Annotated in this window: 61 protein-coding genes and 1 pseudogene (1 of these 62 cut by a window edge); 30 read left to right on the top strand and 32 right to left on the bottom strand. The window is 69.6% G+C overall.

All coding sequences use genetic code 11. The features are described 5' to 3' along the window. Together KUTG_RS12920 and KUTG_RS12915 are read left to right on the top strand one after the other, a co-directional pair. Window positions 1-208, top strand: the end of a protein-coding gene (locus KUTG_RS12920) for an SDR family oxidoreductase (protein WP_043717043.1). It extends 455 nt beyond the left edge of the window; only the last 208 of its 663 coding nucleotides appear in the window; its start codon lies off the left edge, out of view; it ends in the stop codon at window positions 206-208. 63 nt (window positions 209-271) lie between these two features. Beyond that, window positions 272-688, top strand: coding sequence for a VOC family protein (locus tag KUTG_RS12915; RefSeq protein ID WP_043717042.1), 417 nt, complete (start codon window positions 272-274; stop codon window positions 686-688). Here KUTG_RS12915 and KUTG_RS12910 read toward each other — a convergent pair. The 3 genes from KUTG_RS12910 to KUTG_RS58405 form a co-directional block, all read right to left on the bottom strand. After that, entirely contained in the window at window positions 685-1,956 is a 1,272-nt protein-coding gene (locus tag KUTG_RS12910) for an epoxide hydrolase family protein (RefSeq protein WP_043717041.1), read from the bottom strand. The two genes, KUTG_RS12915 and KUTG_RS12910, sit on opposite strands and share 4 nt — an antisense overlap. Window positions 1,957-2,298: 342 nt before the next feature. Continuing rightward, on the bottom strand, window positions 2,299-3,159 hold the full coding sequence (locus KUTG_RS12905; protein ID WP_043717039.1) for a sigma-70 family RNA polymerase sigma factor: 861 nt from the start codon (window positions 3,157-3,159) through the stop codon (window positions 2,299-2,301). Window positions 3,160-3,237: 78 nt separating this feature from the next. Beyond that, window positions 3,238-3,441, bottom strand: coding sequence for a hypothetical protein (locus KUTG_RS58405; protein WP_157494516.1), 204 nt, complete (start codon window positions 3,439-3,441; stop codon window positions 3,238-3,240). A gap of 144 nt (window positions 3,442-3,585) precedes the next feature. Here KUTG_RS58405 and KUTG_RS12900 point away from each other — a divergent pair, with 144 nt between their 5' ends. From KUTG_RS12900 to KUTG_RS65190, 4 genes are all read left to right on the top strand, one after another. Continuing rightward, window positions 3,586-3,852, top strand: a complete 267-nt coding sequence (locus KUTG_RS12900) for a hypothetical protein (RefSeq protein WP_043717037.1) — start codon at window positions 3,586-3,588, stop codon at window positions 3,850-3,852. Between the two features lie 577 nt (window positions 3,853-4,429). Continuing rightward, on the top strand, window positions 4,430-5,800 hold the full coding sequence (locus KUTG_RS12895; protein ID WP_043714398.1) for an IS30 family transposase: 1,371 nt from the start codon (window positions 4,430-4,432) through the stop codon (window positions 5,798-5,800). A gap of 286 nt (window positions 5,801-6,086) precedes the next feature. Beyond that, window positions 6,087-6,407, top strand: a complete 321-nt coding sequence (locus tag KUTG_RS61160) for a hypothetical protein (protein ID WP_198047137.1) — start codon at window positions 6,087-6,089, stop codon at window positions 6,405-6,407. Window positions 6,408-6,461: 54 nt separating this feature from the next. Next, entirely contained in the window at window positions 6,462-6,959 is a 498-nt protein-coding gene (locus KUTG_RS65190) for a hypothetical protein (RefSeq protein WP_198047136.1), read from the top strand. Here the strand turns inward: KUTG_RS65190 and KUTG_RS63480 are convergent. From KUTG_RS63480 to KUTG_RS12875, 4 genes are read right to left on the bottom strand one after another with little or no spacing between them, the layout of a single operon-like run. Continuing rightward, entirely contained in the window at window positions 6,949-7,392 is a 444-nt protein-coding gene (locus KUTG_RS63480) for a methyltransferase (protein ID WP_232240777.1), read from the bottom strand. The genes KUTG_RS65190 and KUTG_RS63480 overlap by 11 nt on opposite strands. After that, entirely contained in the window at window positions 7,290-7,910 is a 621-nt protein-coding gene (locus tag KUTG_RS63475) for a methyltransferase family protein (RefSeq protein WP_232240776.1), read from the bottom strand. The genes KUTG_RS63480 and KUTG_RS63475 overlap by 103 nt, the downstream gene beginning before the upstream one ends. A gap of 16 nt (window positions 7,911-7,926) precedes the next feature. Beyond that, entirely contained in the window at window positions 7,927-9,387 is a 1,461-nt protein-coding gene (locus KUTG_RS12880; protein ID WP_043717035.1) for an aldehyde dehydrogenase family protein, read from the bottom strand. A gap of 4 nt (window positions 9,388-9,391) precedes the next feature. Beyond that, entirely contained in the window at window positions 9,392-10,828 is a 1,437-nt protein-coding gene (locus KUTG_RS12875) for an aldehyde dehydrogenase family protein (RefSeq protein ID WP_043717034.1), read from the bottom strand. A gap of 23 nt (window positions 10,829-10,851) precedes the next feature. On the opposite strand from KUTG_RS12875, the pseudogene KUTG_RS66135 reads away from it, so the two are divergent. Next, window positions 10,852-11,043 (top strand): annotated as a pseudogene (locus tag KUTG_RS66135) (LysR family transcriptional regulator); the annotation flags it as partial. Window positions 11,044-11,233: 190 nt separating this feature from the next. Then, on the top strand, window positions 11,234-11,770 hold the full coding sequence (locus tag KUTG_RS12870) for a LysR substrate-binding domain-containing protein (protein WP_084579265.1): 537 nt from the start codon (window positions 11,234-11,236) through the stop codon (window positions 11,768-11,770). Here the strand turns inward: KUTG_RS12870 and KUTG_RS12865 are convergent. The 3 genes from KUTG_RS12865 to KUTG_RS12855 form a co-directional block, all read right to left on the bottom strand. Then, a complete protein-coding gene (locus KUTG_RS12865; protein ID WP_043717032.1) occupies window positions 11,757-12,146 on the bottom strand; it encodes a PPOX class F420-dependent oxidoreductase in 390 nt (129 codons plus the stop codon). The genes KUTG_RS12870 and KUTG_RS12865 overlap by 14 nt on opposite strands. A 104-nt stretch (window positions 12,147-12,250) precedes the next feature. Then, complete coding sequence (locus KUTG_RS12860; RefSeq protein WP_043717030.1) at window positions 12,251-13,402, bottom strand: hypothetical protein; 1,152 nt, start codon at window positions 13,400-13,402, stop codon at window positions 12,251-12,253. Window positions 13,403-13,409: 7 nt separating this feature from the next. Then, on the bottom strand, window positions 13,410-14,426 hold the full coding sequence (locus tag KUTG_RS12855; RefSeq protein WP_157494515.1) for a hypothetical protein: 1,017 nt from the start codon (window positions 14,424-14,426) through the stop codon (window positions 13,410-13,412). A gap of 210 nt (window positions 14,427-14,636) precedes the next feature. Between KUTG_RS12855 and KUTG_RS12850 the strand changes: the two genes are divergently transcribed. Continuing rightward, the gene (locus tag KUTG_RS12850) at window positions 14,637-14,846 is read left to right on the top strand and encodes an antitoxin (protein ID WP_043717026.1); all 210 of its coding nucleotides are present in this window, start codon (window positions 14,637-14,639) and stop codon (window positions 14,844-14,846) included. A 51-nt stretch (window positions 14,847-14,897) separates the two neighbouring features. Here KUTG_RS12850 and KUTG_RS53355 read toward each other — a convergent pair whose 3' ends face one another. Genes KUTG_RS53355 through KUTG_RS12835 form a run of 3 tightly spaced genes read right to left on the bottom strand, consistent with a single transcriptional unit; the run spans window position 14,898 to window position 17,144 of the window. After that, window positions 14,898-15,332, bottom strand: coding sequence for a hypothetical protein (locus KUTG_RS53355; protein ID WP_052394404.1), 435 nt, complete (start codon window positions 15,330-15,332; stop codon window positions 14,898-14,900). A 45-nt stretch (window positions 15,333-15,377) separates the two neighbouring features. Then, window positions 15,378-16,574, bottom strand: coding sequence for an FAD-dependent monooxygenase (locus tag KUTG_RS12840; RefSeq protein ID WP_043717023.1), 1,197 nt, complete (start codon window positions 16,572-16,574; stop codon window positions 15,378-15,380). 15 nt (window positions 16,575-16,589) lie between these two features. Then, complete coding sequence (locus tag KUTG_RS12835; RefSeq protein WP_043717020.1) at window positions 16,590-17,144, bottom strand: TetR/AcrR family transcriptional regulator; 555 nt, start codon at window positions 17,142-17,144, stop codon at window positions 16,590-16,592. Between the two features lie 132 nt (window positions 17,145-17,276). Between KUTG_RS12835 and KUTG_RS12830 the strand changes: the two genes are divergently transcribed. Continuing rightward, a complete protein-coding gene (locus KUTG_RS12830) occupies window positions 17,277-17,891 on the top strand; it encodes a ClpP family protease (protein ID WP_043717017.1) in 615 nt (204 codons plus the stop codon). Further along, a complete protein-coding gene (locus tag KUTG_RS12825) occupies window positions 17,888-18,478 on the top strand; it encodes a ClpP family protease (RefSeq protein ID WP_043717015.1) in 591 nt (196 codons plus the stop codon). The genes KUTG_RS12830 and KUTG_RS12825 overlap by 4 nt, the downstream gene beginning before the upstream one ends. Before the next feature lie 89 nt (window positions 18,479-18,567). Here the strand turns inward: KUTG_RS12825 and KUTG_RS53350 are convergent, their stop codons facing one another. The 3 genes from KUTG_RS53350 to KUTG_RS12810 all read right to left on the bottom strand — a co-directional run bounded on the left by KUTG_RS53350 (window position 18,568) and on the right by KUTG_RS12810 (window position 21,043). Continuing rightward, window positions 18,568-19,713, bottom strand: coding sequence for an HNH endonuclease signature motif containing protein (locus tag KUTG_RS53350; protein ID WP_052394403.1), 1,146 nt, complete (start codon window positions 19,711-19,713; stop codon window positions 18,568-18,570). A 357-nt stretch (window positions 19,714-20,070) separates the two neighbouring features. Beyond that, window positions 20,071-20,394, bottom strand: coding sequence for a helix-turn-helix domain-containing protein (locus tag KUTG_RS12815; RefSeq protein WP_043717013.1), 324 nt, complete (start codon window positions 20,392-20,394; stop codon window positions 20,071-20,073). A gap of 97 nt (window positions 20,395-20,491) precedes the next feature. Then, window positions 20,492-21,043: a DinB family protein gene (locus KUTG_RS12810; RefSeq protein WP_043717011.1), complete on the bottom strand. Its 552-nt coding sequence runs from the start codon at window positions 21,041-21,043 to the stop codon at window positions 20,492-20,494. Window positions 21,044-21,283: 240 nt separating this feature from the next. On the opposite strand from KUTG_RS12810, the gene KUTG_RS12805 reads away from it, so the two are divergent. Beyond that, window positions 21,284-21,640 (top strand): nuclear transport factor 2 family protein, encoded by a 357-nt coding sequence (locus KUTG_RS12805; RefSeq protein WP_043717009.1) that lies wholly within the window; start codon window positions 21,284-21,286, stop codon window positions 21,638-21,640. Between the two features lie 4 nt (window positions 21,641-21,644). Here the strand turns inward: KUTG_RS12805 and KUTG_RS12800 are convergent, their stop codons facing one another. Both KUTG_RS12800 and KUTG_RS12795 read right to left on the bottom strand, forming a co-directional pair. Then, the gene (locus tag KUTG_RS12800; protein WP_043717008.1) at window positions 21,645-22,157 is read right to left on the bottom strand and encodes a pyridoxamine 5'-phosphate oxidase family protein; all 513 of its coding nucleotides are present in this window, start codon (window positions 22,155-22,157) and stop codon (window positions 21,645-21,647) included. Window positions 22,158-22,161: 4 nt separating this feature from the next. Continuing rightward, complete coding sequence (locus KUTG_RS12795; protein WP_043717006.1) at window positions 22,162-23,130, bottom strand: BTAD domain-containing putative transcriptional regulator; 969 nt, start codon at window positions 23,128-23,130, stop codon at window positions 22,162-22,164. Between the two features lie 181 nt (window positions 23,131-23,311). Here KUTG_RS12795 and KUTG_RS53345 point away from each other — a divergent pair, with 181 nt between their 5' ends. After that, window positions 23,312-25,021 (top strand): PLL family lectin, encoded by a 1,710-nt coding sequence (locus tag KUTG_RS53345; protein ID WP_198047134.1) that lies wholly within the window; start codon window positions 23,312-23,314, stop codon window positions 25,019-25,021. Between the two features lie 43 nt (window positions 25,022-25,064). Next, a complete protein-coding gene (locus KUTG_RS12785) occupies window positions 25,065-26,318 on the top strand; it encodes an MFS transporter (protein WP_063753512.1) in 1,254 nt (417 codons plus the stop codon). A gap of 22 nt (window positions 26,319-26,340) precedes the next feature. On the opposite strand, the gene KUTG_RS12780 is transcribed toward KUTG_RS12785, so the two are convergent. Next, window positions 26,341-26,865, bottom strand: a complete 525-nt coding sequence (locus tag KUTG_RS12780) for a DinB family protein (protein ID WP_043717005.1) — start codon at window positions 26,863-26,865, stop codon at window positions 26,341-26,343. Between the two features lie 10 nt (window positions 26,866-26,875). Then, a complete protein-coding gene (locus KUTG_RS12775) occupies window positions 26,876-27,556 on the bottom strand; it encodes a TetR/AcrR family transcriptional regulator (protein ID WP_043717004.1) in 681 nt (226 codons plus the stop codon). Between the two features lie 51 nt (window positions 27,557-27,607). Here KUTG_RS12775 and KUTG_RS12770 point away from each other — a divergent pair, with 51 nt between their 5' ends. Beyond that, window positions 27,608-29,035: a DHA2 family efflux MFS transporter permease subunit gene (locus KUTG_RS12770; protein WP_052394400.1), complete on the top strand. Its 1,428-nt coding sequence runs from the start codon at window positions 27,608-27,610 to the stop codon at window positions 29,033-29,035. Between the two features lie 17 nt (window positions 29,036-29,052). After that, on the top strand, window positions 29,053-29,790 hold the full coding sequence (locus KUTG_RS12765) for an SDR family NAD(P)-dependent oxidoreductase (protein ID WP_157494513.1): 738 nt from the start codon (window positions 29,053-29,055) through the stop codon (window positions 29,788-29,790). Here KUTG_RS12765 and KUTG_RS63470 read toward each other — a convergent pair. Continuing rightward, window positions 29,759-30,646 (bottom strand): helix-turn-helix transcriptional regulator, encoded by an 888-nt coding sequence (locus KUTG_RS63470; protein ID WP_043716998.1) that lies wholly within the window; start codon window positions 30,644-30,646, stop codon window positions 29,759-29,761. The two genes, KUTG_RS12765 and KUTG_RS63470, sit on opposite strands and share 32 nt — an antisense overlap. 73 nt (window positions 30,647-30,719) lie before the next feature. On the opposite strand from KUTG_RS63470, the gene KUTG_RS12755 reads away from it, so the two are divergent. The 3 genes from KUTG_RS12755 (at window position 30,720) to KUTG_RS12745 (ending at window position 32,296) form a co-directional block, all read left to right on the top strand. Beyond that, complete coding sequence (locus tag KUTG_RS12755) at window positions 30,720-31,367, top strand: class I SAM-dependent methyltransferase (protein WP_043716997.1); 648 nt, start codon at window positions 30,720-30,722, stop codon at window positions 31,365-31,367. Window positions 31,368-31,381: 14 nt separating this feature from the next. Next, complete coding sequence (locus KUTG_RS12750) at window positions 31,382-31,978, top strand: phosphatase PAP2 family protein (protein ID WP_157494512.1); 597 nt, start codon at window positions 31,382-31,384, stop codon at window positions 31,976-31,978. A gap of 96 nt (window positions 31,979-32,074) precedes the next feature. Beyond that, a complete protein-coding gene (locus KUTG_RS12745) occupies window positions 32,075-32,296 on the top strand; it encodes a DUF7489 domain-containing protein (RefSeq protein ID WP_043716993.1) in 222 nt (73 codons plus the stop codon). Between the two features lies 1 nt (window position 32,297). On the opposite strand, the gene KUTG_RS12740 is transcribed toward KUTG_RS12745, so the two are convergent. Further along, the gene (locus tag KUTG_RS12740) at window positions 32,298-32,927 is read right to left on the bottom strand and encodes a TetR/AcrR family transcriptional regulator (RefSeq protein ID WP_043716991.1); all 630 of its coding nucleotides are present in this window, start codon (window positions 32,925-32,927) and stop codon (window positions 32,298-32,300) included. Window positions 32,928-33,064: 137 nt separating this feature from the next. On the opposite strand from KUTG_RS12740, the gene KUTG_RS12735 reads away from it, so the two are divergent. Further along, window positions 33,065-33,745: a DUF2306 domain-containing protein gene (locus tag KUTG_RS12735; RefSeq protein WP_043716989.1), complete on the top strand. Its 681-nt coding sequence runs from the start codon at window positions 33,065-33,067 to the stop codon at window positions 33,743-33,745. 35 nt (window positions 33,746-33,780) lie between these two features. On the opposite strand, the gene KUTG_RS12730 is transcribed toward KUTG_RS12735, so the two are convergent. Then, window positions 33,781-35,271: an LCP family protein gene (locus tag KUTG_RS12730; RefSeq protein WP_043716987.1), complete on the bottom strand. Its 1,491-nt coding sequence runs from the start codon at window positions 35,269-35,271 to the stop codon at window positions 33,781-33,783. Window positions 35,272-35,314: 43 nt separating this feature from the next. Then, entirely contained in the window at window positions 35,315-35,755 is a 441-nt protein-coding gene (locus KUTG_RS12725; RefSeq protein ID WP_157494511.1) for a hypothetical protein, read from the bottom strand. 32 nt (window positions 35,756-35,787) lie between these two features. On the opposite strand from KUTG_RS12725, the gene KUTG_RS58395 reads away from it, so the two are divergent. Continuing rightward, window positions 35,788-36,051 carry a hypothetical protein gene (locus KUTG_RS58395; protein ID WP_157494510.1) on the top strand — a complete coding sequence of 88 codons (264 nt, stop codon included), beginning with the start codon at window positions 35,788-35,790 and terminating at the stop codon, window positions 36,049-36,051. A gap of 464 nt (window positions 36,052-36,515) precedes the next feature. Here KUTG_RS58395 and KUTG_RS65185 read toward each other — a convergent pair whose 3' ends face one another. Then, window positions 36,516-36,638: a hypothetical protein gene (locus KUTG_RS65185; RefSeq protein ID WP_255360870.1), complete on the bottom strand. Its 123-nt coding sequence runs from the start codon at window positions 36,636-36,638 to the stop codon at window positions 36,516-36,518. Window positions 36,639-36,828: 190 nt separating this feature from the next. On the opposite strand from KUTG_RS65185, the gene KUTG_RS12715 reads away from it, so the two are divergent. The 4 genes from KUTG_RS12715 to KUTG_RS12700 all read left to right on the top strand — a co-directional run bounded on the left by KUTG_RS12715 (window position 36,829) and on the right by KUTG_RS12700 (window position 41,295). Then, window positions 36,829-38,508 (top strand): hypothetical protein, encoded by a 1,680-nt coding sequence (locus KUTG_RS12715; protein ID WP_043716983.1) that lies wholly within the window; start codon window positions 36,829-36,831, stop codon window positions 38,506-38,508. Next, window positions 38,501-40,009: a CHAT domain-containing protein gene (locus tag KUTG_RS12710; protein ID WP_084579261.1), complete on the top strand. Its 1,509-nt coding sequence runs from the start codon at window positions 38,501-38,503 to the stop codon at window positions 40,007-40,009. The genes KUTG_RS12715 and KUTG_RS12710 overlap by 8 nt, the downstream gene beginning before the upstream one ends. Before the next feature lie 111 nt (window positions 40,010-40,120). Beyond that, window positions 40,121-40,684 (top strand): RNA polymerase sigma factor, encoded by a 564-nt coding sequence (locus KUTG_RS12705; protein WP_043716980.1) that lies wholly within the window; start codon window positions 40,121-40,123, stop codon window positions 40,682-40,684. Further along, window positions 40,681-41,295, top strand: coding sequence for a hypothetical protein (locus KUTG_RS12700; protein ID WP_043716979.1), 615 nt, complete (start codon window positions 40,681-40,683; stop codon window positions 41,293-41,295). The genes KUTG_RS12705 and KUTG_RS12700 overlap by 4 nt, the downstream gene beginning before the upstream one ends. A 45-nt stretch (window positions 41,296-41,340) precedes the next feature. Here the strand turns inward: KUTG_RS12700 and KUTG_RS12695 are convergent, their stop codons facing one another. From KUTG_RS12695 to KUTG_RS12665, 7 genes are read right to left on the bottom strand one after another with little or no spacing between them, the layout of a single operon-like run. After that, a complete protein-coding gene (locus KUTG_RS12695) occupies window positions 41,341-42,084 on the bottom strand; it encodes an NADPH-dependent F420 reductase (RefSeq protein ID WP_043716977.1) in 744 nt (247 codons plus the stop codon). A 22-nt stretch (window positions 42,085-42,106) separates the two neighbouring features. Beyond that, window positions 42,107-43,252, bottom strand: coding sequence for an acyl-CoA dehydrogenase family protein (locus KUTG_RS63465; protein WP_052394397.1), 1,146 nt, complete (start codon window positions 43,250-43,252; stop codon window positions 42,107-42,109). A gap of 34 nt (window positions 43,253-43,286) precedes the next feature. After that, window positions 43,287-44,141: a sulfurtransferase gene (locus KUTG_RS12685; RefSeq protein ID WP_043716973.1), complete on the bottom strand. Its 855-nt coding sequence runs from the start codon at window positions 44,139-44,141 to the stop codon at window positions 43,287-43,289. Between the two features lie 37 nt (window positions 44,142-44,178). Then, a complete protein-coding gene (locus KUTG_RS12680; RefSeq protein WP_043716971.1) occupies window positions 44,179-45,351 on the bottom strand; it encodes an MFS transporter in 1,173 nt (390 codons plus the stop codon). Window positions 45,352-45,382: 31 nt separating this feature from the next. After that, window positions 45,383-46,606: a styrene monooxygenase/indole monooxygenase family protein gene (locus tag KUTG_RS12675; RefSeq protein ID WP_043716969.1), complete on the bottom strand. Its 1,224-nt coding sequence runs from the start codon at window positions 46,604-46,606 to the stop codon at window positions 45,383-45,385. After that, window positions 46,603-47,739: an LLM class flavin-dependent oxidoreductase gene (locus KUTG_RS12670; RefSeq protein ID WP_043716967.1), complete on the bottom strand. Its 1,137-nt coding sequence runs from the start codon at window positions 47,737-47,739 to the stop codon at window positions 46,603-46,605. Before KUTG_RS12670 ends, KUTG_RS12675 begins: the two co-directional genes overlap by 4 nt. Window positions 47,740-47,779: 40 nt before the next feature. Continuing rightward, a complete protein-coding gene (locus KUTG_RS12665; RefSeq protein ID WP_052394396.1) occupies window positions 47,780-48,622 on the bottom strand; it encodes a TauD/TfdA dioxygenase family protein in 843 nt (280 codons plus the stop codon). A gap of 615 nt (window positions 48,623-49,237) precedes the next feature. Here KUTG_RS12665 and KUTG_RS12660 point away from each other — a divergent pair. The 5 genes from KUTG_RS12660 to KUTG_RS12640 form a co-directional block, all read left to right on the top strand. Further along, on the top strand, window positions 49,238-50,215 hold the full coding sequence (locus KUTG_RS12660) for a LysR family transcriptional regulator (RefSeq protein WP_043716965.1): 978 nt from the start codon (window positions 49,238-49,240) through the stop codon (window positions 50,213-50,215). A 405-nt stretch (window positions 50,216-50,620) separates the two neighbouring features. Further along, window positions 50,621-51,448, top strand: a complete 828-nt coding sequence (locus tag KUTG_RS12655) for an isocyanide synthase family protein (protein ID WP_198047132.1) — start codon at window positions 50,621-50,623, stop codon at window positions 51,446-51,448. After that, on the top strand, window positions 51,445-52,779 hold the full coding sequence (locus KUTG_RS12650; RefSeq protein ID WP_043716961.1) for an aminotransferase class V-fold PLP-dependent enzyme: 1,335 nt from the start codon (window positions 51,445-51,447) through the stop codon (window positions 52,777-52,779). Before KUTG_RS12655 ends, KUTG_RS12650 begins: the two co-directional genes overlap by 4 nt. 1 nt (window position 52,780) lies before the next feature. Beyond that, window positions 52,781-53,287, top strand: coding sequence for a flavin reductase family protein (locus KUTG_RS12645; protein WP_043716960.1), 507 nt, complete (start codon window positions 52,781-52,783; stop codon window positions 53,285-53,287). Next, the coding region (locus KUTG_RS12640; protein ID WP_052394394.1) for an HAD family hydrolase at window positions 53,284-53,974 on the top strand (691 nt) is incomplete at its 3' end. The genes KUTG_RS12645 and KUTG_RS12640, both read left to right, overlap by 4 nt.

Raw genomic sequence — 53,974 nt, 5'->3', positions numbered from 1 at the left:
CGTGTCGCCCGGCACCATCGACACCGGCGCCTATGACGCCCTCGGCCCGGAGGCCAAGGCCACCCTGTTCGCCACGCGTTCCGCCACCAACCCCGCGCGCCGCATCGGTGCTCCCGAAGACATCGCCCGTGCCGTCCTGTTCGCCCTCGATGCCACCTTCATGACCGGCGCCTCGCTGGGCATCGACGGTGGGGAACCGCTGGTGTGAGATGACTACCACCGTGCCCGTGCTCGGCCCGATCCCGCCCATCGTCATCAAGCGAGGCAAGTGATGGACTTCCGCATCGAGGTGCTCACCCTTCCCGTCGGCGACGTCGACCGGGCCCTGCGGTTCTACGTGGACCGGGTCGGCTTCGCGCTGGACGTCGACTACCAGCCCACCCCGTCCTTCCGGGTCGTGCAGGTCACCCCGCCCGGCTCCGCCGCCTCCGTCCAATTCGGACTCGGGCTGACCGACGCGGCGCCGGGTTCCGCCCGGGCCAACTACCTGGCCGTGCCGGACATCGAGGCCGCCCATGCCGCGCTCAGCACCCGTGGCGTGAGCGTGTCGGCGGTGCGCCACAAGGCTTCCGCCGACTGGCAGGGCGACTTCGTGCCCGGCGTCGACCCCGAACGCCGTCCCTACGCCAGCGTCCTCGACTTCGCCGACCCGGACGGCAACACCTGGATCGTTCAGGAAAAGCCCTAGCGGCGCAGGAACCGGAACGCCGCCCGCACCTCGGTGGTGAACAGCTCCGGTTCCTCCCACGCGGCGAAGTGCCCGCCCTTGTCCACCTTGTTGAAGTAGACCAGCTTGTGATAGGCCCGCTCCGCCCAGCTGCGAGGCGCCTGGTAGATCTCGCCCGGGAACACCGTGATCGCCGCCGGCACCGAGACGTCCACCGCGTTGAAGTTGTTGGCGTTGTTCTCGTAGTACAGCTGGGAAGCCGAGTTGGCCGTGTCGGTCAGCCAGTACAGGCTGATGTCGTCGAGCATCTCGTCCCGGGTCAGCGACCGCTCCGGCACGCCGTCGCTGTAGGTCCAGTCCGCGAACTTGTCGTACATCCACGCCGCGAGGCCCACCGGCGAGTCGGCCAGGCTGTAGCCGACGGTCTGCGGGCGTGTCACCATCATGCCCGCGTAGCCGGAACCCCTGGTGTACAAGGCGTTCATCTTCTTGAAGGCGGTCAGCTCGTCCGGGGCCAGGTCGGCCGGCGGCGGGTCGCCGGCCTGGAGGGCGCGGGCGATCTCCGGCGGGACCGTCGCCGGCATGTTCACGTGGATGCCGAGCAGGCCCGGCGGCTTCTGTTGCGCCAGCACGTCCGAGACCACCGAGCCCCAGTCGCCGCCCTGCGAGACGTAGTGCTCGTAGCCCAGCCGGGCCATCAGCGTCTGCCAGGCCCGGGCGATGCGATCCGGATTCCAGCCCGGCGTCGTCGGCTTGCCCGAGAAGCCGTAGCCCGGCATCGACGGGACCACCAGATGGAAGGCGTCCTTGGCGCTGCCCCCGTGCTTCGTCGGGTCCGTCAGCGGCTCGATCACCTTCAGCAGCTCGAGAACCGACCCCGGCCAGCCGTGCGTGACCACCATCGGCAGCGCGTCCGCGTGCTTCGACCGCACGTGCAGGAAGTGGATGTCCAGGCCGTCGATCGTGGTCATGAACTGCGGCAGGGCATTCAGCCTCGCCTCCACCTTGCGCCAGTCGTACCGGGTCCGCCAGTACTGCACCAGCGACCTCATCGTCTCCAGTCGCACCCCTTGATCCCGGCTGCCCACCGTCTCCGGCGACGGCCATTTCGTCTCCGCCAGCCTCCGGTACAGATCGTCCAGATCCCGCTGCGGCACATTCACCCGGAACCGTCTGATCGACCCGTTCGCCTCGGCCACCGCCGGCGCCGCCGCCAGCCCCGTGGCCGCCACAGCCCCCGCCGCTCCCGCTGACGCGGCAAGGAAAGTGCGCCGTGAGTGCTCGGACATGCCCGCCTCCCACTGTGATGTCGGTGCCCCGACGCTAGGGGAGGATCGGTCACATCGACCCGGTCCTGTGCTTGTGTGCCGGACGGAACAGCACTTTCACCCGATTCCGCCCACACGTCGCGCCGACAGTGGCTGTGCTTGTGGCGCGGCTGTGTTTGTTTGGCCCCGCCTCCGGCGGGGCAGCTCGGCCCCCTTTAAGCCCCTGCCTCGCCCTTGCTGGATTTTTCGAGGCCCGCGTCGGCTCGGGTGGTGGGGCGAGTTGGGTGGCGGACCTCAAAAAGTCCAGCAACCGTGCGAGGCAGGGGCGGGGCCGAGCGCTCTGTGGTGTTGGGGGCTCGTAGATCAGGCGAGAGGGGGGAGATTGAGGTTGGCGAGGCGGTCGGGGTCGGCGAGGATGTTGATCTCTATGATGCGGCCGGCGCGGACTGTGGGGGAGAAGACGGCGCGGGCCTTGCCGCCGACCATGGGCACGATGCCGGCCGCGCCGTTGATCACCACGTGCCGGGCTCCGGCCGCCCCACGGGCGTAGAGCAGGGCCTGTCCCGCCACGTCTTCGGCGCCTCGCACCAACTTCGACGGTCCGGAGGGGCCGAAGTCCACCCGTAGCACCACGGCCGGGTCCAGCACCGCCAGCAGCGCCTCGAAGTCCCCCGCCCTCGACGCCGCCATGAAGGCGTCCACCACCTCCCGCTGCGCCGGCAGGTCCCCATCCGGCCTCGCCGCCCCACGCACCCTCCGTCGCGCCCGGCTGGCCAGCTGCGTGGCATTGGCCGGCGTCCGCCGCACGATCGGCGCGATCTCCTCGAACGGCACCCCGAACATGTCGTGCAGCACGAACGCCAGCCGCTCCGCCGGCGTCAGCGTCTCCAGCACCACCAGCAGCGCCAGTCCCACCGAGTCCGCCAGCACCGCCTCCTCCGCCGGATCCTCCGCCACGATCGGATCCGGCACGTGCGTCTCCAGCGGCTCCTCCCGCACCGCCCTCCGATGCTTCAGCACGTCCAGGCACACCCGGCCGACCACCGTCGTCAGCCACCCACCCAGGTTCGCCACCTCCGCCGCGTCCACCCGCGCCAGCCGCAGCCACGCCTCCTGCACCGCATCCTCGGCATCCGCCACCGACCCCAGCATCCGATACGCCACCGCCCGCAGCCGCCCCCGATGCGCCTCGAACCGCTCCGCCAGGAACTCCCGCTCGTCCATACCCCTCTGACGAACCAGCCCGCCGATTCATGACAGTCGCCCGCGACCCGCTGCGCCGCGAAGGAAACAGCATAAGGGCTACGCGGTTCTGGCCGAGCAGACGACCGATAAGCTCAAAGCGGCCGATTTCAAGCTCGAGGTGCTGAAAACAAGTGGCGTCAGAACAAGGACAACTTCGAGTACCGCGGGATCAACCTGACGCTGCTCAACCCGGCGGCGAACCAGGTATTCGAGCTCCAGCTGCATACCGAAGCCGGCCTGGCGGCCAAGACGATCGAGCACGGTTGGTACGATTTGACCCGGCTGTCGGGGGTATCGGAGATGGCGATCCTCTATGCTCAGGCACAGTCCAGGCCGATCTTCGGCGACGTGCCGTTTCCGGACGGGCGATCAAAGTCGGGTTAGCCGCCTAGGGTGGGAGACGCCATGGAACGGGAATATCGCTACTACCTGATCGTGTCGGATCTCGATCCCGGGGACAATCCCTACGGACTTGTTCGATCCTGGGGTCCGGATTCGGGCCTACCGCTGGAGGAGTTCTTCTCGCCAAGGCTGGTGTGGGAGAAGAGCACCATTCTCAGCCGCATCAGCCACGGATCGATGAACCGGGACGCGGAGCGGATCGAGGAGAGGGAAGTCGAGCTCTATGCGGAGGTCCTGACCCGCCGCTTCAAAGCGCAGATGAAGGGCTGACTGACCGGCGTGGTCTGTCCGGGTGCCATCTCGGTGCCCGGACATGCCGCTGTCTGTCCGGAGTGGACGCTAAGCGTCGAACTCCGGGTTAGCTCTGCTTGCTGATGCAGGCAACCTGGGCAGGAACATGGAGATCCTGGGTACCAGGGGGCAATCCAACCGTGAGCGATCTGCGAAGACGCCGATGTTCTCGAACCCCAGTTGCGCACTGAGCGTGGGCTGGAGGCAAGGAAGCCGTCCACTGCTGGCGTTGGATCCTGGACGTGTCGCGGATCGATTCGGTCTGGGCTCAGGCGCAGTCCGACGCGATCTTTGGCCGCAGGAAGTCCCCAGGTCGGAGCAGCTCACCTGATGCTTCCAGGAGAACTGGCACGACCGGCACGGCTGGGTGTAATAGCGGTTCCCGTTGAGATGCCCGGCGCCGTTCGTGGTGTCGGACAACTTTCGCTGGAGAAGCTATTTCTGGTCGCCGAAGGGAGCGGCCCTACGGGGCGGGGCCTGGTGGAGGCCTACCCCGACGAGGAGTTCTTGGTGGATTCAACTGGTCGTCGCAACACCTCGACGTCAGGGGTTTGTGATGGCCGGATTGAAGCAGAAACTGGCGCGTGAGTACCGCGGTCAGATGCCGTCGCCTGGGCGTCCAACGGTGGCATGGCGCGAGGATCGAGTCAGGTTTTGGGCTGCGATCGCGCGAGGCGAGAAGACCGAGGACGCGGCTACGAAGGCCGGCGTGTCGGGACCGGTCGCGTTCAGATGGTTCCGTCACGCTGGCGGCGTGAATCCAGCTCTTCCTCCGACGGTGTCGGGCCGGTACTTGTCCTTCGCTGAACGAGAGGACATCGCGATCTTGCGTGCGCAAGGCGTTGGCGTTCGTGAGATTGCTCGACAACTCGGGCGTGATGCTTCGACGATCTCGCGCGAGTTGCGGCGCAACGCATCGACCCGAACCTACAACCTCGACTACAAGGCCTCGACCGCGCAATGGCATGCCGAGCGTCGTGCTCGCCGGCCAAAAGCCTCGAAGCTAGCCGACAATGAACCGTTGCGCGGGTACGTGCAGGAGCGGCTCTGCGGCCAGGTTCGCCGGCTGGACGGGACATCTGTGGTGGGGCCGGGGACAGCGCCTTGGAAGGGGCGGAACAAGCCACGGCGTCAGGACCGGCGATGGGTCAACGCGTGGAGCCCAGAGCAGATCTCCCAGCGGCTGAAGGAAGATTTCCCGTACGACGAGTCCATGCGTATCTCGCACGAGGCGGTCTACCGGGCGCTCTACGTTCCCGGCCGCGGCGCGCTCGAACGTGAGCTGGTTGCCTGTCTGCGCACCGGCCGGGCACTGCGCGTTCCTCGTTCCCGTGCCCGTCGACGGGCAAGCGGTCACGTGACAACCGATCTCATGATCAGCGAGAGGCCGGTCGAGGTGGAGGACCGCACGGTTGCCGGGAACTGGGAGGGAGATCTGATCATCGGCTTGAACAGCTCCGCGATCGGCACTCTGGTCGAGCGGACCACCAGGTTTACGCTGCTGCTACATCTTCCTCGTATGCAGGGGTATGGCCACGGTCCGCGCGCGCACAACGGCCCGGCGTTGGCCGGCCGCGGCGCCGAAGCTGTCCGGAACGCGATCGCCGCAACGATCACAGCGCTGCCCGAGCAACTGCGCCGGACACTGACATGGGACCGAGGCAAGGAATTGGCCCAGCATGCCCAGTTGACGATCGACACCGGCCTGCGGATCTTCTTCGCTGATCCGCACAGTCCGTGGCAACGGGGCACCAACGAGAACACGAATGGCTTGCTGCGACAGTATTTTCCGAAGGGCACTGACCTGGCCCGCTGGGGTCGCGACGAGCTCGATGCCGTTGCCGCCGTGCTCAACAACCGTCCACGTAAGACACTGGGCTGGAAGACACCGGCCGAAGCGCTGAACGAACTGCTACTCTCCCAATGAGCCGGTGTTGCGACGACCGGTTGAGTCTGAGCTTCTCGCCGCGGTCGGTGTGGGAGGAGAGCCATCCGCAACCGCATCGACCACGATTCGATGAACCGGGAGCCGGAGGAGATCGGCCCGGAGGAGGTTGATCCCTTCATCGAGGTGCTGACCCGACATTTATGGCGCAGTAGCAGGACTGACCGAAACCGGCGTGGCGGGCACCGGATCCTGTTGCCCGGCCACGCTTTTTCGTGCGGTGGTATTTCGGTTGGGGGTGCGATGGCCAGAGGGGAGAATCCGGGGCATGGCGGTGTTCGAGTGCGCGGGGTGCGAGGCGGAGCTGACGGCGCGGCTGACGGAAGTGCCGCTGCCGGGCCATGCGCATCAGCACTACCGGCACGACCTGCTGCCGGCGCTGATGGAGCAGGGGACGTACGCGGTGGACCCGAAGCCGTGGGGGCCGCCGTGGCGGAAGTGGGACGAGGTGGGGGAAGAGGAAGCGGCGGCGAGGGGTGTGTACGCGCCGGTGTACAGCCTGTCGTACGGGGCGGGGGGGGCGGTGATCGCGCCGGGAGACGGCCGGGGGATGAGGCTGATCCCGGAGCGGCTCGACGGCTACTGCTAAGGCGTGGACGGGCGGGAAGGCCCGAACCTGGCGTGTGAGCGGTGTGGAGCGCCGGTGGCGACGAGGATCGACGACTGCGCGATGTGGCAAGCGGTGTGGCTGCACCCGGAAGCGGTGCGGGCGGTGCCGAGCGCGGAGCGGCCGGTGGAGGAGACGGACATCCCGCCGGTGACGGCGGAGGGAAAGTGGGATCCGCGCTGGGAGGCGGAGGTGGGGATCGCACTGGCCCACCTGGTGGCGGCCTCGGGCGGAGCGCCACTGACCGTCCCGAGTGGACTGTGGGAGAAGGTCTTCGCGCCGGCGCTGGCGGTGCTGCTTCCAACCGGGGAGCCGAGGATGGTGAGCGTCGAGGAAGTGTCGATGCCGCCTGCGATGGTGCGCTGGCTGGGGCTCCCGCTCGTCCAGGACAGGGACGAGGACACGCCGCCGGGGCCCTGGTTTCCGTTCGAGCCGGACATCGACCTCTTCCTTGACACGCTGACAAGGATGCCGGCGGTGCGAGAGCCCTGGCTGCGCGAGATCTACGACCGGGTCCGAGCCACTAGACACTGAGTTGCAGGGCGGTTCGGCCTGCCGAGACGGGAGTGGAACCCCGAAGGGTGAGACCGCAGGAGGCGGCCAGGGCGGCCAACTCCTCGATGGTGCGCTCGCGGCCGCCGAAGCACATGAGCATGAACAGGTCCATGGCGGTGCCGGCGGTGGATAGCAAGGGCTCGATGACGATGATGGCGCCGTGGGGGCCGGCGGCGTCACGGCAGCGGCTGAGGATGGTGCGGCAGTGGTCGTCGTCCCAGTCGTGCAGGATGTCGGACAGGATGTAGGCGTCGGCCCCGGCGGGGAGGGGCTCGAAGAAGCTGCCGGGCACGGAATGCCCGCGGTCGCTCACGCCGGCGGCGGCGAAGCGGGCCAGGGCGGGGGCGGTGGTGGGAGCAAGGTCGACCACGGTGCCGCGGACGCCGGGATACGCGGAGAGGATGGCGCACAACAGGTTGCCGTCGCCACCGCCGGCGTCGATTTTTTTAGGGTAACGGCCCCCAAGGGAAAGTTGGCGGCGATGAGGGAGACGTGGTTCTCGAACCGCCACGCCATCTGGGCGTCGAAAGAGCGGCGCAGCGGGGGATGGGCGTCGAGGTCGGCCCAGAACTCGCGGCCGTAGCGGTGGGTGTAGGCGGACGCGCCGGTGGTGATCGTGTGCAGCAGATCCACGAACGCCAGATCGGCGCGCCCGCCGGCCCGGTTGATGTCGAGCAGGGGCTTGAACTCGGCCAGTTGTGCGCCGAGATCGGTCGGGCGGTAGCGGTCGGACTCGCAGGTGAAGAGGCCGACGGTGACGAGATGGTCGAGCAGGCGGCGCAAGATCGGGGCGGAGGTGCCGGTGTCGGCGGCGAGCCGCTCGGCGGTGGCGCCGTCGCCGGCGCGGTCCACCAGGTTCAAGGTCGCGGCCACCCGAATGGCCATGGGAGTGGCCAGATCGGCCAAGGACATGATCGACGGTTGGCCCATGGCCATCGAGGCTACCTCAGTAGGGCAGCCCGGTCTGCTGCTCCTGCACGGTGAACCAGCGCCACTCGGTGAACTCCTCGACGTTGGCCACGCCGCCGAAGCGGCCGCCGGTGCCGGAGGAGCCGGTGCCGCCGAGGGGAATGTGCGGCTCGTCGTTGATGGTCTGGTCCCCGATGTGCACCATGCCGGTCCGCAGTCGCCCGGCGATGGACAGCCCACGCGAGGTGGAACCGGTGTAGATCCCCGCGGTGAGGCCGTACTCGGTGCGATTGGCCAGCTCGACGGCCTCCTCCTCGCTGTCGAACACGACGACCGGCGCGACCGGGCCGAAGATCTCCTCCTCGAACGCGGGCATGCCCGGGGTGACCTCGCTGAGCACGGTCGGCCGGTAGAACGGGGCGTTGGCCGTGCCGCCGGTCACGGTGCGAGCCCCGGCCGCCACGGTGCTGTCGACGATGTCGGACACCTTGGCCAGCTGCCGCTCGTTGATGATCGGTCCGATGTGGACCGTCGGATCGGTCGGATCGCCCACCTTCAGCCGGGACGCCTCGGCGGCCAGCGCCTCGATGTAGTCTTCGGCCACGGACCGGTGCACGAGATGCCGGCTGGCGGCCATGCACACCTGGCCCTGGTGGAAGAAAGCACCCCACGCCCCGGCCTTGGCCGCCGCCGGCACATCGGCGTCGTCGAGCACGATGAACGCGTTGTTGCCGCCCAACTCCAGCTGCACCTTCTTGAGCAGCCGGCCGGCGGTCTGGCCGACGAGCCGACCGGTGGCGGTGGAGCCGGTGAACGAGATCATCCGGACCTGAGGCGCCTCCACCACGGCCGCGCCGGTGACGCCGTCGCCGGGCAGCACGTGCAGGACGTCGGCCGGCAGGCCGGCGTCCTCGAAGATCCGGGCCAGCAGCACGCCGCCAGTGACCGGGGTGTTCACGTCCGGCTTGAACAGCACGGCGTTGCCCAGGGCCAGGGCCGGTGCGAGGGCCCGCATCGCCAGCAGCATGGGGAAGTTCCACGGCGTGATGATGCCGACGACGCCGAGCGGCACCCGCCGGGCGAAGTTCGTTCGGCCCGGAACGGTGCTGGGCAGCGTGTGCCCGTCGGCGGCCAGGCACAGCGCGGCCGCCTGCCGCAGCTCGGTGCCGGCATTGAAGATCTCGAAGCCGGCCTTCATCGCGGTGCCGCCGGTTTCCCGCTGCACCCACCAGGTGATCTCCTCGGCGTGCCGCTGGATGAGATCGGCCGCCCGGTACAGGATCGCGGCCCGGTCCTGGGGCAGGGTGGCCGCCCACGCCGGTTGCGCGGCGAGGGCCGACTCCGCGGCGGCGGCCACGTCGTCACGGGTGGCGACACCGGCGTCGAAGAGCGCCTTGCCGGTGGCTTTCTCGGTCACCTCGACGGAGGACGTGGCCGGCCGCCAGCCGCCCGAGTAGATGGCACGGGCGGTCCGGTCGCCGTCGACGAGCTGGTACATCTGGCTATCCCTTCCTCACTGGCTGCATCAGGTGCTTGATCTCCTGGAACTCGGCCAGCGCGCGCAGCCCGTTGAGCCGGCCCGTGCCGCTGTGCTTGAAGCCGCCCTCCTCGAACTGGTCGTTGACCATGCCCCAGGCGTTGGTCCACACGGTGCCGGCGTCGATGCGCCGCGCGACCCGCAGCGGTCGGTCGACGTCCCGGCTCCACACGCTGGCCGCCAGCCCGAACTCGGTGGCATTGGCCAGCTTCACGGCCTCGTCCTCGGTGTCGAACACCTCGAACGTGCCGACCGGGCCGAAGACCTCCTGCTGCACCAGCGGATTGTCGGTTCCGGACACGGCGAGCAGTGCCGGCCGGAAGTAGGCGCCGTCGGCCAGATCGGCATCCGTCGGCACACCACCGCGCACGATCGGCGTCGCATAGTCCAGAGTGGACTCAACGAACCGGGAGACCCGCTCCACGTTGGCCTTGTCGATCATCGGCCCCATGCCGCTCGAAGGGTCGTCGCCGGGGCCGACCCGCACCGCACGCAACGAAGCGGCCAGCCGTTCCCGCAGCTCGTCGGCTATGCCGCGCTGGGCCAGGATCCGGCTGCCAGCCATGCAGAACTGGCCGGCGAAGGTGGTGATTCCCGCGGTCAGCACGGGCGCCGCGGCGTCGAGATCGGCGTCGTCGAACACCACCATGGGCGTCTTTCCGCCCAGTTCAAGGGAAACCGGCGTGAGGTTGTCGGCGGTGTCCCGCATGATCTGCCGGCCGACCGTGGTGCTGCCGGTGTAGCTGATCACGTCCACGTGGGGATCGCGGACCAGCACCGGGGCGCCCTCGTTGCCCGACTCCGTGAAGGAATTCAGCACCCCCGCCGGCAAGCTGGGCGCCGACGTCAAAATCTCCAGCAGCAGCCCGTTGGTCAGCCCGGTCTGTCCCGGCATCTTCATGGCCACCGTGCATCCCGCGGCCAACGCCGGCGCGACGGACCGGATCGACAGCACGACGGGGGAGTTCCACGGCACAATCACCGCCGCCACGCCCATGGGCTGCCGCAGCGACAACGAGTACACGTCCGGCGAAACCTCAGCCGCCGCACCGAGATCCGACAGAGCCAGTCCCGAGTAGTAGCGCAGCTTCGGGATCGCGAGGTCCACCTCGAACGTCGCCTCGCCGAGGATCTTCCCGTTCTCCACGGCCAGCGATGTGATCACCTCGTCCCGGCGCGCCTCCAGCGCATCGGCCATCTCGCGCAGCACCCGGGCTCGCAGCTGCCGGTCGTGCGGCCATTCCGTGCTGTCAAAGGCCTTCCGGGCCGCCGCGACGGCCGCGGAGGCCTCCCGCGCGCCGCCGTCCGCGTACGTGCCGAGTGGCTTGCCGGTCGCCGGGCTGAGCGACTCGGCGCGTCGGTCGCCGTCCAGCCACCGGCCGTCGACATGGTTGCGGGCCACGCGTTTCTCCTCGGGTTGTTAGGGTGTGGCTCGTGTTCAGCTCGCAGGAGCTCGTCGCTCTGCGCTCGTTCCTCGCCGTCTATCGCAGCGGGGGAGTGACTCGCGCGGCCGAGCAGCTCCAGACCTCCCAGCCGACGATCTCCCACCACCTGCGGCTGGCCGAGGCCGTTGCCGGCCGGCCGCTGTTCACGCGGTCGGGCCGGGGCATCGCGCCGACCGGGCCGGGCACGCCCTGGCCGCGGACATCGCGGGCGTCTTCGACAGCTCGACACCGTGATCGACGGACGGCGCGACAGCGTTTCCTACCGCGGTGCCGCTGGCGCTGGGGTCCACCGCCCGGGGGCCAGCCTGGACCCAGCTGGGTCGGGGCCCGCTGTTTGGCGCCGGCTTGGTGGCCCGAAGGGCATGACCCCTCCAGCTTGGGGGATCGGGCGTCCTCACCCCGAGCTGGTGGCCCGCCCTTGCTTGACCGAAAAAGTTCGACTCTCGCCCGTCGTCCACAAAGAATCGAAGGGCGCGCCCGCGGAATCCCAGCTTCCCCCTTCCGCGCACTGGTTCGACGAGGATTTCGTGTTGGTGGGGCCGGCCGACGAGCCCGACTACGACCCGGAGTCGCAGCGGCGGTTCGTCGGCTTCTCCCAGGAGATGCCCATGGCGCGGCGGTACTTCCGGTCCTGCTGGGGGATCACCCCGCCGGCCCCGGCCGTGACCATCGCGGACATGCGGTCGGTCGTCACCCTGGTGGAGACCGGCCTGCTGTCGGTGGTGCCCGGCTTCATGGCCCGACCGGCCATCGCCGCCGGGCGGATACGGGTGCTGCACACACCGGCGTCGCCGGTGCTCAATCCGAACTATCTGGCCTGCGTGCGCGGCCGGCAGAACCGGCCGCACATCGCCGCCGCCCTCGAACGACTGCTCGACGGCGCCCCTACTGGAAGCTGACCGCGCTCGGCGCCACCACCAGCACCACCCGGTCCGCCGCGTCCGGCGGCGGGCCCTGGCGGTCCAGGCTGTAGCGCCGGGCCAGCGTCTGGAAGAGCTCCCCGTCCGGGTCCTTCTCGATCTCGACGACGGTGCCGCGCACCTCCAGGTAGCGGTACGGCGCGTCCGGGTCGTTGATCGACATCGACACGTGCGGGTCGAACTCGATGTTGCGGTACTTCTGCCGCGTCGTGGTGTGCGTGAGCCGGATGTGCTGGCCGTCCCACAGGAACCACATCGGGTTGACCTGGATGGTCCCGTCGGGGCGACGGGTGCCGACGTGGCCGTAGAGCGGCCGCTCCAGCAGGTCCAGGTGCGACTCCGGCACGACTGTCATCAACGTCCTCCCTGTTGTCCCTGCACCCGACCCTAAGGCAGGGCCCGTCGCGCTGCCATCAAGTCTCGACGTCGACCCATTCACGTTTTTTGGCGACGCGGGCGTCACGCCTTCGGCGGCGTCGAGAGCGACACCGCGCCGTCGGCGATCTTGGTCCTGGTCGGGCCGTCCAGCTCGTAGACGTCCTTGAGCTGGCAGTACATACCGGTGGCGCAGGTCAGGGCGACGCGCTTGGCGCCGTCCAGCGGGCGCAGCTTGAGCGCGGGCGTGGAATCCTCCTTCACCCACTTCTTGCCGTCCAGCCGCCACAGGACGGACGGGCTGACGTACTGCCGCTTCGAGAACTCCTCGCTCTTGCTCTCATCGCATTTCCACGAGGAGATCGACGCGTGCAGGCCGCCTTTCGCGTCCCACCACAGGTCGGTGACCTGAATGCCTTCCTCTACCGGGTTGTCGTCGGAGCCGGACGGATAGGCGGCGGACAGGTCGGTGCCGGTCTGCACGCCGTCGTTGCCGGTGACGAGGATCGGGAACCGGGCGACGCAGGTTCCCGAGCCCTGGTCGGCGGCGACGGCCAACGTGCCGGGATCGCCGTTGGTCGCGGCCACCGGCGCGTATTCGTTGGAGGATATCGGCAGCATGGGCGTGGTGGTCGTCCACGTCTTCGGGTCGATGAACCGGATCTGGATCGCGTTCGCGGCGCCCATGGCCTGATACTGCTGGGTGTAGATCCGGTTCTTGCTGCCGGCGAGGAACAGCACGGTGTTCTGGAGCTTGTGCCCGATCATTGTCGGTTCTTTCCCCGTGTCCACGTCGAAGGACAGCAGGAAAAGCCCTCGGTCGGCGATGACCGTGTTCGTGCCGGTCGCCACGAGATCCGAGCAGTACGGGCAGGGTGAGCGCCGGACCTCGCCGGTGCGGGCGTCGACCGAGATCAGCTGCGTCTTGGCGACGTCGTCCTGGCGCAGGTTCTCGTCGGACAGGAAGGCGACGTAGTCGCCGCTCGGGGTCCAGACGACGGTGTTCTTCAGCGCGTCGGCGGCGTCGAAGATGCGGGGGACCTGGGCGATGGTCTGCCCGCCGCGCCGGAGCACGAACTGTCGCTCGGTGATGTACGCGTAGGGCACGGCGTTCGGTGCGATGGTCGGCCGGCTCGCCTCCGTTGGCCCGTTCAGCGAGCGAGCGATGAGGAAAGTCGCCGCCAGCACGACAACAAGCACGCCGGCGAGCACGAAAATCAGCTTTCTGACAGACATGACCGCCCTAACCGGCCGGCGCCGGCACAGTTTTCGGATCCGCCGCTTCCCAGGCGATGCCCTCGTTGTAAACGTAGGCATTCCGGTAGCCGGCCAGCGTTTTGTCGCCCGACGGGGCCACGGTGGTCACCGCGAACGGTTTTCCGCCGTCGTCGATGTCCTCCGAGAAGGAGCCTTCGGGCGTGGCGACGATCAGTTGCAGCGTGAACGTGCAGGAATACTGCTTGGTGTACGCCCCGACCACCAGCGACTGCGTCTCGCCGGGAGCGAGCGTGAAGTCCCGCACCGAGAAGAAGTCGTTGCCCGTAGGGATCAGGCCGGTTGACGTCAGCGCCATCTCCTGGGCGACGGGGCTTGGCGAGTCCAGGTCGAACGCGACCTTGACGGTGTCTCCGCCGCCCGCCGAGTACCCGCGGAAATAGGTTCCGCCATAGGGCCGGGCGCAGTTCTTGATCACTTTGACGTCGGTGATCTGCACCTTGTCGGCCGCGTTTCCGCGCAGCGCCACGGTGATCAGGCCCATGCCCAGCGCGGCCCCGTCGTGCTCGGCGAACCACGACTCGTAGCGGCCGGAATCCTGGTAGATGTCCCGGAAGGCGGCCAGGTCGGACGGGCCGAGCGACAGGGGATCGGGCAGCACGAAATCGTGCGAGGCGATCTGGGACTTGATGTGCGAAACGCCCTCGACCAGCACCGGCGGCGACGTCTTCGACGCCGGCACGACAGCGGCGTTGGGGGCCGCCCGACCGGAACCGTGGCCGTTCAACAGGATCGCGCCGGTGACGCCGGCGCCGACGGCGACCACCACCACGGCGGCCACGGAGATGGCCACGACCTTGCGGTTCACCGTCCGCGGCGGATTGACCACGTCGCCGATGTGGATGCTGCCCCCGACATTGCCGGTCTGCACGGCGTGGCCGGTCACCTTGCCCGACATGTCGTTGGCGACACCGGTCTCGGGCGGCGTCGGTTCGTGACCCTCGGTCATGACACCTGATCTTAGGGGCCGTTCGGCCACGTCCACCGGCGATTGCCCGAGACACCGAGCTGAAATCGGGCGCGCGGTGGTTCACGGCGCACGAGCCGTTCACGTCGATCGCCGACACCTTGCGGGGACGTGAGCGCTCGTCGACAACAAGTGTTGTCGGGCCGTCACCCGAATCGGGGAGACCGGGTTTGGCCTCGTCGGAGCCGGGCAGCCTCCTCGGGTACGACCGTCCAATCTGGAGGCGAGATGGCTCTCTCGGACAAGTTCAACGAGATGAAGGACAAGGCCAAGGACATGGTCGGCCAGCACGGCGACAAGGTCGACGACGGCGTCGACCGGGCCGGTCAGTTCATCGACGAGAAGACCGGCAACAAGCACTCCGACCAGATCAACCAGGGCGCGGACAAGGCCAAGGAAGGCCTGCGCAACTGGGGTGGCGGCGAGCAGCAGCAGTAGTCAGGCCACGCCGAGCCGGCCCGTGCTTCCTGTACGGGCCGGCTCGGCCTGCTAGCCCTTGCAGGACTGGGCGTTCTTGACGGCCTTGGCCGCTTCGTCGGCCTTGCCCTTGAGCGTGGCCTGGTCCTCCTCGGCCGCCTTGACGGCCACGGTGGCGTCGGTGGACTTGGAGATGGCCTCGGCCGCGGTGGCGGCGGCCTCGGCGGCCTTGGCCGAGGACTCCGCGTCGGTGGCGCCGGAGGCCTGCAAAGCGTCGGCGTCGGCGTTGGCCTTGTTCATCACGGCGTCGGCGGCGGTGGAGTCGGCTTTGGCCTTGGCCACCTTGTCGTCGGCCGCCTTGAGGTCGGCGTCGGCCTTGGTCTTCGCGGCCTGGGCGGTGGCGACCTTGGCCTGGTCCGGCGTGCAGGTGTCGGCCGCGGGCGACGAGCCGCAGGCGGACGTCAGCACAGCGGCCCCGAGCACGACGGCGAGCAGCGCAGAGCGCATCAGGAACTTCCCCCCTGAGAGAACAAACCGTGTCAGTGGGTCACTCTACGGATATCGGACAACGGGATTTCGCCCGGGTGCGCGCATGGCCGTGATGAGCGCACTGGATTTGCCGGCCAGCGCTCCGGCGACGAAGCGGTTGACCAACGGCAGGCGGGCCGCCTTCAGCGCGGCGCGACGGATCCTCAGCTGGATAACGGATTCCGGGAGGAACCAGCGCGCGCCCGCCCGGGCCGTCCGCTGCTTCTCCTCGGTGATCGGCCGCCACAGCCGTTCGTACTCGGACACCGCCCGCTCGATGGACGGCTCGTGGGCCAGTTGGTGGGCCAGCACGTACGCGCCGGCGATGCCGAGCGACGCCCCCTGGCCGGCGAGCAGCGAGACCGCGTAGCAGGAGTCGCCGACCAGCACCACTCTTCCCTTGCCCCAGCGCGGCATTTCGATCTGCGCCACCTGGTCGTAGTAGATCTCCGACGACGGTGGGCATCGGTCGAGCGCCGTCGGCACGACCCAGCCCAGCCCTCGGTACGAGTCCCTGATCGCCGTTCGCAGATCTTTTGGCACTTGGGGATCCGTCGTGCGGTGCACGGCGAACGCCGCGACCCGGCCGTCGCGCAGGGCGTAGAACCCCATCTGCCGGCCGACGGTGTCGGTCAGGCAGAACCGGTCGCCGATCGCCGCGTGGATCTCCGGTGCGTCGAACTGGAACGCCGCCGTGTGAAAACCCAGATAGCGCAAGGGCTTCTCGCCGAAAACCAGTCGCCGCACGGTCGAATGGATCCCGTCCGCACCGACGAGCAGATCCGCCTCGATCTCCTCGTCGCCCAGTCCCACCGTGACGCCGTCGCCATGGTCGTTCGCGGCTGTAACCGTTGCGCCAAAACGTAAGTCGACCGCCTCGGGCAGGTTCTCGCGCAGCACTCGTTCCAGGTCGGGCCGCATCACGCTCAGCAGCCGACCGCGAATCGCCTTCGCGAACTGGGTGTACTGCACCCGGCCGCGGCGTCGCCCGTCTTCGTCGAGCAGGCTGGCTTCGTCCACTGTGTACGCCACGTTCTCGACCGCCGGCAGCAGCCCCATGGCCTCGACCGCGTCGTATCCCGTACCGAAGAAATCGATCATATATCCCTGCGTGCGCGGGCCGGGCGCCCGCTCCAGCAGCACAACTTCGTTACCCAGCACGGACAACCGGTTCGCGAGCGTCAGCCCGGCGATCCCGGCGCCGCAGATCACCACCTTCATTGCCTTCTCCTCTGCTCAGGGAAGGAGCCTGCGTAGAACGGCGTTCACCGCCTCGGGGTTCGGTCGCGTGCCCAGCCCTCGGTGCAGTAGCAGGCCGTCGATCGAGGCCACCAGCACCGCCGCCGTCTCGGCCGGCTCCGGCACCCCGTGCTCGTCCAGCCAGCGGCCGAACCGCTCCCGGAAGCCGTCCACCACGGTCGCGATTTCCTCGCGAAGTTGGGGATCCCGCGTGGCGGCCAGGTACGCCTCGATGAACAGCAGCGACAGCGGATCCGTCCCCGAGTACTGGTTGACCGAGGCCAGCATCAGGTCCACGGCCTCCGCCGGCGTGCTCGCGGCGTCGAGAAACCCGTCCAGCTCCGCCAGCATCTGGCGCATCACGCCGACCACGGCCTCGTTCAGCAGCGCCGGCAGCGAGGAGTAGTGGTAGTGCACCACGCTCGGCGTCACGCCCGCGCGCTCCGCCAGCACCCTCGTGCTCACCGCCGGCCAGCCCCGCTCCGGGATCAGCTCCACCGCCGCCGACAACAGTCGTTGTCGCACCTCGCGGCCACGCTCCGCCGCCGGCATCGCGCTCCTTCTTTGTCTAGGGCAGTCGTCCTGTACGACTGCCCTAGACGGTAGCACAGCTTCGCCGTGGGCTGATCTGCCCACAGCAGCGTGTGCCCCGTGCCGTGCTGTGTCGCCGGCATTGTCGGGGGCATGGCAAACGACGACAGGTCGCCGCTGTTCGACCATCGGCTCCGTGAGCGGTTTTTCAGCCAGCGGGTGCTGATCCTCGACGGTGTGCTCGACGATGACAACGGAACCGTGTTGGCGACTCAGATGTTGTCGCTGGCGAGTGAGGATCCGCGCAAGGACATCGCGCTGTGGATCCATTCGCCCGGCGGCTCCGTCCCTTCGATGTTGGCCATTCGGGACGTGATGCGGCTGGTGCCGTGTGATGTCTCGACTCTGGCCATCGGCTTGGCGTGCAGCGCCGGGCAGTTCTTGCTCTCGGCCGGCACTCCCGGCAAGCGCTTTGCCTTGCCGCATGCCCGGATCTTGATGCACCAGGGCTCTTCCGGCATCGGCGGCTCCGCCGTTGAGGTCGAGGTGCAGGCCGATGATCTGCGCCATACCCGGGACACCGTGCTCGGTCTCGTCGCCGAGGACACCGGGCAGCCGATCGAGCGGATCTTCGCCGATTCCTTGCACGACCGTTGGTTCACCACCGAGCAGGCTTTGGAGTACGGCTTCATCGACCACATCGTCGCGGCACTGGGCCAGGTCGTGCCCGTCCGCACCCATGCTCTGGGTCTGGGGGCTTCCGCATGAGCACGTACACCATTCCCAACGTCATCACCCGCGTCGCCGGCGGCGAGCGGATCATGGACGTCTACTCGCACCTGCTTTCGGAGCGCATCGTCTACCTCGGCACCGGCATCGATTCCGGCGTGGCCAATGCCCTCATCGCGCAGATGTTGTTCTTGGAGGCGGAGAACCCGGAGCAGGAGGTCCAGCTGTACATCAATTCCGACGGCGGCGACCCGTCCGCGATGCTCGCCCTGTACGACACCATGCGTTTCATCAAGTCTCCCGTGACCACCACGTGCATCGGCCAGGCCGTCGCCTCCGCCGCCGTGCTCCTCGCCGCCGGCGCCCCCGGCCGCCGCGCCGTGTTGCCTCATTCCCGCGTCGTGCTCCATCAGCCCGCCGCTCAGGGCCGTGGCACCATTCCCGATCTCATCCTCCAGGCCGACGAGGTCGTCCGCGTGCGCACCCAGTTGGAGAACATCCTCTCCCGCCACACCGGCCATGATGTCGCCCAGCTCCGCCACGACACCGACCGTGACCGCGTCTTCGACGCCCCGGGCGCGGTCGCCTACGGCTTGGCCGACTTCGTCTTCGAGCACAAGGCCTAGCACCCGTGAGCGCGGCCGGCGCTTCGTGACCAGCAGGTGCCGGCGTGGTCGTGACTGCCCCGCGCCGGGACCGCCGGCGCGGGCTTTCTCTACGCCGTTTCCCCTAGCCCGTCGGAGAACACCGGCCTGTGGTTGACCATCTTCACCGTCCAGCGGCTGTGGTGGATCAATCGGTGGTGGGATCCGCACAGCAGCACCATGTTGTCCAGGCTGGTGGGTCCTCCGTTCGCCCACTCGACCACATGATGGGCATGGCACCGCGCCGGTTCCGTCTGGCAGCCCGGGAACGCGCAAGCGCCGTCCCGCTCGATCAGCGCCTTGCGGATCCCCCTCGGGGCCGTCCGCTGCTGCCGCCCCACATTCAGGATCTCCTTACCGGCCCCCAGCACCAGGCGCATCACCGTGCTGTCGCAGGCGATCCTGCGTGCCTCCGCCGCGCTCATCACGCCGCCACCCTCGACCTTCGCCACACCCGTGTTGTCCATAAAGTCCTTGAACGACATCGACAACGTCAGATGCGGCCGCTCGCCGCCCTGCTCGGGCAGGCCTTCGCTGCGGGAGGCCAGTTCGATGATCTCCGCGAACGCATCGCCTTGCCGTTCGGCGGTGGTGCGGGGGTCTGTGCCCGAGGTCGGCTTGGCCAGCGCACTGAGCATCGCCGCGATCTTCGCCCCGTACTCCTGGTCGAGCCTGCCCCAGAACACCATGCTGCCGTCCAGCTTGCGCTCGAAGCGGAACTCCCGCTTCGGCGCCCGCAACTCCCGGTCATCCGGCGCCTTGCCGTCCTGGTCGAGGTGAAACAGGATCCGCTGCGCGATGTTCTTGAACTCACCCTCGTCGAACTGGACGTTCTCCAACAACGACGCCTCAACCCGGTCCCGCTCGACCGCCGGCGCTATCCGCAACGTCTCGTGGATGATCTTCAGATGCTGCCGGTCCAACTCCCCAGCGCGGCCTGCTTCACGGATCGCCTCACTGTGGAACAGTTCCGCGTACCGAAGCCGCTCACGCGCTTCCCTGACCGTGAGCCGCCAGTGGAGCACCATCGACGACACGATCGAGGTCCGGTCCTCTTTCGACCTGCGCGACCGGTCCCACAGCTCCCACACCCGCTCCAGCTGCTGGATGTAGATCGCCCGATACAGGGCTTCGGCTTCCTTGCCCGCTTGCCACAGCTCCAGTTCGCCGTGCTGCCACCCTTCGGTGTCGGCAGGGAATTCAGGATTCGCTGACATACCCCCATTCTACTCCCGATATGTGATCGACTTCCTTTACGCGCCAACCTGTACACGATCGTGGCGGCCTTCAATCCCTTCGCTGGAAAGCGCTTTCCAGCCTCCCTTGCAACGCCTCCCTCGCCATGATCGAACCCCCACCATTCGGCCCGTCCCAAGCCTTCTCTAAACGCGCGCACCCACCCAACCGTTGCCGCGCAACGCGCCCCGCCCACCCACCTGCTCCGCGCACCCTCACTCCAGAACCGCATGCCGAACAGAGTGATTGTGCTTTGTAGGCAAAGGCCGGCAACCGCGCGGTGCGGACGTCCGACGCACCACCAGACGCGCCGCACCACCACGACCCAACGCCCGCCCCTACGCAGCCATCAACACCGGCCCCGCCGGCCCTGTCGGCCGCCGCAGTCGCTGCAGGCGTTGCACATCACCGGCGATCTCCAGCAGCAGCGTCGACAGCTCAATCCCCAGCGCTCCGGTGACCGCGGCGATCATCTCGCTGGAGGGTTCCTTGCGGCCGCGTTCGATCTCGGAGAGGTACTGGGGGGAGATGCCGGCGCGTTCGGCGGTGTCGATGAGGCGGTCGCCTTGTTCCTCGCGGGCGGCGCGGAGGCTGCGGCCCAGGGCCTCGCGCCAGAGGGGTTCGGGGGCGCGGGTGCGGGGGAACGGGATGATGTCCGCCATGCGGTCATGGTGGCATCGGTTGGCGGCGTGCGGACCGGCCTTACGCTGCCAGCGAACTCACCGACACCACCAGAACCTCACCGACACCACCAGAACCTCACCGCCAACGGTAGAGGTCGCGCAGCAGGGCGATCTCGGCGCCGTGGTGCAGGAGTTCGCGGTTGATGTGCAGGACGAGCCGGGCCATGGGGCTGTCGGCGAAGGGGCCTTCGGCGGGGCCGCAGGGCTCGGCGAGGTCGGCCTTGCGCACGCCGTCCATCCACGCCTGGTAGTTGTCGTCGAGCTGGCGGAGGGCGGTGGCGGCGTCGCCGGGGTAGTCGTGGTTGTTGTAGTCCATGGCGGGGCCGCCGAAGTGGGAGGCGACGCGCATGCCGAGGACGCCGACGATGATGTGGCCGAGGCGCCAGGCGATGGTGGTGACGGGGGCGGGGTCGGGCTGGGGGAAGGCGAAGTCGATGACGTAGTCGCCGGTGCCGGCGGCCATGGCGGTGGCGCTGGTGCCCCGGGGTCGCACGTTCCACGCCCCGGCCACCGGTTCCCAGCGGTATTCGTCGTCGGTCAGGCCCTCCAACCGCGGCCGCAGCTGGTTCGTCCAGTGCCAGTCGGCCTGGTCGATGAGCAGGTCGGTCCAGTCGAGGTTGGTGTCCATGGAGCGATGCTAGAACGCATTGCGGACAACTGCTGTCCGCGTTGGCGGGCGGAATTCTAGGCGGCAATGCCGAAGCGCTTGGCCCGAACGAGCGGTTGTCCCTGGCGGTCTTCGCCCGTGCCGTCGACACCTCCGTCGCGCTGCTGTCCGCGCTGGCCGACCGGTGGGCCCGCCGACCCGTTATGCACTATGCAACACTTTCTTGAGCAAACTGTTGTCGAGTCATGGGGCGTCGCGCGGATGCACAGTCCGGGACCGTGGGAACTGGAACAGGCGTGCTGGGACGCGATCGTCGCCGGCACGGCCGTCGAGTTCCTGGACCACGTGATGACCGATGGGGCGGTGGTGCTGCTCGCGGACGGCCCATTGCGGCGCAAAGAGGTCCTGGACCACTACGCAGGCCCGCCGCGGTGGCGGGCCTGCCGGCTGGAGTCGACGCGTACGGTGGAGCTGACCGACGCCGCCGTGGTGCTGACGTACACGGCCCGGCTCGAAGCGGGCGGCTCGGTCCTCCCGGAGCTGCTCAAATGCACCAGCGTCTACATGCTGGACGACGGCGAGTGGCGGCGCAGCTTCCACGAGCAGGGGGCACCGTGACGGCTCAGAACGTCCAGCGGGTGGCCCCGTGCGGTTCCTGCCCGGCCACGCCGACTGCGGAACGCAACGTCAAGCGGTAGAGATGCCAGGGCGCCGGCCCCGCACTCGGTGCGCTGTAGGGCGCGGTCAGCGCGTCGCCGTCGACCGACGCCGGCCAGCCGCCGCTGCGGAACACCGCTGCCAGCCGCTCCAGCGTGTCCGCGTCCGTGATCCGGTGGGCCTCGCCCTCCATGGTCAGGTCGATGCCCCGCAGCCGCACCGCCACGCTGCACGCCGGATTCGCCGCCAGGTTGCGTGACCTTCGCGTTCCCGGCCCGCCGACGAAGTACAGCGCGTCGTCCACCCACACCGCCCCGACACCGGCCGTGTGCGGCCGCCCGTCCGGCCGCACCGTTGCCACGAAGAACGTCAGGTCCGCCGTCGGGGTGTCCGTGGCCAGGATGTCGCGGGGCCTGCTCCACGGCAGTTCCGCGTGCCCGTACAGATCGAGGTTTCGGGTGGAGCTGGGCTCGTTCATGGCGTCAGTCATACCCCAGCGTCGAACGGGACGCACCTGAATCGACACCCTCGCGGACCCGGCCGAGGATCCGCCGCCGGGCGGCCAGCAGCACGTCGTCCGGCGCCATGCCCAACTCGTCGGCCAGTTGCTGCCGGACGACCTCGAAGTGCCGCAGCGCCACGGCCGTCTGCCCGGTGCCGGCCAGGGCGAGCAGGTACTTGGCCTGCACGCCGGTGTGCAGGGGCTCAGCAGCGGACGCGGCGCGCAGGTGGGGAAGCGCGGCCCCGGCTGGCGCGATGTCCGCGTAGGCGAGCACGGCGTCGGTGTGCTCGATCCTGATCGTCGTGTGCTCGGGCAGGCTGTGCAGGTCCGGGAGATCGGCCAGGGGATCGCCGTGGAACAGCCGCAGCGCCGCCTCGTGGTCCTCTGCCCGAACGAGATGCCGGAACCGCAGCAGGTCGTGCTCGTCCACGTGCACGACGAGCCGGTAGCGGGGGCCGTCCGACACCAGGAGCTCGCGCTTGGCCGTCCGTGCTGCTTTGGCCAGCGCCCGGCGCAGCCGGCTCACCGCGGCCGGGACGAGTCGACGCGCCGTCTTGGCCGACCGGTCCGTCCACAGGGCGTCGGCAATGGCGTCGCGGTGTACGAAGTCGTTGGGGGACAGCGCGAGCAGCCCCAGCACGGCACGTTGCCGGGCCGAGCCGACATCCACCGGCACGCCGTTGCACGTCACCGCGAACGGTCCCAGCACCCGGAACCGCCACGGCGTTGCGGTCAAGTAATATGACAGATGCTCATGATCGAGCCCGATGACCCTGAACAGGTTGCGCAGCGCGGCGGGCCGCGGCCGCGCGGTGCGGCCCTGCTCGATGTCGCGCACGGCCCCGATGCTCAGGCATGAGCGCTCCGCCAGCTCCTTCTGGGTGATACCCGTGGCCCGTCTGCGTTCCGCGATCAGGTGACCGACCGTCTTCCCCTCGATCGTCTCCACTGTCCCCCCCACGTCATGTGGCCGTCTCCGCGACCCAGTCTGCCCGTACCGAACCCGTACCGGGGCCGTCGGCGCCGCGTTGACCACCGAAATTGCACCTCGGCCGACGGTGATCATCCGACCGCCGCGACCCGCCACCATGGACTTCTCGTTGTGCTTCAAGGGTTTGTAGAGGGGAACCATGAGACTCGGCAGATTACTGGCCACGGTGTCGGCGGCAGCGGTGCTGCTGACCGGCGTCGTGACGACGGTGACGGCGCCGGCCGCGACGGCGGCCCCGGCAACTTCGTCGCTGGGCGGCCCGATCACCCGGTCGGAGGTCATCGCGCGGGCGAAAGCCTGGTACGACCACAATCCCGGCCCGTACGACCAGGGCGCGTTCTCGCCCGGCCCCAGCGGTGACGGCTCCTACCGCCACGACTGCTCCGGCTACGTCTCCATGGCGCTGCACCTGGCCCACAGCCCCAGCACGGCCGATCTGCCGAACTACGGCTACGAGATCCCGTGGCAGGATCTGAAGCCGGGCGACTTCTTCAACCGGTCCAACACGGCGTATCCGGTCGGGCACTCGTTCATCTTCGAGAAGTGGGACGACAACAACGGCAACTTCAGCTACTACAGCTGGGGCTCGACGCCGATCTCCCATGGCCACACCAACATTCACAACTCGAGCTGGGTCGGCTGGCCGGCCAGCAGCTACAAGATCTACCGCTACAACAACATCGTCGACGACGCCCCGCCGCCGCCGACCGGCGTGCGAGCGGTCGTGACGGCCACGGGCGGGCAGGAGTACGGCATCGCCCCGGACGGCCACGTGATGTCGACGTTCTGGTCGGGCGGCACCGACAACGGCGGCTGGCACGAGTGGTTCTCGATTCCCACCGGCTACGGCGACGGCGTCACCGCGCCCAACGCCACCGTCACGGTGACGTCGATCAACGGCCAGACGCAGCTGTTCACCACCGCCGCCGACGGCCACGTGATCAGCACGTTCTGGGCCGGCAACATCACCACCAACGGCGGTTGGCACGAGTGGTTCTCGATCCCGACCGGCTTCTACGACGGCAAGACCGCGCCCAACGCCACCGTGTCGGCCACGACGATCAACGGCCAGCCCCAGCTGTTCACCACCGCGCCCGACGGCCACGTGATGAGCACCTTCTGGTCCGGGGCCAACACCAACGGCGGCTGGCACGACTGGTTCGCCATTCCCACCGGTTTCTACGACGGTGTGGCGGCGGCGAACGCCATCGTGACCGTGGCCGGCAGTCAGCTGTACACGCGGGCTCCCGACGGTCATGTGATGTCCACGTTCTGGTCGGGTGCCAACACCAATGGCGGCTGGCACGAGTGGTTCTCCATCCCCACCGGCTATGGCGACGGCCTGACGGCCAACAACGCCGCGATTTCCGTGACGACGATCAATGGCCAGACGCAGTTGTTCACGACCGCGTCCGATGGTCACGTGATGAGCACGTTCTGGTGGGGCTCCGTGGAAAACGGCGGCTGGCACGGCTGGTTCTCGATCCCGACCGGTTTCTACGACGGTGTGGCGGCGGCGAACGCCATCGTGACCGTGGCCGGCAGCCAGCTCTACACGCGGGCTCCCGACGGTCACGTGATGTCGACGTTCTGGTCCGGTGACATCACCACTAATGGTGGTTGGCACGAGTGGTTCTCGATCCCGACCGGGTACGGGGACGGCGTGACGGCGGCCAACGCGGCGGTGTCGGTGACGACGCTCAACGGTCAGACGCAGTTGTTCACCACCGCGGCCGATGGCCATGTGGTCAGCACGTTCTGGGCCGGGAACATCACCACCAACGGCGGTTGGCACGAGTGGTTCTCGATCCCGACCGGCTTCTACGACGGCAAGATGCGCCTGAGCTGAGATCACTGGACCTCCAGTGCGCTGGAGGATCCAGAATGGCCGGATGGAGTACTGGCGGGTCCTGCGGGATCACCGGGTGAGCGCGGTGCTGGTGGGCGATGTCGTGGCCAATGTGGGCGACGGGGCCATCATCACCGCGCTTCCCCTGCTCACCCTGCGGATTCACGGCGATGTGCCGGCGCCGCTGGCCATCTCGGCGGTGGAGGCGGCGCCGTACGTGCTGGCCACGGCGCTGGCCTTCACCATCGGCCTGACCAGGCTGCGCATCCCGCCGCGGGTGTCGATCATCGTGGACTGCCTGCTGCGCGGGGCGGTGCTGGCCGGGCTGGGGCTGCTGGCCATGGCCGACGCGATCACGCTGCCGGTGCTGGTCTGCGGGCTGCTGTTCGGCTCCATCTTGCGGATGGTCGGCGTCAGCTCCCGCCGGCTGGTGGTGACGGAGCTGGTGGCGCCGCAGGATCGGTTGGCGGCCAACGGGTTGCTCGGCACCAGCCAGAGCCTCGCGGCGTACGCCATCGGCCCGGTGATCGGCGGCGTGCTGGCCACCGGCCAGAATCCGGGCATCGCCCTGGTCGTCGACGGTGCGGCCCAGGTGTTGCTGCTGGCGGCGGTGTTCGTCACGCCGTCGACCGCGGGGTCGGTGGAGGGTAACCGGATTCCCGCCTCCGGGCTGCGGATCCTGCGGCGGATTCCGCTGGCGGCCCGGCTGCTGGTGGTGGTGTTCGGCTTCAACCTGTTCTACATGCCGGTGGAGATCGCCCTGCCGCTGCTGGTGCGCGGCCCGCTGCACGGCGACGGCCTGTCGCTGGGCGTGATCTGGACCGGCTTCGGCGTCGGGGCGTTGATCGGCGCGGTGTTGACGGGCCTGTTGCGGAAGCTGCCCGAGCACCGGGTGCTCGTCTCGATCATCGGCCTGTGGGGTGTGGTCGTGGTGCTGCTGACCTTCGCGCCGTCGGTGCCGTACGCGGCGGTCGTGTTCTTCCTCGGCGGCTTGATCTACGCGCCGTTCACGCCCGTGGTCTACACCGTCGTGCAGCGGGTGCTGGCGCCGTCCGAGCAGCAGCCGGTGCTCACGCTGTGGACGGCCTGCTCGAACGTCGCTGCACCGCTGGGCCTGGCCCTCGGCGGGCCGCTCGTGCAGGCCGTGGGCACCGAGGGCGGCCTGGTGGCCTCGGCCCTGTTGACCATCGCCCTCGTGCCGCTGGCCGCCGTCGGCCTGCGTCGTTCACGGGCCGGCGGCGAGGATGCGGGCGAGCTCGTCGGGCCGGGACAGGAAGGGGGAGTGGCTCGCGGCTAGGCGTTCCACCCGCGAACCGAAGTCAGGACAGCATGAGGTAGCCGTCCACCCGGCCGACGAGGTCGGTGTCGGGGTCGGGCGGGAGCTCGTGGCCGAGATCGCGGGAGCGGACCTCGCCGATCCACTGGTCGTGCTGGTACTCGTGGTTGATCAGGGCGATGAGCAGGTGCCGGCCGACGACGGTGAGCTGGTCGGGGGCGGCGACGCGGCCGCCGGCGATGTCGCCGAGCCGGGCGTGCACGCGTTCGGCGACGGTGTCCCGGAAGAGGGTGAGCCGGTCGACGGTCGGCAACGCGCCGCGGAACCGCTCGGGCTGGGCGGAGTCCATGATCCCGTCCAGCTCGGGGTCGGGGCTGGGCTCGGCGGCGGTCAGGTTGCGCACCATGAAGTGGGCGACGTGGGCCTGGTGCCCGAGGTGCCAGCCGATGGCGCTGGAGTTCTCGTGCGGACGCCAGACGACCTCGTCCGGGCTGAGGTCCCGCCACAGCTCGTCGGTGTAGGCGCGGGCGCGGTCGTACTCGCGGAGGAGCCGGTCTATCTCGGACATGGGTGCACCCCTAGAGCTTGCCGATGATCATCCTGAGGGTGAAGTCGAACCGGTCGTGGCCGTCGCCCGAGTTCAGCTCGGCGGCGAGGCGTTTGGTGAGGGGGAAGCGGTCGGCCGGCAGGGCGGTGAAGCGGTCGACCATGTCCTCGCGGCTGACGATCCAGGCGTCGTCGTGGTGCTGCTGGCGTTGCCGCACGAGTGAGCGCTCCAGGGCGTAGGCGCTGATGTAGAGGGTGAGGGCGTCCAGGGTCCAGGCGGCGGCCCGCGGTTCGACGCCGCCGGCCAGCATGATCGCCAGCAGGCCCTCCTGGACCCGCAGCGTCTCAAGGTGCATGGGCATCATGGCCAGCGCGGCCTTGGACACGCCGGGGTACTTGAGGTACTGGTCGCGCAGCTGGACGAAGACCTCGATCAGCTGCTCACGCCACGTCACGGGATCGGGCGCGGGCAGCTGGATCTCGGCGCAGAGCCGGGCGATGAGCAGGTCGTCGAGGTCGTCCTTGTTGACGATGTGCGCGTACAGCGAGGACGGCCCGGTGTCGAGCACGGCGGCGACCCGGCGGACGGTCAGCGCGTCGTAGCCCTCGGCCGCGATGACCTGCAACGCCGCGTCGGTGATGCGGTCAGCGGTGATCGGCGCCTTGCGCGGCCGCCGTTCCGGGCGGCCGGCGCGGGGTGGGTCGGTGGACATGGGGCCAGCCTACCTTGACACGAACTAAGTTCGTTAAGTAGAACTTAGTTCGTGAGTATCGAACTTAGTTCGTCTTCGGCGGCCCCGGTCGCCCCGCTACCCCAGCGCCGGGCCTGGCTGGTCCTGGTCGTCGTGGTCCTCGCCGAGCTGATGGACCTCCTCGACACCAGCGTGGCCAACCTGGCCGGCCCGTCCATCCGCGCCGACCTCGGCGGCGGCCCGATGACCCTGCAATGGGTGCTGTCGGCCTACACCGCCGCCTTCGCCCTCGGCCTGATCACCTCCGGCCGGCTCGGCGACCTGCTCGGCCGCCGCCGGTTGTTCCTGCTCGGCCTGACCGGCTTCACCCTCGCCTCGCTGGCCTGCGGCCTCGCGCCCGGCGCCGGGTTCCTGATCGGCGCCCGCGTGCTCCAGGGCCTGTTCGGCTCGGTGCTGATCCCCCAGGGCATGGCCCTGGTCAAGGTCGCCTTCCCGCCGCACCTGCTGCGCCGCGCCTGCATGCCGGTCGGCCCGATCATGGGCCTGGCCACCGTGGCCGGCCCGATCCTGGCCGGCTGGCTGCTGCACCTCGACCTGTTCGGCAGCCAGTGGCGCGCCATCTTCCTGATCAACATCCCGTTCGGCCTGCTCGCACTGGCCGTCGGCTGGTTCGCGCTGCCCCGTCACGCCGGCGAGGACCGCGCCGCCCGCCTCGACGTGCGTGGCGTCGCCCTGCTCACGGCCGGCTCGGCGCTGCTGATCGTGCCGCTCATCCAGGGCCGCGACCTCGGCTGGCCGGCCTGGACGTACGTGATGATCGCCGCCGGCCTGGTCGCCTTCGGGCTGTTCGTCGCGTCCGAACGACGCAGCCGCCACCCGGTCATCACCCGCTCGCTGTTCGGCAAGCGCAGCTTCGTCGTCGGCCTGCTGATCACCGGCGGCTTCTACGCCGCGCTCAGCGCGTTCGTGCTGGTCGTCAACCTGCTGCTGCAGTCCGGCCTCGGCTGGGCCCCGCTGGACACCGGCTTCGCCCTGATCCCGTGGGCCGCCGGCACCGCCGTCGCCACGCTGCTGTCCGGCGCCGTGCTGGCCGAGAAGCTCGGCCGCGCCAGCCTGCACCTCGGCCTGGCCGTCGCCGTCGTCGGCCTGCTCGGCCTGTGGTGGACCGCCGCCCACTTCGGCCCTGTGATCACGGTGTGGGAGCTGGCCCCGGCCCTGTTCGTCACCGGCTTCGGCACCGGTCTGCTGTTCATCCCGCTGTTCGACTTCATCCTCGGCGACGCCACCCCCGAGGAGGTCGGCACCGGCGCCGGCGTCCTCAACGCCGCCCAGCAGTTCGCCGGCGCCATCGGCGTGGCTGCTCTGGGCACGGTGTTCTTCGCCCGCGCCGCCTCCGCCGGCTACTTCGCCGCCGCCGAGCTGGTCTTCGCCATCACCGCCGCCGTGTTCCTGCTCGCCCTGCTGCTGGTCGGCCTGCTGCCCAGGCACGCTCAGCAATGACGCCGAAAGAGTCCGCCATGAAAACCGCCCTGATCACCGGCGCCGGCCGCGGTGAAGGCCTCGGCTTCGCCGTCGCCACGCAGCTGTCCGAGCTCGGCTACCACGTCATCCTCACCGCCCGCGACCTCGCCCGCGTCGAACCCCTCGCCGCCACCTTGGGCAACGCCACCGCGCTACGACTCGACCTCGCTCAGCCCGGCACCATGGCCTCGGTCGCCGATCACGTGACCCGGACCTTCGGCCACCTCGACGTGCTGGTCAACAACGCCAGCGACGTCGTCGACTTCGCCGTGTTGTCCGCCCTGGACGCCGACATCTCCGCCGTCCGCTCGGCCCTGGACATCGACGTGCTCGGTCCGTGGCAGCTGGTCCAGACCCTGTTGCCCATGCTGAAAAAGGCTTCGGCTGCCCGCGTCGTCAACGTCTCCAGCGTGTCCGCGTCGCAGATCGCCACCGGTCTCGACCTGGGCGCCAGCCTGAGGGCACCGGCTCATTCCTTCGCCAAGCACACGCTCAACGTCCTCACCGAGGTGTTGGCCCGGGCGCTGGCCGACACGCCCATCCTGGTCAACTCCGTCGACCCCGGCGCCACCGCCACCCACCCCGAACGCGGCGACGACGCCGACGACCGTTCCCCCGCCGACAGCGCCCGTGGCGTGGTGTGGGCCGCGACGTTGCCGCCCGGCGGCCCCACCGGCGGCTTCTTCCGCGACGGTTTGCCGCTCACGCCTCCCTCCGCCATTCCCTTGGCGTGACACCGTTGTTGGCCCGGAACACCCGCGTGAAGTACGCCGGATCGGGGAGGCCGACCTGGCGGGCGATCTCCTGCACCGGGCGGTCGGTCTCGGACAGCAGGCGGCGGGCCCGGACCATGCGGTGCTCGGTGATCCAGTCCACCACGGTGCGGCCGGTGCGACGACGGACGACCGTGGTCAGGTAGCCCGGGGTGACGCCGACGCTCGCGGCCACGTCCCGCAGCGACAGCGGCTCGGCGAAGCGCCGCTGGATGACGTCGAACACCTCGGCCAGCAGGGTTTCGTTGCTGCGGCGGAGATCGCCGACCACATCGGTGGCGAGCCGGGCCACATTCACCAGCAGCAGGGTCAGATGGGCCAGCGCGGCCTGGCGGTAGCCGGCGCCGCGGTCGGCCAGCTCCCGCTCGATGGCGGCGATGGCGCCCGACCACGCCGGCTGACGCTCCGGCGGCACGTGCAGGCGCAGGAGGCCGCCGCGAATCCCATGCAGGAAAGGGAAAAGCAGGGGATGGGACTGCCACGACGCCTGCCCGTCGCCGACCAGCGCGGCGGAATCGAAGAACACGGCGAACGCCGAGCCCACCCCGGCCACCTGGGCCGGATCGATCACCGCGCCGGCCGCCAGCACATAGGCGTCTCCGTCCCGGGCTTGGACCGGCGGGACGCCTGTCTCCAGGCGCCCGGCCCGTTCGACGTACACCAGCACCGGGAAATCGTGGATGTGCCGGTGCACCTCGCCGGGCTGGTGGTGCGCGTCCAGCCGCAGCACCGACACCGGCGGCCCGCCCGGCGTGATCCGGTAGCGGTAGACCGGCACCCCGGCCCGGAGACTGACTGCCCTGGCCGCCTCGGTCATGACCCGAAGATAGTCCTACTTTCGCCAACAATCGACCATGTGCCAGAGCCTTCAAGGGCAGCACCATGGACGTATGACCCAACATCGTCCTACCAGCCGTGACTACCGGCCGGCTGCCGGCCGCGACGCCTTCCTGCCCTTCTACGACGCGTTCACGGCTGCGTTGGGCGCGGCCAAGGTGCACGGCGCCCTGATCGACCAGGCCGAGCTGGCCGCCGGGCAACGGGTGCTGGAGATCGGATGCGGCACCGGAAACGTCACCGTCCGGGCCAAGAGAACCCATCCCGACGTGGAGCTCGTCGGCTCCGATCCGGACCCGCTGGCCCTGGCCCGGGCTCGGCGAAAAGCCCGTAACCTCAACGGAATCCGGTTCGAGCAGGGGTACGGGCAGCAGCTGCCGTATGCCGACGGCAGCTTCGACCGGGTGCTGTCGGCGCTGATGTTCCACCACCTCGACCACGACACGAAGGTGGCGACGGCGGCGGAGGTGGCACGGGTGCTGCGGCCCGGCGGCCGCCTGCACCTCGTCGACTTCACCGGCCACGCGCATGGGATCCACGGATTCCTGGCTCAGCGCATGGCGAAGGCCGCGCACCTCGACGACGACCTCGCCCAGCTGCTGGGTGCGGCCGGCCTGGACTGCGAGCGGACGGCCACGCGGCGGCACCCCGTGCTGGGCAACATCGCCTACTACCGCGCGGTGCGTCCGACCGATCGGTAGTAGGTTGCTGGACTGTGACGTTATTGGTCCTGCTGGCCATGGCCGCCGTTGTTGTCACGCTTGCGGTGGTCACGTCGTTCGGGCCGGCGCTGGCGGTCGACCACGTCGTCGCCGACGGCCTGCACGCCTTTGCGCTGGGCCATCCCTGGTTCGTCACCGTCTTGCAGGTGTGGACCGATGTGTTCCAGCCCTTGACGTTGCGCGTGATCCTCATCGCCGTCGCCGCCTGGCTGCTGCGGCGGCGGCAGGCCCGGGCCGGATCCTGGGTGCTGGTCACGACGGTGTTGGCCGGCCTGGTGGAAACGGGCATGAAGGTGTTGATCGGTCGGGATCGTCCACACTGGACGGACCCGGTCTCGCACGCGGTCGGTGCGTCGTTCCCCTCCGGGCACGCGCTGACCTCGGCCATGGCCTGCGCGGTGCTGCTCATCGTGGCCTGGCCGGCCCTGTCCGAGCGGGCCCGTCGGGTCGGGACGGTGGTGGCGGTCGCGGTGCCGGTGATCACCGGCTTCACCCGCCTGGCCCTCGGCGTGCACTACCTCACCGACGTTCTCGGGGGCTGGCTGATCGCGGCCGTCATCGTCGCCGCGATGGCCCGGGTATCGCGATAACGCATGCCGGCTGAGGCCGGCATCAACCGGTCGGTTGATGGAGGTCTGTCTTTCCGGTCGAGTTGTGGGAACGGCCCGGACCCGCAGACTTGTGTCATGTTCACATCACGACGGCCCGGCCCGGACGAGGCATGGGAAGGCGTAGTCCTCGACAAGTCGCGCGGTATGACCGACGGCTCGAACCTCTACCGCTATCTGACGGTGCAGCTCGACACCGGTGAGACCAAGAAGGTCCGCGTCGATCGCGGCCTGTGGAACTCCGTCGCCGAAGGGGACGGCCTCGTCAAGCGGGCCGGCGCCGATCCGGTGAAGAAATAGCTCAGTTCCTGAGGTGGGCCAGCCCGGTGATGATGCGGTCGGCGATGTCCGGCGGCCACGGAAAGGTGACGGTCACCGACCGCTGGTGGGCCAGGCCGTGCAGGCCCATCCACAACGCGACGGTGTCGGCCCACAGGTCGGTGCTGGTGGCCTGGCCGGAGTCGACGCACTCGGCCAGGGTCTCGGTCAGCACCTGGAGGCAGGCGTCGCCCAGCGCCGCGACCTCCTCCGCTGTCACCGTGGTGGTGTCCAGCGCCGGCATCCACACGCCGGCGAACATGGTGCGGTACCGCTGGGGATGTTCCTCCGCGTAGCGAAGGTAGCTGGTGCAGCAGGCGAGAAGCCGTTGCCGTGGGTCGTCGCCGGCCGCGTCGACGGCTTCGCGTAGATAGCCCTCCAGCTCGGCGAACGCCCGCCGGACCACGGCCAGCATGATCGTCGGCTGGTCGGGGAAGTGGCGGTAGATCGACGGCGCCGCGATCCCGATCCGGCGGGCCACCGAACGCAGCGTGATGGCGCTTTCGACGCCCGTCTCGTCGAGCAGCTCCACCGCCGCCTCGACGATCTCGTCGCGCAGGCGTGCGCCCTCGCCTCGTCGGTTGCGGGACCGGACGGTCGCCTCTTCTGCCATCCCGTGAGCTTACACCCGGAAACTTACCCGTAGTAGGTCCTTGCGCGTCGTAAGGTTACAGCCGTAACCTTACGACCGTAATCGCCGCTCGGGCCGGTTTCCGGGCGCTTCGCCGATCGGGTAATCGGGGTATTCGCATGTCCACTGCCGCCATGTCGCCGACCGTCCGCCGTCGCTGGTGGTGGTCCCTGTGGAGCCTGCTCACCGTGCTGGCGCTGGCCATCGCCGCCTATTTCGTGCCGCCCTACCTGGTCGGCAGCTCGACCATTCCGATCGACATGAGAATCGTCGGCTACTACGCCAGCCTGGTCGTGCACGCCGTCCCGGCCGGCCTCACGCTCATCGTCGGCCCGTGGCAGTTCGTGCCCAAGCTGCGCACGCGTTTCCCCCGCTTACATCGCGTTCTCGGACGGGTCTACCTGGTGTCGGTCATCCTCGCCGCCGCGGCCGCCTCGTACGCCACGGTCGTGACGCCCAGCGGTTTCCCGCTCCAGGTCGCCTTCTCCGTTCTGATCGTCGCCTGGCTCTATTCCGCCTTCCAGGGCTACCGCACCATTCGCCGTGGCGACGTCCGCTCGCACCGGATCTGGATGATCCGCAACTACACGCTGACCTTCGCCGCCGTGACCCTGCGCCTGTACCTGATGCTCGGCGTGGCGCTGATGAACGTCATCCCGTCGCTGACGTTCCGGGACGTGTACACCTCTAGTGCGTGGCTGTCCCTGCTGGGCAACGTCCTCGTCGCCGAGTACTTCATCCTCCGCCACACGGTTCGGCGCAAGCGCGAGTCCCCGGTCGCGATCCCCCAGCCGGTCTGAATGGCCGTGGCGCACGGAATCCGCCGGGCCGGAAGTCAGTCCACGCAGGGTATTCCGCCGCCGGCGACGGCGCCGCCCTGCGGGCCTTCGGTCGGGATGGCCACCGAGGTCGGGGTCGACGGCGCCGCCGCGCCACCGGCCAGTGCGGCCGGCCACGTGAAGTCCTTGCCGAGATAGACGGCGACATGGTGGGCCGAGGCGGCGCTGCTGGCCGTGACGGCGGCATTGCCGAACAGCGCGGCCAGCTTGGTGGCGTCGTCCTTGGCGCCGCTGCCGTAGTAGATGTGCGTGGTCGGCTGGTCGCCGATGGTGGTGGCCTCACCCTGGGTGAAGCCGACGGCGGTGAGGGCCGTGGACAGCTTGCGGGCCATGCCGTCGGGCGCGCCGGCGTTGCGAACGTCCACAGTGGAACCACCGCCCTTGATGGCCGGCGGCGGCGGTGAGGCGGTGGTCGTCGTCGGCGCGGGGGTGCTGGCCGGCGGGTTGAAGAGGGTATGCACCACGGCCTGTGCGTACGGCACATCGATGACGTTGATGTCGGAGCCGTCGGAGTCCTTGCTGTAGCTCTTGATCGGCAGCGTGTGGAACTCGATGTTCCCCGAGGTGAGGGCGGATGCCTGCTGGGCGAAGGAAAGCAGGTCCCAGTCCTTGTCCATGACGACGTCCTTGGACGCGACGGTGAGCAGGTCCTGCATCTTGCCGAGGCTGCCGAACACGCCCTGGCCCTTGAGCTTGGTGGTCACGGCGGCCAGGAAGGCCTGCTGCCGGTGGGTGCGGTCCAGGTCGTTGTTGGGCAGGTTGTCCCGCTGCCGCACGAAGGCCAGCGCCTGCGCGCCGTCGAGATGTTGCTGCCCGGCCTTGAAGTCGGCCCCGGCGTTGGTGTCGGAGGTGGCGTGCTTGAGGCAGACGTCGATGCCGCCGAGCTGGGAGGCCAGGTCGTAGAAGCCGGCCAGGCTGATCTCGGCGAAGTGGTCGATGGTGATGTTCAGCAGATTCTGCACGTTGACGATGGTCGAGTGGCGGCCGGCCTCCCGGCCCTGCTGCTCCAATGTGGCCTGATCACGCTCGCCCGTGGCGTACACCTGCTCCTGGCGCTGCTCCTTGGCCAGCCCGTAGGCCTCCTTGAGCTTGCCGGTGCGCTGGCCCAGCGGGGTGTCGACGAAGGTCACCTCGTCGTCGCGGGGCACCGACACGGCCATGGCCCGGCTGCCGTCGTTGGGCACGTGGATGACAATCATCGTGTTGGTGTTGTAGCCGCCACGGCTGCCGTCACCGGCGTGCAGGGCGTCCTGCACCGGTTTGGGCAGCGGATTGCCGTTCAGGTCCAACCGGGTTGTGAGCCCCATCACCAGGATGTTCTGCGCCCCGTCCTTCGACTTCGGCCCGCCGGCGTCGATCGCCGAGGACGAGCCGAGGCCCTGGAGCTGGCGATACGTCCCCCAGGCCAGACCGGTCGTGGCCAGCACCGCCACCGAGACGACCGTGGCCGCGACCTTGCCGGCCACCAAGACAACCTGCTTCCCCATGCCGTCCCTACGCCGAATGCGCGGGTCGGGTTGCACAGGAACGTCAACGGGCCCGGAGTCCCAGGGTCGCTGTGTCTGATGTGGACTGCGGCTCCAAGACGCCCACCACGACCAGGCCCGGTAGCTGCTCGGCCAACGCCCGTGCGACGCCCGCGGCCACGATGTGCCGGATGCGCCCGGCTTCCACGATCGGGCGCAGCTGCCCGACGGCCGCGGCGGCGTCCAGCACGACCGGCGGCATGGGCGGGGCGCTGGCCGCCGCACCGCTGACCGCGATGCCGAAGAACGCCGGCAGCCATTGCGGCTGGTCGGCACCGGGATCCCAACACGTCACCGGGGCCGACCCCGGCCCGGCGGAGCAGCGCCGCCACCGCGAGGGCCCGGGCCGGCAGGTCCCGGTGCGGCAGTTCGCCCTGGTCAGAAGAACCACCCGGCGGTCGCTGACCCGCAGGTCCGCGAGCAGTTCCGTCACAGTCCTCGGCATGTCAGCGGTCCTCCGCTCGCACCGCCATTGCGGTGACGGTGAAGCCGCCCGCCGATGTTGATCAGGAGCGCGTGACCACCCGGCGCCGGGTGGGTGAAGTCCTTGAGGTGGGACAGATTCCCGCCCAGGTCACCGGCGAACAGGTGGCCGGTCTCGGCGGTCAGGTGCACCAGTTCGGTGCGGGATCCAGCGCCGGCACGCCATCGGTCAACGTCCGGGTCAACACCGGATCGACCCTGGGGAGCAGCACTGTGGCCAGTCGGGGATCGCGTTTCTCCAGGCCCACGTCGCGGTAGGCATCCTGCACCGCTTCGCGCACACGGGGGCGCGACCGAAACACCAGCTGCCCGAGAAAGCCCCGGTGTCACCGGCTTTCGCCCCGCGCAGCGCCGGGTTGCGCGTGGGGGACGCCTGCTCCTGGTCGGTGCACGACCGGGTGGCGATCGACCGTACGGACAGGGATCCCTTCGTCGTGGACAGCACCACCGCCGTCGCCGCGTCCCCGAGCGGCGCCCCGGTTTCGCCCAGCTGCCAGCGTCGCGCGGAGTCCGGCCCGAGCACGTCGCGGCCGGCAGGCGGCACGCACCGCCCCGCTTCGCGCTGTGCGCATGGCCGATTCGCTGTGCGACCGCCTTGTGTTACCTCTGTACGGGTGACCGGGGTCCTTTCCGTTGTGCTTTCGGGGTCGGGGTCGTAACCTCGAAGCCGCCTGTCATGAGAAGACCGCCCGCCGGTGGCACCCGGCGAGCGGCCCGGAGTATCAGGACACCTGGTTGATCAGCCTGTGCAGCTCGGCCAGCATCACGATGATCAGCGTCAGTGCGGCCGACCACCCATGCGGGGCCGGGCTGGTCTTGCGACCGGACTTCCTGCGGCGACCCATCACTACACCTCCTCTCCGGGGTGTCGACCGGCGCGCGCGGCGGGGGTCCGTGCGATTCCGGTGTGGTGCAAGGAAGACGCCGTGGACCGGTGCGAAGTGGGATTTCGCCCACCCGTAGCGCAACGTCCGGCTCACGCGATGTGCTCAGCGCACCGTCCCCACCACCCGCTGACACCGACGGAGTCGCCTCTTGTCCGCGACGAACGAGCAGCCACTCGAGGACGCCACCGCTTTCGCGCACCTGGAGGTGGTGGACGATCCCCTGTCACTCGACCGCACGTGCGGGCGGCTGGCCGACATTCTCCTGACGACACCGGCCCGGGACCGCGGCCGGCACGTCAACAAACTGGCCATGACCACCGTGACCTGGCCGGCGCCGGCGCGGCTCGGCCTGTACGACGGCCTGATCCGCGAGCTGCGCGGCCGACGATCGGCCGACCCCGAGGACATCGGATGGCCGCGCCTGCTGGTCAAGACCGCGAACCTGCACTGGCGCGACTACGCCACGGCGGCGGCGATGGCCCTGGTCGACGAGGTGTCCGAAGTAGTGCGGGCCCAGCCGCAGGAAGGATCGCAGCTCGCGCGGGTCGCCGCCGAGAGTTCGGTCCTGCGCATGAGCATCATGTCCACAACGAAGGGCAAGGGGGCATGGGGGGACGCCGAAGCCGATCAGGCGCTTGCCGAGGCGGACGCGGCGACGGCGTGGATCGAGCGGCTGCCGCACCCGCCGGACAATCTCGTCACGCTGCACATCCGGCTCGCCGTCGGCGCCGCTGAACTGTGGCGGGCCCGGCACAAGATGTCCGGCGTCGGCTGGCTGACCGCTGCGGCCAAGCAACACGAGATGGTGTTCCGGGCGATCGCCTGGATCGCCGGCACGAGCGATCCAGACGACGCGCTCGACTCGCTCGACCGGTGCTTCTCCGTGCTCCCGCCCGGGGCGCACGCGACATTCCGACGGTTGTTGCAGATCCTCATCAACGCCGCGCGCCTGCTCACCAGGTCGCAGACTGTGGACCGCTGCGTCACGGCGCTGCGGGCGCACACGCCGCGGGGACGGCAGAGCATCGAGCTGTCCTTCGAAGTCGCGAACACCGTCGGAGATCTCCGCGAGCTGCTGCGGATTACGGAGAGCATCGCGCGGGAGATCCACGGCGGCGCGATGGCCGGCGAGAAGATCCACCTCCGGCGGGGCATCAACAAGAGGTTCGGCACGCTGGCCAATCGGGTGCGCCGCAGCCTGTGGCGCAATGACTCCGACTTCCTCGCGTTCTACTGGACGTGGCAGACGCATCGGGTCGCCGAGGTGCTCGGCGTCGCCGACACGCCGGCCGACGACGAGTCCCCGGCCGTCGTGGCCGAGACCACGCCGCCGACGGCCCAACCGTCGATCGACACAGCCTTGTTGGAGCGGCCCGATCCCGGCCCGGCGGACGGCCACGTGGAACGCACCCGGACGGCCATTCGCAGCCTGCGCTCGGCGATCAAGGCCGAGAACGTGATCGCCGCCGCGGTTTCCTTGCGTGGACTCGCTTTCATCAGCGAGTCCGACTGGGCCACGGGCGGCGAGACGGCCAAGGCGGTGCTGGACGCCGTGCGGATCTGGTGCGCGGAGCTGGATCAGTACTCGTCGCCCGATGTCGACCAGCCGACAGTGCCGACTACGTGCCCGGAATGGACCGCGCTGGACGAGTTCCGCGTCGCCTGTCTGCTCCTCGCCGACCGGCTCGCGGCGAGGTTCAGCCCGGAGCACCGGCCCCAGATCCTGCTGAACCTGGCCCAGCTGAGCGCACTGCCGGCGCCCGACCGCCTGGCCTGCGCCCTCGCGTCGGTGGCCGCGGCGCGGGCCAGCGTTTTGATGGATGCATGAGTTGCGTGCGGCCCGTTGTTGTTGTGTCGAGACGCTGCACGAGATCGGTGACAGGGCCGCCGTCGGCGCCGCGGTGCGTGAGCTGTGCGAGTCGTTTCTGTCCCAGCTCAACGCCGCGGTCGGCGGCATCGAGCTGATCGAGCTGATCCACGCCGGCACCAAGACGCTCGGTCCGGTCGCCACCTGGCTCGCCGCCACCGGGTATGCCGCGGAGGCGTTCGTGCTCACGCAGGTGACGGCCGGCTGGCTGTCACACGCGATGACCGAGGACGCGTCGCTGATCGACGACTACGACGCACTGCACGAGGCCCTGGCCACCAAGGACGACGCCTCCCGCACGGCGCTGTACGCGCACATGGAACGGCGCATGCTCGCCGATCAGCGGACGTCGACGCAGGTCACCGGCGAACTGCCGAGCATCGTCGCCACGCCGGACACCGCCTTCGTCCAGTTCATCAACGGCGGCAATCTGTGGGCCGTGGTCTTGCGTGCCGAACCGGACGGCGCCCAGCGACACACCAGCGTCGCACTCAATCTCAGCGGCGGTGACGTCAAGAGCCTCGCTGTGCGGATCTGGCAGGAGCTGCGGCCGTCCCGTGGCTGCGCCCCGGCGCACGGCGGCGTTCGGGCCGCGCCGAATTTGGCCACGCTCCACGATGAGGTGATCGCACCGCTGCTGCCGGTGTTGGAAGGCGCACGAGAAGTCGTTTTCCTGACCACTGGCGAGCTGGCGTCCCTGCCGCTGCACGCGGCCCGAGGTCCGCGCGGCCATCTTGTCGAGTGGCTCGGAGTCCGGTACGCGCCGACGTTGTGGAACGACCGCGGGCCGGGCGGCCCCGATCTCCGGGGCGACGCAGCGCGGACGGTGATCATCGGCGGCTGGGACCCTGAGATCAACGCGCCGGAAGAGGCTCGGGCCGTATCCCAGGTGCTGCAGGACTTCGGCTACGCCACGGACAAGGTGCGCAACGCCGTGTCCGGCCGCCAGGCGCTGCTCGACGTCGACCGGCGACGGAAGATCGTGCACATCGCCGCCCACGGCAAGCTGGAACCATGGCCGCAGGCGTCGAATTCGCTGTTGCAGCTGTCGGCCTCGGTGCAGATCACGGCCCGTGAGGTGATGCACGGCGGCTGCCGCCCGGTGTTCGCCTTCCTCAACGCCTGCGGCCTGGGCAACGTCCACCTCCAGGCCGGGGATCTGCACGGATTCCCGCTCGCACTGCGGGTGCGCGGGGCCCGCGGCTCGGTCACCGCCCTCGGAGACATCCTGCCCGCGGCCGCGCACCGGTTCGCGACCAGCTTCTACCTGGAGTTCACCACCGCGGACACGTTCCGGGCCTATCTGCGGACGGTCGGCGCGGCCATCGATGAGGGTGCCCATGTCAGCTCGTGGGCGCCGTACGTCTACGTGGGCGATGCGGTGTCGGCCAGTACGTCACCGGCCACGCCGCGACCCGCCCGGCGGCAATTCCGCCGGTCACAGAGCCGGTCGAAACGGTGACGGAATTAGTTCCCCGCCCCATCCCACCTGCCGCCGCCACGACACGTCATACAGGTGACAGAAGCGAAGGAGAGCCCTCATGGACAGACCCGAGTCGAAGGGCGAGCGAAGATGAGTGCGCTCGCCGAGGACCCGGCCGGTCAGGCCATCGAACTCCGGACCGGATGCAGCCTTGCGGACCTGCGCGCGAAGTTGCTGGCGCAGGCCAAGCGGCTCACCAAGAATTCCGGGGATGCCGAGGACCTGGTGCAGGACATCCTGGCGCGATTCACCACGCAGGGCATCCCCGACCACATCGCGGACCCGATCGCGTACATGCGCACGGCGCTGTCCAACGGGTTCTACAGCGACCGTCGACGGGCGCAGACACGTCGGGAGACGTTGTCCGACATGGACCACCACGACGGCCCGGCGGCCAGTCCGACGGTGCACGAGCTGGCCACCGCCTCGCTCATCCGCCAGGACATCGCCACGGCGCTGGACAGCCTGACGCCGGCGGTGCGGGAAGTCGCGCAACTGCTGATCGACTGGGAGGGCGGAGGCTTCCAGCGGATGTCGCAGGGCGACGCCGCGGCGGCCCTGGGCATCAGCGTGGACGCCGTGAAGGATCGACTCCGCGAGGCCCGCCGGCAGCTCCGCAAGCTACTTGAACCCTATAAAGGGGAATTGGGATGACTCACAACCACGACGACGAGCGGGACATCGGACCGAGACTGATGTCGCTGCTGGATGCTTTCGAAGCGGCCCTCGATGACCAGGACCCGGAGATCGAGCCGGACGCCGACACCGATGTGGTCGACGAGGACGAAGCATCGGCGGCGCGGCAGCGCGTGCCCGGAGCGCTCGGGCACACCACCGACGACGAGACCGACGCGCCGGTCGACCCGGCGCACGACGAGGACCGCACCTGGAGCGCGTTCAACGCGATCGTTGCGGCCAACTGGCTGGCCCTGCCCCGCGACAGCGAGCCGGTGCTACTGCGCCGGCAGGGACGGGCCCTGGAGACCCTCGACATCCACATCCCCGAACTGGCGGAAGCCGGCTACCTGCCGGACGTCGAGGTCGAGCGGGACGTCGACGACGAGGCCAAGACGGCAACGGTGACCCTGCTGCTCAATCGGGGCCCGCGGTGGACGCCGACGACCCGGTTGCGGATGTGCCTGGCGGACGAGACCGGTGACCGCACAGCAGCGGTCACGGTGTCCAGCTACGGCGTCGCGACCTTCCACGACGTGCCGATCGCCGTGATCGAGCAGCCCGGTCTGCGGCTGCGGCTGTCGAGTTGATGAGAGGCCTGTCCGCGGACAGGCCTCTCACCAGGACGATATCGATCAGGTGGGGAGCCGGTCCGCGATGGGAATCCGGACGGCGCGGTCGATCAGGGACCGCACCCGGCCGGCGGTGACCGGGGCGCCCTCGGTTTCGACGAACCAGCGGTGCAGCTTGTCGGGGCTCGAACCCCAGGGCGGCACGGCCGGGAAGTACGGCATGACGTACACGGGCGTGCCGGGTTCGCTGCGCCAGCTGTCGGCCAGAGAGCCGGTGTCCACGCTGTCGTAGCCGAGGATGTCGAGCAGTGCGGCGACTTCGGCCTTGGCGGCGTCGTCGTCGCCGGCGACGGGCAGGGCGCTGCGGTCGAGGGAGCCGGCGGGACGGCCGGCGGTGAGCAGGCTGAGGAAGAACATGTTGTTGGCCGCCTTGACCACCCGGGAACCGGCCAGGTGCCGCTGCACCAGTTCGCTGGAGGTCAGCTCGCCCTGGTCGAGGCGCGCGATGTGGCCGTCCCGCTCGGGGTAGTAGTTCATGGTGTCGATCACGGTCCGGCCGGCCAGCACGTCGGCCGGCAGGCGGTCGTAGGCGTGCAGGGGGACGGTCGCCACCACGAGGTCACCAGCCGCGGCGGCCTCGGCGGGGGTGACCGCCCGGGCCCGAGGCCCGAGGTCGGCGACGAGCTCGCCGAGGGTCGCGGGGCCGCGGGAGTTGCTCAGGGCGACGTCCAGGCCGGCGTCCACGGCCAAGCGGGCCAGCACGCCGCCGATCATGCCGCTGCCGATCAGTCCGAGAGTCTTCGTCACGAGCGGTTCTCTCCGTTTCGAGTCACGCGAACGGGCTGACGGTGTTCTCCGCGCCGACCAGCGCCGCACCGTAGATCTCCAGGTTGACCTGGGGGATGAGCATGCCGTGGCGGGCGGCGACGCTGGCGTCGCGCCAGATTCGCTGCACGGGGCTGGCGTCGGCGAAGCCGCTCGAACCATGAGCGGTGACAAGGGTTTCCAACGCCCGGTTGATGCTGCGCGCCGCCACGGCGGCGTCGGCGCGGTAGCGGGCGCGGAGCAGTTCCTCGGGATAGACGGCCTCGGCGGCGTGCCGGTCCAACGCGTCGGCGGCGCGGTAGGCGTGTAACTCGGCCGTGTCCAGGGCGGTGGCGGCCTCGGCCAGCTGGAGCTGGAAGCCGACGGAGTCGGCCTGCCGGCCGAAGCTGGTGAAGGCGATGCCCTTCTGCCCGGCGGCCGCGATGACCTCGGCCAGGGCGGCCCGACCCAGCCCGAGTTGCGGGCCGGCGACCATCAGCACCATTGTCGGCACGATGGCGGTCCGGTAGGCGGGGGCGACGTCCGGCGTGACATTCGCGCCGCCGACCAGGGGACCCAGCCGCAGCACCCGGTGGTCGGGCACGAAGGCGCTCTCGACCACGAAGCGATTGCTGCCGGTGGACCGCATCCCGGCCATGTGCCACTCGTCGACGACGGTGAAGTCCTCACGTGGCACCAAGAACGCCGCCGGACCGTCGTCGAGGACGGCGGCCGCGATGGCCCACGACGCGTGCCAGATGCCGGAGGCGTAGCTCCAGGAGCCGCTGAGCCGGTAGCCGCCCTCTTCCCGGCTGACCGGGCCGCTGGGCTTGAGTGCGCCGCTGACCAGGGTATCGGGCGAGGCGCCCCACACATCGTCCTGCGCCTGCTCGGGAAACAGGGCCACGCACCAGTTGTTGCCGTTCCACAGCCCGGTCAGCCAGCCCGCGCTGCCGTCGATCGCGGCCACCGCGGCGGCCACGTCCAGGTGCGTGCGCAGCGACGCCTCGCCGCCGCCGTACCGCTTGGGCACGGCGGCGCGAAACACGCCCGCGGCCTGCATCGCCGCCACCGTCTCGTCGGCCATCCGGCGGTCGCTGTCGGCCTGGCCGGCGGCGCCGGCCAGCAACGGCCGCAGAGCCGCGATGGCGGTGAGCAAGTCGGAGCCCATCGTTGAACCTCCTCGGATCGGGATCGGTGACGCCTCAGCCGTCGCCGCGTTCGACGGGCACCCCGATCAGCGAGCCGTACTCGCCCCAGGACCCGTCGTAGTTCTTCACGTCCGGCCGGCCGAGCAGCTCGCTCAGCACGAACCAGGTGTGCGCCGAGCGCGCGCCGACCCAGCAGTAGGTGATGGATCCCCGGGCCGGGTCCAGCCCCTCGTAGAACCCGGCCAGTTCCGCCTCGGACCTGAAGGTGCCGTCCTGGTCGAGCGCCTTGTCCCACTCCAGGTTGACCGCGCCGGGCACGTGGCCCGCACGCTGCGCCACGTCGTGCGGGCTGTTGCCCGGCGTGAACGCCTCGCCGGCAAAGCCCGGGGCGAAGATCCGGCCCGCGTACTCGTCCGGGGTCCGCACGTCGACCAGGTTCTGCACGCCGATCGCGGCGAGCACGTCGTCCCGGGTGGCCCGGATCGAGCCGTCCAGCTCCTCGGCGTGGTAGCTGGTGGCGTGGCGGACCGTCGCCTCGGCGGTGAGCGGATGGCCGTCGCGCTGCCACTTCTCCTTGCCGCCGTCGAGCAGTTTCGCCGCCTTGTGGCCGTACAGACGGAAGTACCACAGTGCCGGCGCGGCCAGCAGGTTCATACTGGCCGAGTAGAACACGACGGTGTCGTCGTTGCCGATTCCCTTGGCGCTCAACAGCTTCTCGAACGCGTCGCGGTCCAGCGCGCCCAGCCGCACGTCGTCCTGGAACTCGTCCCAGCCGATCCAGACGGCGCCGGGCAGGTGACCGGCTCGGTAGTCGGCCACGCTGTTCCCGATTTCCACGAACACCACCGCGGGCTCGCCGAGGTGGGCCGACGCCCATGCCGCGGTGGCCAGCACGGATTCACGAGACATGGTGTGCTCCTTGACCAGATGAGGACCGGGCGGCCCGTCACGCCATCGAGACCTCCGGGGCCGCCGAGACCCGGCGGCTCCGGTACCAGGCGAACAGGGTCACCAGAATCCCGACGAAGGTGACGGCGGCGGCCACCACGTAGACGCCGCGCAGGCCGAGGCCGCCGGCGATGATCACGCCGCCGAGCCAGGCCGCGAAGGCCGCCGCGAGCTGGTAGGCCGACGAGTTCACGGCCAGGGCCAGCGTCGGCGCCCGCATGGCCGACTTCAACACGTTGGCCTGCATGCCGGGCACGATGGAGAAGCCGAGCGCGCCGATCAGGAAGACCATGATCGCCGTGCCGACCACGCTGGAGCTGAGCACCCACATGCCCAGCAGGGCCACGGTTGTCGCGGTCAGCAGGCCCACCAGCGACGGCATCAGCCCGCGATCCGACAGCCAGCCGCCGGCCAGGTTGCCCACGGTCGCGCCGACGCCGTAGACCAGCAGCAGGATCGGCACCGCGCTGGCGGCGAAGCCGGCGAGGTCGGTCAGCAGCGGCGCGAAGTAGGTGAACACGATGAGCTGGCCCGCGCTGCCGACGGCGGTGACCAGGATGGCCAGCTGCACGGCGGAGGAACGGAAGATCTTCAGCTCGCCGAACGCCGACGAGGTGGCGTCGTTGGGGACCGCCGGCACGAACCGGGCCACCAGCAGCAGGCCGAGCGCGGCGGTGGCGGCGATGGCCACGAACGTCGCGCGCCACCCGAAGCTGTGGCCGACGAAGGTGCCGAGCGGGGCGCCCACGATCATCGCCAGGTTCATGCCGAGGATCAGTCTCGCCACGGTCGAAGCCTGTTTCTCCGGCGGCACGGAGTGCGTCGCGATGACGATCGCGTTGGCGAAGAACGTCGAGGTCACCATGGCCGTGACGACGCGCGCCGCGAACAGCACGCCGTAGGCCGGGGCGACCGCGGAGGCCACGTTGCCGGCGATCGCGACGACCAGCAGGATCAGGATCAGCGGCTTGCGCGGCAGCCGGGCCACGAAGGCCGTCACCAGCGGTCCGCCGACGATCATCCCGACGGCGTAGGCCGTGACCAGCAGGCCGGCCGCCGGGATGGACACCTGGAGGTCGCCCGCGATGTCCGGCAGGATGCCGGCCGGCACGAACTCGCCCGTGGTGATGCCGAACACGCACACCATGAGGGACAGGACACTGAGGGGCATTTTCTCCTCGCATCGAATCGGTTGTTCACGATCAGCCACCGGCGACGCAACGCTCCACGAAGGACGCTGCGCCGTCGGGACTGGACAGCACGGCCCACTGCGCGACCGGGTCGTGGAAGCCGCTGACGAAGGCGTCGGCGACGCGCTTGTCCTCCGCGGCCCGGCCGAACAGCTCTGTGACGTGCGGCGGAGGCGGCGCCAGGAAGGCGTTGCTCCACTCGACGACGTGGCGTGCGTGATCCCACAGCCGGTCGGACGCGTCGCGGCAGAACCGCGCGTCCAGCGGCCCGGCGGCCGCGGCGATGAGATCGGCCAAGGCGAAAGCCGTGTGCGAGCCGAGGTTCGCGCCCTGGGCGGTGAGCGGGTCGTTGGTGATCCAGGCGTCGCCGATGGCCAGGGCGCAGACGCCGTCGGCCAGCGGCGCCCATCCCTTGCGCACCAACGGTGTGATGCCACCCTGGGCCAGTTCGCCCGGCGCGAGCAGCCCGAAGCGCGTGATGTCGACGCGTTCGCGCAGGCTCGGCGCGTGCTGCGCCAACAGGGTCAGCATCTCGCGCAGGAAGCCGGCTGGATCGGCGTCGGCGTCCAGGTGGGCCGGCCGCTCCAGCGGACTGCCCGGCACCGCCTCGAACGCCAGCACGTGGGCCGGACCGAGGCGAGACAGGAACGGTATCCGCAGGATCTCCCCGATCCCGGGCACGAAGTGGATGTCCAGCGCGTGCGGGACGTCCTCGTCGATGCCGTGGTAGAAGCCGCTGCACAGGATCCGTTGCGGCGTCGAGTGCGGAGACCGGGCCTGGTCCACCGGGAACAGCTCCCGCACGGACCGGTCGCCGTTGGCCACGACCACCAGGTCGTGCCGGGCGGCCACCTGGTGCGGCGTGACGGCGTCGATCACGGCGTTTCCGCCGCGGCGCACGAATTCGGTGAACAGGTGCGGCAGATAGACCCGGAAGTCGACGACGCTTGACGGCGGGGTCAGCGCCGCGGAGAACTCGAGATCGCGGTCGTCGCCGTGCATGGTGATCGACCAGCTGTGCACCCGGGCTTCGTCGAAGTGCCACGCGTGCACGTCGAGCGACTCCTCGCGCTGCTGCGTGGGGCCGAAGCGGGCCGGGAAGTTCCTCGGCCGCATCGCGGCGAGCTCGTCGGGGGTCTGGGTGGAGTACAGCGTGACCGGCACGCCGAGCTGCTGGAGGCGCAAAGCCAGCTGCAGACCGGAGATCCCGGCGCCGATGACGCCGATGTCGGTCATGCCGTCACCCGCCCGGCGAACCGGTCCGACCCCAGCTCGCCGGCCAGCCAGACCAGGCTCTCCACGGTGTGCCCGGCCGCCTCCGGGGAGGCCAGGGCCGACACCGGGATCAGCATGGGCAGTTGCAGGCCGGCCTCGGCGAGCTCTCCGATCCGGTCGAGCACGGTGCGCCGGCTGCCCACGATCGCCACCTCGGCCACCAGCTCGTCCGGCACGACGGCCAGGGCCTGCTCGACCTCCGTACGGGTCAATCGGTGCGGCAGCAGGTGCGACAGCCCCCGGTAGTCCTCGCCGAACGGGTGGGCGACGCCGTGGGCACGCCACTGGGCGGCGCCGAGATGCAGGGCCAGGTAACGGATCGCCCTGGCCTGGGCCAGTTCCCACGCCGCGTCATCGGTCTCGGCCACCACGATCGGCACCCCGCCCGAGGCCACGATCCGGTCCGGGTCGCGGTCGGCGGCGACGGCCGCCTCCCGCACGACGGCCCATCGGCGGGCGTATTCGGCCGGCGACATCAGGTCCGAAGGGAGCCAGCCGTCGCCGTGACGGCCGGCCAGCGCGGTCATGCGCGGACCGCTGCCGCCGACCCAGAGCTCGGGGACGCCGCCGTCGGCCCGGCGCAGGTCCATGATCGCCTGGTCCAGGGTGAAGAACTCGCCCGCGAAGTCGTGCGGTCCCTTGGTGTCGAAGAACATTCGCAGGATGCGCAGCGCCTCTTCGACCCGGTCCACCTGATGGTCGGCCCGGATGCCGTAGGGCTGAAGGTTTTCCTGCGCGCCGGCGCCGATGCCGATGATCGGCGGGCGCTCGGTGAGCTGGGCCAGCGTCAGCGCGGTCTGGGCCAGCACCGCGGGGTGCCGGCGGTGCGGATCGGTGACGCCGACCGCGAGCCGCACCGGGCCGGCGTGCGAGGCGAAGTTTCCGAGCACCGTGGCGAATTCGAGCGACAGGTCGGGCGACGGCAGCGCCGCGGCCAGGTAGCTGAAGTCGCTGTCCCAGGCCTGGCGCGGAAAAACGTTGATCAGGTGGTCGAACACGAGGAACGTGTCCATGCCGGCCGAGCGGGCCAGGTCGAGCAGGCCGCGGCCGCCCTCGACCGGGCCGACGGCGTCCCAGGCCAGTCCTACTCTCACAACCCGCTCCTGTCCGGTTTCCGGTGGCTGCTCATCGGTCTCAGATGACCTCGACGCGCTGCAGATGGCGCTTGGTCGGACCGGTGAACGCGTTGCGGCCGTGGATGAGCGAGAAGTTGTCGGCGATCACGATGTCGCCGGCCCGCCAGTCGTGGTCGTAGCAGTACTCGGGGCGGTGCACCAGCTCGGACAGCGAGCCGAGGAATCCGTCCACTTCGGACTCGTCGACGCCGTGCACCTGCGCGAAGACCGGGTTCTTGTACTTCTCTGGGGCCAGCGGCTCGGCGAAGCGCAGCACGGGCAGGCCGGTGGCCGGGTGCTGGGCGACCAGTCGCTCGGTGACCTCGCCCCCGTAGTGCACGACCTTGTCCGTCGAGTAGGTGATGCTGACGCGGCTCCAGCGGTCGCGGGTCTCCTGGTCGGCGTCGCGGTAGGCCCGCGTGGTGTCGGAGAAGACCGTCTGCCCGCCCGCGCCCGGCGTCGCGTCCAGGCACTGGAAGAAGAAGTAGCGCGGGTTGGCCTCGACGAAGGCCCCGTCCCAGTGGAACGGCACGTCACCGCTGGCGAACAGGTAGTTCTTGGGGTCATCCTGGACGACCAGGTCGACCACCTCGCCGGGCTCCCACTTGAGGATCTCGCCCCAGCCCCGGCAGTAGTCGGCGAATGCCTGCCTGCCGAGCAGGTCGAAGCCGCGCAGCACCAGCACCCGCGACTCCTCCGTCCAGCGCACGAGCATCGGGACGGGAACGTCCTCGATCCGGGCGCCGCCGCCGGCCGCCTCGACCACACGGCCGAACGGGCGCAGCGGATGGTGCGTCAGCTTGGTGCGCTCGGTGGAGCCGCACGGGTAGCTCGTGGCCGACGGTGAAACCGAATTCGCCATGGTATCGCCTTCCTGAGATTTTATGGCCGCGGGAACCACTCGGCTGACACGCGGTCATGGAATCGGCTGGCGACACGCGACAACATCCCACACACGCCGAACCCCCCCACGGATTCGACCGCTGCGGCGCCCCCCTGCAGATTGCCCACGGCTGAAACCTGCCATCAGCTTTTCACGGGCGGGCGTTACCGGGCAACGGCGGAACAATTCGTTTATCGATATCAACCGATAGAGAAAAATTTATCGATGGTCACGGGCGGCGGATCGGCCCTGGTCGTGGCGTCGGCGGACCCGGTCGCCCGCGGTGTGTGACTGTCGGGAAAGGACGGTTCGCCGGTGTAGCCCGGCCGGGTGATCGCGGCCCGGTTCCCGGCCGTCGAAACGTGACCGTTGCGCGGTCCACTCCAGGTGACCATGGACGTCAAGAGCGGGTCATCGCGGCATGGCCGACGGGTCGACAGCCTCGGCGAATGCGGCGCGGGGACCGGTCCCGACGAGGGCCTCGCGCCCCTCGGCCGGACGGACCGCCTTTCCGGCAGAAGCCCGTACTGCCTCTGTTCCCGACTTTTTTTGTCATAGTATGGACACCGTGTCGATCAGCTTCGCTTATCGATCATGGGGGGACGCATGGCCATCGAGGATCCGTCGGTGCACCAGCTGAGGCTGTTGCTCACACTGGCCGAGGAGCTCCACTTCAAACGCGCGGCCGCCAAGCTCTACCTCACCCAGCCCGCGCTGAGTCAGCAGATCCGGTCGCTGGAACGAAGACTGGGAGTGCAGTTCTTCACCCGCACCAGCCGTCATGTCGAGCTGACCGCCGCCGGCCAGGCCCTGCTGCCGCTGGTCGAGAAGGTCGTCACCGCGGTGGACGACCTGCGCGACGCGGCGGTCCGCTCCTCGGTCGGCGACACCCGCCTCAGGCTGGGCATCTGCGAGAACGTCGCCGCGCTGACCGCCACCCGCACCGTGCTCGACACCTTCACGGGGCTGTATCCGTGCCTGGGCCCGGACATTCATGTGCTGGACTTCGTCGAACAGGCGACCGCGCTGGAGAACGGCAAGATCGACGCCGCCTTCGTCTACCTGCCGGTGCCCAAGGGCCTGCACAGCATGGCGCTGACCACGGAGCCGCGCATGGTGTGCGTGTCCAGCTCGCACCCGCTGGCGCTGCGCACGTCGGTGACGCTCGCCGAGCTGGCCGAGCACCCGGTGGTCAGCGTGGCGCCGAAGATGTTCCAGGAGGGGCGGGCGTTCTGGGCGGTCGACCCGCGCCCCGACGGCTCGCCGGTCCGCTACACCAGCCACGACGCCACCCGGTTCGAGTCCATGCTGTCGATAGCGTCCTTCGGCGGGGCGATCGCCTTCGTGCCGGCCGCGGCGGCCGGCCTCTACCCCCGCCCCGACATCCGCTACCTGCCGGTGGACGACCTGGAGGACTGCACCTTCGGCGTGGTGTGGGCCGAGGGCGCCGGCGACCGGCCGCAGATCAAGGCCCTGGAACAGGTCTGCCGTCAGCTGCTCCGGCAGGGCCTGCCGGCGGGCGCCGTGGAGAAGCCGTCGCCATTGCCGGAGCTGGCGCCGATCCGCTGCTGAACGGCGCCGTGGGCCCGATTAGGATCAATAACCGGCGAGTTATGCTGATGCTCTAGAAGGTAATCGATATCTGGTTGCGTGTGGCGGCAGGCCTCTGGCAGTGTTGCACTGTAACGACAGATAGTCGTAAGAGCGTTTCATGCCCAGGTGGATGTGGGTTCGACGGATCGGGGGATCCGGTCTCGCCCGCGTTTTCGGCACTGGGGCTCACTGTGCATGAATCCAGCTACGGGGGGCGTTTTGAGCGGGAAATTAACGGATGAACTGCCTCGTACGGACGTCGCGCGAAGAGTGTTGGAAATATTGTACCGTTACCGGAGGGTGACCGGCGCGGGGTCGCCGGACGGCGACGACAGCGCGTGTATCGGCTGTTTTGAGGCCCGTCGGGCGCGGATCGAGAGCTTTGTGCGCAAGGACGAGGGCATCTGCTTCGTCATTCCGGCCTTCCCGGCGAAGTCGCCCAACCGGACCAAGGTGCTGGGCGCGCTGCCCGATCTCGGCGAACGGCTGGCGCTGTCCTTTCTGCAGACGCTGTGCGACTACATCGGCCATTTCTACGCCCCGGGCGCGCGGATCGTGATCTGCTCGGACGGGCACGTCTTCGGCGACGTGGTCGGCGTCAGCGACGCGGCGGTCACCGCCTACCGGGAGAGCCTGGCCGCCATCATCAAGGCCGAGAACCTGGCCTCGCTGGAGGTCTACGGCCTCGACGACGCCTTCGGCACCATGAACTACCCGCTGCTGCGGGACATCCTGGAACGGGACTACTCGGTGCCGCTCGCGGACCTCAAGGAGAGCATCCGCGAGGACGACGCCACCCGTTCGCTGTTCAACGGGATCCACCGGTTCATGTTCGAGGACGCGGTGGGCGTGCACGGCGACGCCGTCTCCCGGACCAAGCTGCGCACCGACTCCAAGGAACTGGCCTACCAGACGGTGCGCCGGAGCAACGCCTGGAGCCGGGTGGTGGGGGAGAAGTTCCCGGACGCGATGCGCCTGTCCATCCACCCGCAGGCCGCGCACTCGGAGAAGTTCGGCCTCCAGCTGATGCGGTCGCAGGACAACTGGCTGACGCCGTGGCACGGCGTCGTGATCGACGACGGCACGTCGGTGTCGCTGATCAAGCGCCAGGACGCGGAGAAGGTCAAGGCCACGATCGTCTGGCGGGCCGGCCGGCCCAGCCACTTCGTCGCGCCGCACCTCGGCGCCAACCCCGTGGACGAGGCCCGATGAGCCTCGCCGTGGATCGCCTGCCCACGCTGGCGGACGCGGACCTGCGGGTGCCGCTGGTGACCGGCGGGTCCGTGCCGTACGCCAATCTCGACTACGCGGCCAGCACGCCGTGCCTGGCGGCGGTGCGAACCGAGGTCGACCGGCTGCTGCCCTGGTACAGCAGCGTTCATCGCGGTGCGGGCTTCGCGTCGCAGGTGTCCACTCGGGTGTACGAGCGGGCGCGTAGTACGGTGCGGGAATTCGTTGGAGCCAAACCGGATTCCGCCGTGTTGTTCACGCGCAACACCACCGACGCGCTGAACCTGCTCGGCCGGAGCCTGCCCGCCGGCACCCAGGTGTTCAGGTTCGCCACGGACCACCACGCCGCGTTGCTGTCCTGGCGCACGGCCCGGCTGCACCGGCTCGGCGTGCCGGCGAGCGCGGAGGACTCCGTCCGGATCCTGGCGCGGGCGTTGGCCGAGGCCCCGAACGGGCCGAAGCTGGTGGTGATCACCGGGGCGTCGAACGTGACCGGCGAGCTGTGGCCCGTGGCGGAACTGGCCGAGGTGTCCCGGCTGTTCGGCGCGCGCACCGTGCTCGACGCCGCGCAGCTGGCCGCGCACCGCCCGATCGACCTGGCCGGCTGGGGGCTGTGCTGGATCGCCCTGTCCGGCCATAAGATGTACGCGCCGTTCGGTTCGGGCGCGCTGGTCGGCGAGACCGACTGGTTGTCCGACGCCGAGCCCTACCTGGCCGGTGGCGGCGCGACGGCGTCGGTGGTCGAGCAGGCGGGCGCCGAGGCCGTGACCTGGTCCGGGTTGCCGCACCGGCACGAGGGCGGCTCGCCGAACATCGTTGGCGCGTATGCGATGGCGGTGGCCTGCGACGCGGTGACGAGGCTCGGCTGGCCCGCGGTCGTCGACCACGAGCAGGCGCTCACGGCCCGGCTGTGCGAGGGTCTCGCGATGATTCCCGGCGTGCGCCGGCTCCGGCTGTGGGCTGACGATCATCCGACGGTGGGCGTGGTGTCGTTCGGCGTCGCGGGGTTCGACCAGCAGCTGATCGCCACCGCGCTCGCCGCCGAGCACGGCATCGGGATCCGGGACGGCGCGTTCTGCGCGCACCAGGCCGTGCGCGCCGTGCTGGACAATGTCGGATTCGGCCAGTCCGACCGGGCCCTGCGGGCGAGCGTCGGGCTCGGCACCACGGCCGAGCACGTCGACCGGTTGGTGCTGGCGCTGCGTGAACTCGTGCTGGACGGTCCGAAGTGGACATACACGCGGACCGGCGACGAGTGGCGGCCGACGCCCGATCCCCGGCCGGTGCCGGAGTTTCTGGCCGGGGGACGATGAGATGGCGGCCGTCGACAGCGATCCTCGGCCGGCGGTGTCGCTGCGTGAGGTGATGGCCCGGTTCGCCACCGGCATCACCGTGCTGACCGTGCCCGGCGACGAGTGCCGCGGCATGACCGCCAACGCGTTCAGCTCCGTGTCGCTCGATCCACCGCTCGTGCTGTGCTGTGTCAACCGCAAGGCGCGGATGCACGCGGCCATCGTGTCGGCGGGGGCATTCGCCGTGTCGGTGCTCCGGGCCGGGCAGGAGCAGTTGGCCCGGCACTTCGCCGACCAGGGCCGGCCGAGCGGGCCGGCCCAGTTCGACGGGGTGAGCTGGTCGCCGGGTGTCCACACGGGAGCGCCGCTGCTGTCGGGATCGTTGGCATGGCTGGAATGCGAGCTGGTCCGGGCTCACGACGGGGGTGATCACTCGATATTCCTCGGCCGGGTGCTCGGCTCGCACCGGGGCGCGGGCCGGGACGCGCTGGTGTTCTTCGGCGGCTCGTTCCACCAGGTCACGTCATGAGCAGCAGGTTCCGGCCGTCATGGCCGGACGACGCCCGGCGGGTCGCGTTCTTCGACGTTGACGAGACGCTCGTGGCCGTCCCGACGCTGTACGCGTTCTGGCACTGGTGGCGTGGGGGAGCCGACGATTCGGCGGTCGACGTGGAGCACCGGGCCCTTGCGGAGTCCGGCGCTTCCCGCGAGGCGTTGAACCGGCGCTACTTCCGCCGCTATGCCGGCACGCCGGCCGAGCGGCTGGCCGCGGCCGGCCGGAACTGGTACGGCGCGTTTCGGCAGGGCCGCACGGCTTTCGTGGCCGCCGGCCTCGCCGCGCTCGAAGACCATCTGGCCGAGGGCGACGCCGTGGTGCTGGTGTCGGCGTCGATGCCGTGCATCCTCGACCCCATCGCCCAGGATCTCGGCGTTCACCGCTTGGTCTGCACCGAGTTGGCGGCCGACCCGGCCGGGCTGCTCACCGGCGAGGTGACCACGCAGATGGTCGGGGCGGCCAAAGGCCGCGGCGTGGCGGAAGTCCTCGCCGGGCTGGCCGTGTCGGCCGACGCCTGTTTCGCGTACGGCGACCACGTGAGCGATCTGCCGATGCTGCAAGCGGTCGGGAACCCGGTTGTGGTCGGGCCGTCCGATCCTGAACTGGCCGCCGAGGCCACCATCCGTGGCTGGCCGGTGCTACCGGCGATCCGGGGCACGC

The sequence above is a fragment of the Kutzneria sp. 744 genome (genome assembly GCF_000568255.1).
Taxonomy (GTDB): Bacteria; Actinomycetota; Actinomycetes; order Mycobacteriales; family Pseudonocardiaceae; genus Kutzneria.
Note: the sequence above shows the minus strand (reverse complement) of the source record. Positions and strands in the feature narration are given on the sequence as shown.

Excerpts from the sequence above, each read along its gene's own strand:
- KUTG_RS12915 (WP_043717042.1), top strand. The coding sequence starts at position 272 with ATGGACTTCCGCATCGAGGTGCTCACCCTTCCCGTCGGCGACGTCGAC.
- KUTG_RS12910 (WP_043717041.1), bottom strand. The coding sequence starts at position 1,956 with ATGTCCGAGCACTCACGGCGCACTTTCCTTGCCGCGTCAGCGGGAGCG.
- KUTG_RS12905 (WP_043717039.1), bottom strand. The coding sequence starts at position 3,159 with ATGGACGAGCGGGAGTTCCTGGCGGAGCGGTTCGAGGCGCATCGGGGG.
- KUTG_RS12900 (WP_043717037.1), top strand. The coding sequence starts at position 3,586 with ATGGAACGGGAATATCGCTACTACCTGATCGTGTCGGATCTCGATCCC.
- KUTG_RS12895 (WP_043714398.1), top strand. The coding sequence starts at position 4,430 with ATGGCCGGATTGAAGCAGAAACTGGCGCGTGAGTACCGCGGTCAGATG.
- KUTG_RS61160 (WP_198047137.1), top strand. The coding sequence starts at position 6,087 with ATGGCGGTGTTCGAGTGCGCGGGGTGCGAGGCGGAGCTGACGGCGCGG.
- KUTG_RS63475 (WP_232240776.1), bottom strand. The coding sequence starts at position 7,910 with ATGGGCCAACCGTCGATCATGTCCTTGGCCGATCTGGCCACTCCCATG.
- KUTG_RS12880 (WP_043717035.1), bottom strand. The coding sequence starts at position 9,387 with ATGTACCAGCTCGTCGACGGCGACCGGACCGCCCGTGCCATCTACTCG.
- KUTG_RS12870 (WP_084579265.1), top strand. The coding sequence starts at position 11,234 with ATGACCCCTCCAGCTTGGGGGATCGGGCGTCCTCACCCCGAGCTGGTG.
- KUTG_RS12865 (WP_043717032.1), bottom strand. The coding sequence starts at position 12,146 with ATGACAGTCGTGCCGGAGTCGCACCTGGACCTGCTGGAGCGGCCGCTC.
- KUTG_RS12860 (WP_043717030.1), bottom strand. The coding sequence starts at position 13,402 with ATGTCTGTCAGAAAGCTGATTTTCGTGCTCGCCGGCGTGCTTGTTGTC.
- KUTG_RS12850 (WP_043717026.1), top strand. The coding sequence starts at position 14,637 with ATGGCTCTCTCGGACAAGTTCAACGAGATGAAGGACAAGGCCAAGGAC.
- KUTG_RS53355 (WP_052394404.1), bottom strand. The coding sequence starts at position 15,332 with ATGCGCTCTGCGCTGCTCGCCGTCGTGCTCGGGGCCGCTGTGCTGACG.
- KUTG_RS12840 (WP_043717023.1), bottom strand. The coding sequence starts at position 16,574 with ATGAAGGTGGTGATCTGCGGCGCCGGGATCGCCGGGCTGACGCTCGCG.
- KUTG_RS12835 (WP_043717020.1), bottom strand. The coding sequence starts at position 17,144 with ATGCCGGCGGCGGAGCGTGGCCGCGAGGTGCGACAACGACTGTTGTCG.
- KUTG_RS12830 (WP_043717017.1), top strand. The coding sequence starts at position 17,277 with ATGGCAAACGACGACAGGTCGCCGCTGTTCGACCATCGGCTCCGTGAG.
- KUTG_RS12825 (WP_043717015.1), top strand. The coding sequence starts at position 17,888 with ATGAGCACGTACACCATTCCCAACGTCATCACCCGCGTCGCCGGCGGC.
- KUTG_RS53350 (WP_052394403.1), bottom strand. The coding sequence starts at position 19,713 with ATGTCAGCGAATCCTGAATTCCCTGCCGACACCGAAGGGTGGCAGCAC.
- KUTG_RS12815 (WP_043717013.1), bottom strand. The coding sequence starts at position 20,394 with ATGGCGGACATCATCCCGTTCCCCCGCACCCGCGCCCCCGAACCCCTC.
- KUTG_RS12810 (WP_043717011.1), bottom strand. The coding sequence starts at position 21,043 with ATGGACACCAACCTCGACTGGACCGACCTGCTCATCGACCAGGCCGAC.
- KUTG_RS12805 (WP_043717009.1), top strand. The coding sequence starts at position 21,284 with ATGCACAGTCCGGGACCGTGGGAACTGGAACAGGCGTGCTGGGACGCG.
- KUTG_RS12800 (WP_043717008.1), bottom strand. The coding sequence starts at position 22,157 with ATGAACGAGCCCAGCTCCACCCGAAACCTCGATCTGTACGGGCACGCG.
- KUTG_RS53345 (WP_198047134.1), top strand. The coding sequence starts at position 23,312 with ATGAGACTCGGCAGATTACTGGCCACGGTGTCGGCGGCAGCGGTGCTG.
- KUTG_RS12785 (WP_063753512.1), top strand. The coding sequence starts at position 25,065 with ATGGAGTACTGGCGGGTCCTGCGGGATCACCGGGTGAGCGCGGTGCTG.
- KUTG_RS12780 (WP_043717005.1), bottom strand. The coding sequence starts at position 26,865 with ATGTCCGAGATAGACCGGCTCCTCCGCGAGTACGACCGCGCCCGCGCC.
- KUTG_RS12775 (WP_043717004.1), bottom strand. The coding sequence starts at position 27,556 with ATGTCCACCGACCCACCCCGCGCCGGCCGCCCGGAACGGCGGCCGCGC.
- KUTG_RS12765 (WP_157494513.1), top strand. The coding sequence starts at position 29,053 with ATGAAAACCGCCCTGATCACCGGCGCCGGCCGCGGTGAAGGCCTCGGC.
- KUTG_RS63470 (WP_043716998.1), bottom strand. The coding sequence starts at position 30,646 with ATGACCGAGGCGGCCAGGGCAGTCAGTCTCCGGGCCGGGGTGCCGGTC.
- KUTG_RS12755 (WP_043716997.1), top strand. The coding sequence starts at position 30,720 with ATGACCCAACATCGTCCTACCAGCCGTGACTACCGGCCGGCTGCCGGC.
- KUTG_RS12745 (WP_043716993.1), top strand. The coding sequence starts at position 32,075 with ATGTTCACATCACGACGGCCCGGCCCGGACGAGGCATGGGAAGGCGTA.
- KUTG_RS12740 (WP_043716991.1), bottom strand. The coding sequence starts at position 32,927 with ATGGCAGAAGAGGCGACCGTCCGGTCCCGCAACCGACGAGGCGAGGGC.
- KUTG_RS12735 (WP_043716989.1), top strand. The coding sequence starts at position 33,065 with ATGTCCACTGCCGCCATGTCGCCGACCGTCCGCCGTCGCTGGTGGTGG.
- KUTG_RS12730 (WP_043716987.1), bottom strand. The coding sequence starts at position 35,271 with ATGGGGAAGCAGGTTGTCTTGGTGGCCGGCAAGGTCGCGGCCACGGTC.
- KUTG_RS12725 (WP_157494511.1), bottom strand. The coding sequence starts at position 35,755 with ATGCCGAGGACTGTGACGGAACTGCTCGCGGACCTGCGGGTCAGCGAC.
- KUTG_RS65185 (WP_255360870.1), bottom strand. The coding sequence starts at position 36,638 with ATGGGTCGCCGCAGGAAGTCCGGTCGCAAGACCAGCCCGGCCCCGCAT.
- KUTG_RS12710 (WP_084579261.1), top strand. The coding sequence starts at position 38,501 with ATGCATGAGTTGCGTGCGGCCCGTTGTTGTTGTGTCGAGACGCTGCAC.
- KUTG_RS12705 (WP_043716980.1), top strand. The coding sequence starts at position 40,121 with ATGAGTGCGCTCGCCGAGGACCCGGCCGGTCAGGCCATCGAACTCCGG.
- KUTG_RS12700 (WP_043716979.1), top strand. The coding sequence starts at position 40,681 with ATGACTCACAACCACGACGACGAGCGGGACATCGGACCGAGACTGATG.
- KUTG_RS63465 (WP_052394397.1), bottom strand. The coding sequence starts at position 43,252 with ATGGGCTCCGACTTGCTCACCGCCATCGCGGCTCTGCGGCCGTTGCTG.
- KUTG_RS12685 (WP_043716973.1), bottom strand. The coding sequence starts at position 44,141 with ATGTCTCGTGAATCCGTGCTGGCCACCGCGGCATGGGCGTCGGCCCAC.
- KUTG_RS12680 (WP_043716971.1), bottom strand. The coding sequence starts at position 45,351 with ATGCCCCTCAGTGTCCTGTCCCTCATGGTGTGCGTGTTCGGCATCACC.
- KUTG_RS12675 (WP_043716969.1), bottom strand. The coding sequence starts at position 46,606 with ATGACCGACATCGGCGTCATCGGCGCCGGGATCTCCGGTCTGCAGCTG.
- KUTG_RS12665 (WP_052394396.1), bottom strand. The coding sequence starts at position 48,622 with ATGGCGAATTCGGTTTCACCGTCGGCCACGAGCTACCCGTGCGGCTCC.
- KUTG_RS12660 (WP_043716965.1), top strand. The coding sequence starts at position 49,238 with ATGGGGGGACGCATGGCCATCGAGGATCCGTCGGTGCACCAGCTGAGG.
- KUTG_RS12650 (WP_043716961.1), top strand. The coding sequence starts at position 51,445 with ATGAGCCTCGCCGTGGATCGCCTGCCCACGCTGGCGGACGCGGACCTG.
- KUTG_RS12645 (WP_043716960.1), top strand. The coding sequence starts at position 52,781 with ATGGCGGCCGTCGACAGCGATCCTCGGCCGGCGGTGTCGCTGCGTGAG.